General features: G+C 68.2%; 44 protein-coding genes. All 44 read left to right on the forward strand.

The genetic code is table 11. The features are described from left to right. Positions 1-350: 350 nt before the first annotated feature. On the forward strand, positions 351-1568 hold the full coding sequence (locus AC5P9I_RS20410; protein WP_130768113.1) for a flagellin: 1218 nt from the start codon (positions 351-353) through the stop codon (positions 1566-1568). Between the two features lie 72 nt (positions 1569-1640). Continuing rightward, positions 1641-2825, forward strand: coding sequence for a flagellin (locus tag AC5P9I_RS20415; RefSeq protein WP_057494235.1), 1185 nt, complete (start codon positions 1641-1643; stop codon positions 2823-2825). 86 nt (positions 2826-2911) lie between these two features. Beyond that, positions 2912-4090: a flagellin gene (locus AC5P9I_RS20420; protein WP_057494236.1), complete on the forward strand. Its 1179-nt coding sequence runs from the start codon at positions 2912-2914 to the stop codon at positions 4088-4090. A 441-nt stretch (positions 4091-4531) separates the two neighbouring features. Continuing rightward, complete coding sequence (gene fliD, locus AC5P9I_RS20425) at positions 4532-5947, forward strand: flagellar filament capping protein FliD (protein WP_495217370.1); 1416 nt, start codon at positions 4532-4534, stop codon at positions 5945-5947. Between the two features lie 128 nt (positions 5948-6075). Then, positions 6076-6492: a flagellar export chaperone FliS gene (gene fliS, locus AC5P9I_RS20430; RefSeq protein WP_005416447.1), complete on the forward strand. Its 417-nt coding sequence runs from the start codon at positions 6076-6078 to the stop codon at positions 6490-6492. Next, positions 6489-6782 (forward strand): hypothetical protein, encoded by a 294-nt coding sequence (locus tag AC5P9I_RS20435; protein ID WP_049466169.1) that lies wholly within the window; start codon positions 6489-6491, stop codon positions 6780-6782. Before fliS ends, AC5P9I_RS20435 begins: the two co-directional genes overlap by 4 nt. Further along, complete coding sequence (locus AC5P9I_RS20440) at positions 6779-7357, forward strand: PilZ domain-containing protein (protein WP_049466167.1); 579 nt, start codon at positions 6779-6781, stop codon at positions 7355-7357. The genes AC5P9I_RS20435 and AC5P9I_RS20440 overlap by 4 nt, the downstream gene beginning before the upstream one ends. Positions 7358-7449: 92 nt before the next feature. Continuing rightward, positions 7450-8082 carry a response regulator gene (locus AC5P9I_RS20445; protein WP_032959406.1) on the forward strand — a complete coding sequence of 211 codons (633 nt, stop codon included), beginning with the start codon at positions 7450-7452 and terminating at the stop codon, positions 8080-8082. A 321-nt stretch (positions 8083-8403) separates the two neighbouring features. Further along, on the forward strand, positions 8404-9813 hold the full coding sequence (gene rpoN, locus AC5P9I_RS20450; protein ID WP_049466166.1) for an RNA polymerase factor sigma-54: 1410 nt from the start codon (positions 8404-8406) through the stop codon (positions 9811-9813). A gap of 14 nt (positions 9814-9827) precedes the next feature. Continuing rightward, the gene (locus AC5P9I_RS20455) at positions 9828-10205 is read left to right on the forward strand and encodes a response regulator (RefSeq protein WP_005409556.1); all 378 of its coding nucleotides are present in this window, start codon (positions 9828-9830) and stop codon (positions 10203-10205) included. Further along, a complete protein-coding gene (locus AC5P9I_RS20460) occupies positions 10202-11707 on the forward strand; it encodes a sigma-54 dependent transcriptional regulator (RefSeq protein WP_049466164.1) in 1506 nt (501 codons plus the stop codon). Before AC5P9I_RS20455 ends, AC5P9I_RS20460 begins: the two co-directional genes overlap by 4 nt. Before the next feature lie 140 nt (positions 11708-11847). Beyond that, positions 11848-12357 carry a hypothetical protein gene (locus tag AC5P9I_RS20465; protein ID WP_049466162.1) on the forward strand — a complete coding sequence of 170 codons (510 nt, stop codon included), beginning with the start codon at positions 11848-11850 and terminating at the stop codon, positions 12355-12357. Positions 12358-12458: 101 nt separating this feature from the next. Next, the gene (locus AC5P9I_RS20470; RefSeq protein WP_049466161.1) at positions 12459-12875 is read left to right on the forward strand and encodes a hypothetical protein; all 417 of its coding nucleotides are present in this window, start codon (positions 12459-12461) and stop codon (positions 12873-12875) included. A gap of 453 nt (positions 12876-13328) precedes the next feature. Continuing rightward, positions 13329-13694, forward strand: a complete 366-nt coding sequence (gene fliE / locus AC5P9I_RS20475) for a flagellar hook-basal body complex protein FliE (protein WP_014037113.1) — start codon at positions 13329-13331, stop codon at positions 13692-13694. 13 nt (positions 13695-13707) lie between these two features. After that, positions 13708-15354 carry a flagellar basal-body MS-ring/collar protein FliF gene (gene fliF, locus AC5P9I_RS20480; protein ID WP_049466159.1) on the forward strand — a complete coding sequence of 549 codons (1647 nt, stop codon included), beginning with the start codon at positions 13708-13710 and terminating at the stop codon, positions 15352-15354. 7 nt (positions 15355-15361) lie between these two features. Further along, positions 15362-16348 carry a flagellar motor switch protein FliG gene (fliG, locus tag AC5P9I_RS20485; RefSeq protein WP_024958226.1) on the forward strand — a complete coding sequence of 329 codons (987 nt, stop codon included), beginning with the start codon at positions 15362-15364 and terminating at the stop codon, positions 16346-16348. Next, positions 16345-16986 (forward strand): FliH/SctL family protein, encoded by a 642-nt coding sequence (locus AC5P9I_RS20490; protein WP_130768116.1) that lies wholly within the window; start codon positions 16345-16347, stop codon positions 16984-16986. The genes fliG and AC5P9I_RS20490 overlap by 4 nt, the downstream gene beginning before the upstream one ends. Further along, complete coding sequence (locus AC5P9I_RS20495; RefSeq protein WP_049466155.1) at positions 16983-18368, forward strand: FliI/YscN family ATPase; 1386 nt, start codon at positions 16983-16985, stop codon at positions 18366-18368. The genes AC5P9I_RS20490 and AC5P9I_RS20495 overlap by 4 nt, the downstream gene beginning before the upstream one ends. 3 nt (positions 18369-18371) lie before the next feature. Next, positions 18372-18839 (forward strand): flagellar export protein FliJ, encoded by a 468-nt coding sequence (fliJ, locus tag AC5P9I_RS20500; RefSeq protein ID WP_021203862.1) that lies wholly within the window; start codon positions 18372-18374, stop codon positions 18837-18839. Beyond that, positions 18839-20011: a flagellar hook-length control protein FliK gene (locus AC5P9I_RS20505; protein WP_130768117.1), complete on the forward strand. Its 1173-nt coding sequence runs from the start codon at positions 18839-18841 to the stop codon at positions 20009-20011. Before fliJ ends, AC5P9I_RS20505 begins: the two co-directional genes overlap by 1 nt. A 193-nt stretch (positions 20012-20204) precedes the next feature. After that, positions 20205-20720: a flagellar basal body-associated FliL family protein gene (locus AC5P9I_RS20510; protein WP_049441913.1), complete on the forward strand. Its 516-nt coding sequence runs from the start codon at positions 20205-20207 to the stop codon at positions 20718-20720. A gap of 10 nt (positions 20721-20730) precedes the next feature. Further along, on the forward strand, positions 20731-21735 hold the full coding sequence (gene fliM, locus AC5P9I_RS20515; protein WP_014647040.1) for a flagellar motor switch protein FliM: 1005 nt from the start codon (positions 20731-20733) through the stop codon (positions 21733-21735). After that, positions 21732-22067: a flagellar motor switch protein FliN gene (gene fliN, locus AC5P9I_RS20520; protein WP_005409543.1), complete on the forward strand. Its 336-nt coding sequence runs from the start codon at positions 21732-21734 to the stop codon at positions 22065-22067. Before fliM ends, fliN begins: the two co-directional genes overlap by 4 nt. Further along, entirely contained in the window at positions 22064-22483 is a 420-nt protein-coding gene (gene fliO, locus AC5P9I_RS20525) for a flagellar biosynthetic protein FliO (protein WP_080473127.1), read from the forward strand. The genes fliN and fliO overlap by 4 nt, the downstream gene beginning before the upstream one ends. Before the next feature lies 1 nt (position 22484). Then, positions 22485-23264, forward strand: a complete 780-nt coding sequence (gene fliP / locus AC5P9I_RS20530; RefSeq protein WP_049466148.1) for a flagellar type III secretion system pore protein FliP — start codon at positions 22485-22487, stop codon at positions 23262-23264. A 58-nt stretch (positions 23265-23322) separates the two neighbouring features. Beyond that, positions 23323-23592, forward strand: coding sequence for a flagellar biosynthetic protein FliQ (locus AC5P9I_RS20535; protein WP_005413254.1), 270 nt, complete (start codon positions 23323-23325; stop codon positions 23590-23592). Between the two features lie 13 nt (positions 23593-23605). Next, on the forward strand, positions 23606-24397 hold the full coding sequence (gene fliR, locus AC5P9I_RS20540) for a flagellar biosynthetic protein FliR (protein ID WP_046430450.1): 792 nt from the start codon (positions 23606-23608) through the stop codon (positions 24395-24397). Between the two features lie 167 nt (positions 24398-24564). Continuing rightward, on the forward strand, positions 24565-26697 hold the full coding sequence (locus tag AC5P9I_RS20545) for a putative bifunctional diguanylate cyclase/phosphodiesterase (protein WP_057494245.1): 2133 nt from the start codon (positions 24565-24567) through the stop codon (positions 26695-26697). Positions 26698-26903: 206 nt separating this feature from the next. After that, positions 26904-28034: a flagellar biosynthesis protein FlhB gene (gene flhB, locus AC5P9I_RS20550; RefSeq protein ID WP_043033586.1), complete on the forward strand. Its 1131-nt coding sequence runs from the start codon at positions 26904-26906 to the stop codon at positions 28032-28034. A gap of 44 nt (positions 28035-28078) precedes the next feature. Next, positions 28079-30139, forward strand: a complete 2061-nt coding sequence (gene flhA, locus AC5P9I_RS20555) for a flagellar biosynthesis protein FlhA (protein ID WP_180995886.1) — start codon at positions 28079-28081, stop codon at positions 30137-30139. Between the two features lie 145 nt (positions 30140-30284). Beyond that, the gene (gene flhF / locus AC5P9I_RS20560; protein WP_130768120.1) at positions 30285-31901 is read left to right on the forward strand and encodes a flagellar biosynthesis GTPase FlhF; all 1617 of its coding nucleotides are present in this window, start codon (positions 30285-30287) and stop codon (positions 31899-31901) included. Continuing rightward, positions 31888-32775: a MinD/ParA family ATP-binding protein gene (locus tag AC5P9I_RS20565; RefSeq protein WP_032959426.1), complete on the forward strand. Its 888-nt coding sequence runs from the start codon at positions 31888-31890 to the stop codon at positions 32773-32775. The genes flhF and AC5P9I_RS20565 overlap by 14 nt, the downstream gene beginning before the upstream one ends. Further along, the gene (locus AC5P9I_RS20570) at positions 32772-33515 is read left to right on the forward strand and encodes an RNA polymerase sigma factor FliA (protein WP_049465789.1); all 744 of its coding nucleotides are present in this window, start codon (positions 32772-32774) and stop codon (positions 33513-33515) included. The genes AC5P9I_RS20565 and AC5P9I_RS20570 overlap by 4 nt, the downstream gene beginning before the upstream one ends. A gap of 57 nt (positions 33516-33572) precedes the next feature. Continuing rightward, entirely contained in the window at positions 33573-33965 is a 393-nt protein-coding gene (gene cheY / locus AC5P9I_RS20575; RefSeq protein WP_005413247.1) for a chemotaxis response regulator CheY, read from the forward strand. Continuing rightward, positions 33965-34570 (forward strand): protein phosphatase CheZ, encoded by a 606-nt coding sequence (locus tag AC5P9I_RS20580; RefSeq protein WP_049465790.1) that lies wholly within the window; start codon positions 33965-33967, stop codon positions 34568-34570. The genes cheY and AC5P9I_RS20580 overlap by 1 nt, the downstream gene beginning before the upstream one ends. A gap of 2 nt (positions 34571-34572) precedes the next feature. Then, positions 34573-36402, forward strand: coding sequence for a chemotaxis protein CheA (locus tag AC5P9I_RS20585; protein ID WP_074726303.1), 1830 nt, complete (start codon positions 34573-34575; stop codon positions 36400-36402). A 101-nt stretch (positions 36403-36503) separates the two neighbouring features. After that, on the forward strand, positions 36504-37244 hold the full coding sequence (locus AC5P9I_RS20590) for a flagellar motor protein (RefSeq protein WP_005409527.1): 741 nt from the start codon (positions 36504-36506) through the stop codon (positions 37242-37244). 1 nt (position 37245) lies between these two features. After that, positions 37246-38262, forward strand: coding sequence for a flagellar motor protein MotD (gene motD / locus AC5P9I_RS20595; protein WP_130768121.1), 1017 nt, complete (start codon positions 37246-37248; stop codon positions 38260-38262). A 4-nt stretch (positions 38263-38266) separates the two neighbouring features. Then, positions 38267-39049, forward strand: coding sequence for a ParA family protein (locus AC5P9I_RS20600; RefSeq protein ID WP_049466530.1), 783 nt, complete (start codon positions 38267-38269; stop codon positions 39047-39049). Further along, positions 39046-40347, forward strand: a complete 1302-nt coding sequence (locus tag AC5P9I_RS20605) for a chemotaxis protein CheW (protein ID WP_130768122.1) — start codon at positions 39046-39048, stop codon at positions 40345-40347. Before AC5P9I_RS20600 ends, AC5P9I_RS20605 begins: the two co-directional genes overlap by 4 nt. A 284-nt stretch (positions 40348-40631) precedes the next feature. Continuing rightward, on the forward strand, positions 40632-40940 hold the full coding sequence (locus AC5P9I_RS20610; protein ID WP_057494251.1) for an STAS domain-containing protein: 309 nt from the start codon (positions 40632-40634) through the stop codon (positions 40938-40940). After that, positions 40937-41302 (forward strand): response regulator, encoded by a 366-nt coding sequence (locus tag AC5P9I_RS20615; protein ID WP_005409521.1) that lies wholly within the window; start codon positions 40937-40939, stop codon positions 41300-41302. Before AC5P9I_RS20610 ends, AC5P9I_RS20615 begins: the two co-directional genes overlap by 4 nt. A gap of 45 nt (positions 41303-41347) precedes the next feature. Further along, positions 41348-43333, forward strand: coding sequence for a chemotaxis protein CheA (locus AC5P9I_RS20620; protein ID WP_130768123.1), 1986 nt, complete (start codon positions 41348-41350; stop codon positions 43331-43333). A 369-nt stretch (positions 43334-43702) separates the two neighbouring features. Beyond that, positions 43703-45235 (forward strand): HAMP domain-containing methyl-accepting chemotaxis protein (locus AC5P9I_RS20625; protein ID WP_495217369.1); only part of this gene is annotated, 1533 nt, incomplete at its 3' end.

A 45235-nucleotide genomic window follows, 5' to 3' on the forward strand; every position in this document is an offset into this window, starting at 1 on the left:
CCTTTTTCGTTTGCGCGCCTGCCCGCCGCTGCGCGGCCACCTGGCCGTCGCCGGCCGATTTCCGTGATTCTCCATCAAGCCCGGCCCGACCCCGCCGATACCTTCATCAGCGCTGGTCAGGCCCTGCCCGACCGCCCCGCCCGGGGCCGCTTCCACCCTGGCATCAGGGCTGAAAACCCCGGGAAAACAGCTTCAGGCCACGAATTCTGGCTTCAACGGAATTCACGGCTAAAGGTTGTTGACAAAGCGCCGTTATTCATTTGGCAACGGCGAAGCACACAGCCACACAAAAAAACAGGCGGCGCTTCGTTCCATTCACCAACGGGTTCCATATAAGAGGAGACGACCCCATGGCACAGGTAATCAACACCAATACGATGTCGCTCAACGCTCAGCGCAACCTGAGCACCAGCGGCAGCTCGCTCGCCACCACCATCCAGCGCCTCTCGTCCGGCCTGCGCATCAACAGCGCGAAGGACGACGCGGCCGGCCTGGCCATCAGCGAGCGCTTCACCACCCAGATCCGTGGCCTGGACGTGGCCATCCGCAACGCCAACGACGGCATCTCGCTGGCCCAGGTCGCCGAAGGTTCGCTGAACGAAGTGGGCAACAACCTGCAGCGCATCCGCGAACTGGGCGTGCAGGCCTCCAACGCCACCAACTCTGCCAGCGACCGCAAGGCACTGCAGGCCGAAGTGACCCAGCTGGTCTCGGAAATCGACCGCGTCGCCAAGCAGGCCGACTTCAACGGCACCAAGCTGCTCGATGGCAGCTTCACCAGCCAGCTGTTCCAGGTGGGCGCCAACGCCGGCCAGGCCATCGCGATCAACAGCGTGGTCAATGCCAAGGCCGATTCGCTGGGTGCGGCCACCTTCGCCAACGGCTACACCGGCACCGCACTGGCGGTGGACAAGGCGACGACCGACACCACCTACTCCGGCCTGCAGGTCTCGGTGACCCCGCCGGGCGGCACCGCCACCACGGTCACCATCAGCGACTTCACCGTGAAGGCCGGCGAGTCGATCACCTCGGCCACCGCCGCGGCGATCAACAACAAGCTGGGTGAAACCGGTGTGGTGGCCTCGGTCAATGCCGGCGTCATCAGCCTGGCCTCGGTCAAGGACGGCCAGACCTTCGCCCTGGGCGTCAGCGCGGCCACCCCGCCGGCCGGCGCCACCGCTGCGACCATCGCCGGCCTCGGCCTGACCGAAACCAGCACCAACGGCGGCACCCTGACCGGTGCAGCGGTCAGCTTCGTCAAGGACCTGAACGTCACCACCGCCGAAGGCGCACAGAAGGCGATGTCGATCGTCGACAAGGCCCTGGAATCGGTCAACAGCGTCCGCGCCGACCTCGGCGCAATCCAGAACCGCTTCACCTCGGTGGTGGCCAACCTGCAGACCTCCTCGGAGAACCTGTCCGCATCGCGCAGCCGCATCCGCGATACCGACTTCGCCAAGGAGACCGCCGAACTGACCCGCACCCAGATCCTGCAGCAGGCCGGTACGGCCATGCTGGCCCAGGCCAACCAGGTACCGCAGAACGTGCTCAGCCTGTTGCAGCGCTGACATGAGCCGCCCCCGGGGCACGTCGGGGGCGTCTAACCCAACTCACGTGCAACCGCTCAAGGACCTCTCCTCATGGCACAAGTCATCAACACCAATACGATGTCGTTGAATGCTCAGCGTAACCTGAGCACCAGCGGCAGCTCGCTGGCTACCACCATCCAGCGCCTGTCCTCCGGTTCGCGCATCAACAGCGCCAAGGACGACGCCGCCGGTCTGGCGATCTCCGAGCGCTTCGGCACGCAGATCCGCGGTACCGACGTTGCCATCCGCAACGCCAACGACGGCATCTCGCTGGCCCAGGTCGCCGAAGGTTCGCTGACCGAAATCGGCAACAACCTGCAGCGCGTCCGCGAGCTGTCGGTGCAGGCCTCCAACGCCACCAACTCGGCCAGCGACCGCAAGGCGCTGCAGGCCGAAGTGACCCAGCTGGTCAGCGAAATCGACCGCGTCGCCAAGCAGTCGGACTTCAACGGCACCAAGCTGCTGGACGGCTCGTTCTCCAGCCAGCTGTTCCAGGTCGGCGCCAACGCCGGCCAGGCCATCGCCATCGACAAGACCATCGATGCCAAGGCCAATGCCCTGGGCGGCGCCAAGTTCGACACCAACGCGCTGGCCCTGGCCGACCCGGGCACCAACGCGGACTTCAGCACCAGCGGCCTGCAGATCAACGGCGTTGCCATTGCCGACGTCTCGGTCAAGCAGGGCGCCGACGCCGCTGCCACCGGCAAGGCCTCGCGCGAAGCGCTGGTCACCGCGATCAACGCCAAGATCGGCGAAACCGGCGTCTACGCCGAAGTGAACGGCACCGCGGGCGTCACCCTGACCTCGGTCAAGGACAGCGTCAACGCCGATGGTTCGTTCAAGGCCATCACCGCAACCCCGGGTACCTGGACCGGCGCCACCGCGCCGACCTTCACCGCGTCCACCGCCGCCCCGGCCGCCAAGTACGCCAGCGACCTGGACGTCAGCACCGTGAAGGGTGCCCAGCAGGCGATGGAAATCGTCGACAAGGCCCTGGGTGCGATCAACAGCACCCGCGCCGACCTCGGTGCGATCCAGAACCGCTTCACCTCGGTGGTGGCCAACCTGCAGACCTCGTCGGAAAACCTGTCGGCATCGCGCAGCCGCATCAAGGACACCGACTTCGCCAAGGAAACCGCCGAACTGACCCGCACCCAGATCCTGCAGCAGGCCGGTACGGCCATGCTGGCCCAGGCCAACCAAGTGCCGCAGGGCGTGCTCAGCCTGCTGCGCTGATCCGCTCGATGATCGACCTCCGGGCGCTGCATGACGCGGCGCCCGGATCCTGAAACACGTTCCACCTTCGCCAAAGGAAAAGCACCATGGCACAAGTCATCAACACCAACACCATGTCTCTGAATGCTCAGCGCAACCTGAGCACCAGCGGCAGCTCGCTGGCTACCACCATCCAGCGCCTGTCCTCCGGTTCGCGCATCAACAGCGCCAAGGACGACGCCGCCGGTCTGGCGATCTCCGAGCGCTTCGGCACGCAGATCCGCGGTACCGACGTCGCCATCCGCAATGCCAACGACGGCATCTCGCTGGCCCAGGTCGCCGAAGGCTCGCTGACCGAAATCGGCAACAACCTGCAGCGCGTCCGCGAGCTGTCGGTGCAGGCTTCCAACGCCACCAACTCGGCCAGCGACCGCAAGGCGCTGCAGGCCGAAGTGACCCAGCTGGTCAGCGAAATCGACCGCGTTGCCAAGCAGTCGGACTTCAACGGCACCAAGCTGCTGGACGGTTCGTTCTCCAGCCAGCTGTTCCAGGTCGGCGCCAACGCCGGCCAGGCCATCGCCATCGACAAGACCATCGATGCCAAGGCCGGCTCGTTGGGCACCTCGACCTTCGCCACCGGCGCGACGGCTGCCCTGGCTGCCAGCACCGACGGTGCCCGCTTCTCCGGCACCGTGATGGGCGTGGACATCGGCACGGTTGAAGTGAAGGCCGGCGCCACCACGGCCGATGCCTCCAAGGCCGTCGCCACCGCCATCAACGCCAAGATCGGCGAGGCCGGCATCTACGCCGAAGCCAATGCCGACGGCACGCTGAAGCTGAGCTCGGTGAAGGAAGGCAAGGCCGTTGCCGCTGCCGACATCGCGCTGATGCGCAGCGACTACGACGCGACCGCCAAGACCTGGGGTACCGCGGCTGCGGCAGGCGCCTACACCGCTGGCGCCGATACGGCGGCCAACGTGCAGAAGCTGGACGTGAGCACCGTGCTCGGCGCCCAGCAGGCCCTGGAAGTGGTCGACAAGGCCCTGGGTGCGATCAACAGCACCCGTGCCGACCTCGGTGCGATCCAGAACCGCTTCACCTCGGTGGTGGCCAACCTGCAGACCTCGTCGGAAAACCTGTCGGCGTCGCGCAGCCGCATCAAGGACACCGACTTCGCCAAGGAAACCGCCGAACTGACCCGCACCCAGATCCTGCAGCAGGCCGGTACGGCCATGCTGGCCCAGGCCAACCAGGTGCCGCAGGGCGTGCTCAGCCTGCTGCGCTGATCCACGGCAAGAAGGCGCCGCTACCGTCGGATCGAACCGACGGTAGCGGCAACCGGGAAGCCACGATGCACGAAGGCGCGGGCCATGCCCGGCCCGGGATCACTCCCGAACCGGCTTGGCATCGCCCGCTCCTGCGGACCTCTCTTTCAGCGCTGTACCTTTGACTGTACGTACCGGGCGGCTTCGTCTCCCCCCGATTGTCAGTAGCCTGATCCCTCCCCTGCATTGGGGGAGGGTTTTTTGCAGACCCCCGGCAGCCCGCGGTGAACCCACCCGCACCCTGCCCCAGACCTCCTGCAACCCGCGTGCCAGAACCTGCGCCAGAGCATTGGCACGGCACGTGCATCAACGAAGTCCTCAAGACCCAGCGGCGCAGGCCGCTATTTTCGTTGACGACGGGCCACCGCACAGCGGCCAGGCCCGGATACCAGGAGAAACGACGTGGCAGACTTTGGATACGGTGGCATCGGCTCGGGACTGGACATTTCCAGCATCGTCAACCAGCTGGTCGCAGCTGACCGCAAGCCCGCCGACAATGCGCTGAACCTGCAGCAGTCCAAGGCCAAGATGCAGCTGTCGTCGATCGGCACCGTCACCGCGGCCTTCGACAAGCTGAAGACGGCGCTGACCGCGCTGAAGGCCAGCACCGCGTTCGACACGCGCACGGTGACCGCCAGCAAGGGCGGCGACAAGGGCACCGACGAGATCCTGACGGCCTCGGTCGCGCTGTATGACGTCGGCACCACCAAGGCGGCGGCCTCCAACGGCACGCACGTGGTCAACGTCACCTCGCTGGCCACCGCGCACAAGCTGATCGCCGATACTTCGGTACCCAAGACCGACACGTTTGCTGCCGGAACCTTGACGCTGACCGTCGGCGTGGGCGACAACGCCAAGACCATGAACGTGGAGGTGGAGGACGGCGACACGCTGACCACCATCCGCAACAAGATCGACGCGGCCGGCCGCAAGGAAGGCGTGCAGGCCACCCTGATCAGTTCCGGCGACAACCAGTACCTGTCGATCGCCCAGGAGAAGACCGGTGCCGCCAACGCGATCAAGCTCGAATACGGCGGCAGCGATGCCAAACTGGGCGGCCTGGTCAACAGCCTGAAGCAGAACACCGCCGCCGCCGATGCCGAGCTGACCATCGATGGCGTCAAGGTCGTCAGCGCCAGCAATACGGTGGCCGATGCGGTCCCGGGCCTGACCCTGAACCTGAAGATGCCGGGCACCAGCACGGTGACCATCAGCACCGACACTGCTGCGGCGACCAAGGTGATGCAGGAGTTCGTCACCGCGTACAACGCCGCACTGGCGGCCATCAACACCGAAACCAAGTACGACGCCAAGAGCAAGGAAGCCTCCACGCTGACCGGCGATGCGCAGATGCGCGGCGCCACCAGCCAGCTGCGCTCGGTGATGTCGAGCGTGCTCAAGGACCTGGCCGGTGACAAGCTCGATGCCAAGGCGATCGGCCTGGACACCCGCGGCTACCCCAACGCTGACGGCACGCTGATCCTGGACACCACCAAGTTCGCCGCCGCCCTGGCCAGCCAGCCAGAGAAGATGCGCCAGGCGATCACCGGTGATACCGGCGGTGCCGGCAAGCTGTACACGCTGGTTGACGGTTATGTGAGCACCACGGTCGGCAAGGAAGGTGCCTTCGTTGCCCGCACCAAGGGCCTGAACACCACGCTGGACAACATCGACAAGCGCCGCAAGGACCTCGACACGCGCATGAAGAGCGTGGAAGAGCGCTACAAGAAGCAGTTCCTGGCGCTGGACAGCCTGATGGGCAAGCTGCAGCAGAGCAACACCGCGCTGCAGCAGCAGCTGGCCCAGTTGAACCGCTGACGGAACGTGCGAGGCACTCAAGTTTGCCGCGCCATGCACCGATAACGGACGCAACAGCAATCATCGCCGCGCCGTCGGCACCGGTCCCCGCGATCACCCGACGGCACCCCGCGCAAGGAGAATCACGAATGTACGGTTCCAGCCGTCAATATGCCGAGCAGTACCGCCAGGTGGGGGTGACCAGTGCGGTCGCCGATGCCGATCCGCACAAGCTGGTGGCGATGCTGCTGGCCGGCGCGCTGGAGCGCGTGCGCCGCGCCCTGGCCAGCCTTGAACGCGGTGACCAGGCCGGCAAGGGCAAGGCGATCGGCGAAGTCTGCGCGATCGTCGGCCACCTCAACGGCTCGCTGGACCACGAGGCCGGCGGCGAGATCGCCGGCAACCTGTCGGCACTGTACGACTACGTGCTGCAGCGCCTGACCGAAGCCAACCTGCACAACGACCGCGCCGCGCTGGATGAATCGCTGCAGCTGCTGGGCGAGATCGACAGCGCCTGGAACGCGATCCCGCACGAACAGCGCCGCCCCGCCGCGGTGGCACCATGAGCCTGCACGCGCTGCATGCGCAGCTGGATGCCTTCGAGAAGGCGCTGGGCGATGATGCGCTCGACCGGGCCGACAGCCTGCTCGACGGCCACGACAGCACCCTGCACGCCCTGCTCAGCCAGCCGCTGACCGCGGCCGACCACGCGCCGCTGAGCGCCCTGTTCGAGCGCCAGCAGAGCCTGCTGGGCCTGCTGCGCCAGCGCCGCGACGCCGTAGCCGCGCAGATGAACGATGGCCAGCGCTCCCTTCGCGCCGCGCATGCCTACCTGCAGGCAGAATCGCTGGCATGACCCAGTTGCCGACCACGTCGCTGCACCATCCGGCCGAAAGCGAGCTGTTCGACGAAACGCTCAGCTGCGAACTGGCGCTGCCGGCCGAGTTCCAGGCAGGCAGCGCAGCCGGCCGCACCAGCAGTGCCGAAGGCCTGCTGCGCAGCCTGGCACTGGTCGAGGACAGCCGCGTCGACGAGCACGACGAACGCAACGAAGCCAGCCTGCAGTTGCAGCGGCTGGAAGCCAAGCTGGACCTGGCGATGGTGCTGCTTGGCCGGCTGGTACGCCAGCAGGGCCAGGAACTGACGCTGCGCCCGGTGCGCTGGTCGCGGCGCGGCATCCGCCTGCAGCTGGGTCCGCGCAGCGGCGCCAGCCCCGGCCAGGCCGGGGTGGTGCGCCTGCAGCCCAGCGACTGGCTGCCCGACCACATCGACCTGCCGGTGGAGGTCGTCGCGGAAGCCGCCGACGGTAGCGGCGGGCACTTCCTGTGGCTGCGCTTCCAGCGCTTGGGCGATGGCCTGGAGATGGCGATGGAGCGGCACCTGTTCCGCCTGCACCGCCGCCAGGTGGCCGAGGCACGCCGCGCACGCTGAAACCCGTCCCCTTGGCGCTGCACGGCCGACCCTTGGCGCGCCCGTTCAGCTAAGTTAAGGTGGATGCCCCTACACGGATCTGCTGCGTGCCTGTGCGAGTTCTCATCGTCGACGATCACACCCTTGTCCGCGCCGGCCTGGCGCGGCTGCTGCAGGGGTTTGCCGACGTGCAGCTCGTCGCCGAGGCCAGCAACGCCGAACAGGCACTGCAGCTGTCCCTGCAGCACGCACCGGACGTGGTGCTGATGGACCTCTCGCTGCCGGGCCGCACCGGCCTGGAAGCGCTCAGCGACATCCGCCTGCGTGCTCCCGGTACCCGGGTGGTGATGATGACCATGCACGACGATGCTGCCCACGTGCGCGATGCGCTGGATCGTGGAGCTGTCGGGTTCGTGGTGAAGGACGCCGCACCGCAGGAACTGGAACTGGCACTGCGCGCCGCGCACGCCGGCCAGGTGTTCCTGAGCCCGCAGATCTCGGCCAAGATGCTGGCGCCGATGCTGGGCCGCGAGAAACCCACCGGCATCGCCGCGCTCTCACCGCGCCAGCGCGAGATCCTGCGCCGCATCGGCAAGGGCGAGAGCAACAAGGAAATCGCCGCCGATCTCGGCATCAGCGTCAAGACGGTGGAAACCCATCGCGCGCGGATGATGGAATCGCTGGGCTGCCGCCGCGCCAATGACCTGCTGCTGCTGGCCGCGCGCCATCAGCACGAGCTCGAGTGAGCGCCGGTCCCGGGGTCAGCGCCCTTTCCCGTGGAAAAGGACCTGACCCTGCGACACCCTGCATCGGCGACGAAATCCCGTCACCCCGACATTCCCTGACAGGAATCCGTACCGCAGCCGCCGCGCGCCCACCGGCTTCGCCACGACGAATCAATGACTTGGCGTCGCATTTCGTCAATTTCCCGCGTCCGTGTAGGGAATCCCCCTACACCCTGTCGGGAGTTCCACGAAATGCATCAGGAACCCCCCGATTCCGTCCTCGCCGGATGAAAAGCAAGATGCGTTCCACAAGGCGCCGGGGAGCGGTGCCGGGGAACCACGATGAAGGCTGCACTCTCGACCCAGCTGGGCCAGCAACTCCACCTCACCCCGCAACTGCTGCAGTCGATCCGGCTGCTGCAGCTCGATGGCCTGCACCTGGAGCAGGAAATCCAGCGCCTGCTGGACTCCAATCCGCTGCTGGAGATCGAAGAGGCCGAGGCCCCTGCTGCCGACGCCACCGAAGCCAGCACTTCCACGATCGATACCGCCGCCTTTGACGAGCTGCCCGAGCCGTCGATGTGGGACGTGGCCGGTGCCAGCTGGCAGGACGGCGACGACGACCGCATGGCGCGCATCGCCGCCGGCGAGTCGACCGACCCGCAGCTGCGCGTGCTGCAGCGCCTGTCGCTGGACATGGACGATCGCCAGCTGGCGGTCGCCGCCTTCTGGCTGGACCAGTGCGATGAGGCAGGTTACCTGCAGGCGCCGCTGGCACAGCTGCAGCTGCTGGCCAGTGCCCAGTTCGACATCGCTGCCGACGGGGTGGAAGCCATCCGCCAGCAGCTGCTGCATGGCGAGCCCGCAGGCATGGCCGCCCAGGACCTGCGCGAAGGCCTGCAGGCGCAACTGCGCAGCCTGCACGGCGTCGTGCCGGCCCGCCACCTGGCCGCCCGCATTCTCGACGGCGCGCTCGAAGCGCTGGCCGCGCACGACTACCCCGCCCTCGCCCGCCTGCACGATGCCGAGATCGACGACGTCCGCGAGGCCGTGCGCCTGATCCTCTCGCTGCAGCCGCGCCCGGGCGACAGCCTGCTGCCCGAACGCAACGCGGTGGTGGTGCCGGACGTCGTCGCCTGGCACGCCGACGGGCAGTGGAAGGTCGCCCTGAACCCGGCCACCAGCCGTCGCGTGTCGATCAACAGCCAGTACGAACAGGTGCTGGCCGAAACCAGCGACGCCGCCCCGGCGCTGCGCGAGATGCTGCAGGAGGCGCGCTGGTTCAGCCGTGGCCTGTCGATGCGCTACGACACCCTGCTGCGTACGGCGCGGGTGATCGTCGAGCGCCAGGCCGCCTTCCTGGTGCGCGGCGAAGAGGCCATGGCGCCGTTGACCCTGAAGGAAGTGGCCGAGGAAATCGGCATGCATGAGTCCACCGTCTCGCGCATCACCACCGGCAAGTTCCTGCAGACCCCGCGCGGCACCTTCGAGCTGAAGCACTTCTTCGCCGTGCGCCTGGAGGGCGCCAGCGTCTCTGGCCAGGCGGTGAAGGCCATGGTCCGCCGCCTGATCGACGCCGAACCGGCCGGCCGCCCGCTGGCCGATGAGGCCATTGCCGGCCTGCTGTCGCGCCAGGGGGTGAACATTGCCCGCCGAACCGTCGCAAAATACCGAGAACAACTGGATATCGCCCCGGCCCGCGAACGGCGCCGGCTCAGCGCCAGGCAACCCCAGCTGGCCCGGGTGGGCTGAAAAGGATGTTGGACATGAACAAGCTCACGGTCCTGCTGGTCGATGACCACGAGGGCTTCATCAACGCGGCGATGCGCCATTTCCGCAAGATCGACTGGCTGCAGATCGTCGGCAGCGCCGGCAACGGCCTGGAAGCGATCGAGCGCTCGGAAACGCTGCGCCCGCAGGTGGTGTTGATGGATCTGGCCATGCCGGAAATGGGCGGCCTGCAGGCCACCCGCCTGATCAAGTCGCAGGACGATGCGCCGTACATCGTGATCGCCAGCCACTTCGACGACGCCGAGCACCGCGAACACGCGCTGCGCGCCGGCGCCGACAACTTTGTCAGCAAGCTGTCCTACATCCAGGAAGTCATGCCGATCCTGGAAGGCCTCAGGGAGGAACAGTCGTGAGCGAATCGCGCATCCTGGTGCTGGACAACGACGCCGTGCGCGCAGAGCGCACCGTTGCCCTGCTGGAATTCATGGACTTCAACCCGCGCTGGGTGTCCGACGCAGCCGACTTCGACCTGGGCCGCCAGCGCCAGAACGACTGGATGGCGGTGATCGTCGGCAGCCTGGACGACAGCGCTGCCAGTACCGCGCTGTACCACTGGCTGGGAGGCAGCAGCCTGCCGCCGCCGGTGCTGCTGGCCGACGGTGATGCCGCTGCGTTTGCCCTGCAGCACGGCCTGCACGAAGCCAACATCTGGCCGCTGGAAACGCCGCTGCGCCATGCGCAGATGGAGGCCCTGCTGCGCCGTGCCAGCCTCAAGCGCCTGGACGCCGAGCACCAGGCCGGTGCCGCGCAGGACCAGGGCCCGACCGGCAACGGCCCGGCGGTGACCGCGCTGCGCACAATGATCGAACAGGTGGCCGCGTTCGATACCACCGTGCTGGTGCTGGGTGAATCCGGTACCGGCAAGGAGGTGGTGTCACGCGCGATCCACCAGCGCTCGCCGCGCCGCGATGGCCCGTTCGTGGCAATCAACTGCGGCGCCATTCCGGCCGACCTGCTGGAAAGCGAACTGTTCGGCCACGAAAAGGGTGCCTTCACTGGCGCACTGACCGCGCGCAAGGGCCGTTTCGAAATGGCCGAGGGCGGCACCCTGCTGCTCGACGAAATCGGCGACATGAGCCTGCCGATGCAGGTGAAGCTGCTGCGCGTGCTGCAGGAACGCAGCTTCGAGCGCGTCGGTGGCAACCAGACCATCCGCTGCAACGTGCGCGTGGTGGCCGCGACCCACCGCGACCTGGAGACCCGCATCGCCGAGGGCAAGTTCCGCGAGGATCTGTTCTACCGCCTCAACGTGTTCCCGATCGAAGTGCCCGCGCTGCGCGAGCGCCGCGAGGACCTGCCGGCGCTGGTGGAAACCATCGCCGCGCAGCTGGCCCGCACCGGCCGTGGCGAAGTGCGCTTCACTCCCGAAGCGCTGCAGGCGCTGTCCAGCTACGAATGGCCGGGCAACGTGCGCGAGCTGACCAACCTGGTCGAGCGCCTGGCGGTGCTGCATCCGGGTGGCTCGGTGCGCGTACAGGACCTGCCGGCCCGCTATCGTGGCGACGCCGCACTGGCCGCGGTGGCCGCACCGGCACCGGCAGCACCGGTGGCCAGCGAAGACCGCCTGGACCTGCGCAGCTTCTCGTTCCACACCCCGGGCAGCGGCAACCAGCCGGCGCTGGAACACGGTATCGCCGTCAATCGCCCGGCGGCGCCGGCGGCACTGCCCGACGATGGCCTGGACCTGCGCAACCACATGGCCAACATCGAACTGGGCCTGATCAACGAAGCACTGGAACGCACCCAGGGCGTGGTCGCCCACGCCGCCCAGCTGCTTGGCCTGCGCCGCACCACCCTGGTGGAAAAGCTGCGCAAGTACGGCATCGAGCGCGAGCAGGCCGAGCTGGCCGGCTGAACCGCGCTACCAGCATGAAGGGGGCACGAACGCCTGGGCTTGCCCGGGCGTTGGTGTTTGTGGGATTTGCAACTATTCCCAATGCGCTTCGCTCCGGGACGCAATAGCCTCAAGGGTTGCGATTGCCACCGAGGAATGTCATGAGCGAGACCTTTGAAGGCTCCATGCAGGAAATACTGGAATCCATGCTCAGCGTTTGTCTGGAGTACGGAGAGAATCGCGTGGATGGTGTGTACCTGTACGGCGCAGCGGAAGCTGGTACTTCCTCTGCAGACGTCTTCTATGAAATAGGTAGTGGCATCTACAGGATTCACGAGTTGAACGACTCTCCCGTCACCCGGGATGGGCAGCAGTTTGATGTATCAGATGACCGTGGGTTCGCCTTGCTGAACCTTCTTCTGGACGACTTTGACCGCTTGATTGAGCTTCATGAAGGTCACAATCGGGAGCCTCCTACCCAGCTAAAGGCGCACTTCGACGCCGTTACTGGAAAGCTAAGCCTCAAGTTCAGCCATGACCTTCATTTCACCAATACCGAGGATCTCCTGCCGAGTGACTTTTTCGAAGCGTGGCTCCAGGAAGTGAAGGAGCGCACCTCAAACGCCAGTGTCGACGGTTGGCCGGGAGCGCAATTCCGGAAACGAAGATGAGGCCATCGTGGTCAGCTGACCCCGCTTCATTTCCACGTTTTCCTAGAGACAACCCGGCCGCAGTGCGGAGCATGGCAAGGACACCCCAACGAGGTCCCACCATGCATCGCCTTGCCCTGCTCGCCGCCCTGCTCTGCCCAGCCCTGGCCACCGCGGCCAACTGCACCCTGCCCGCCACGCTCGACCAACGACAGTTCACCAACCTCAGCGACCCGTTGCACGCGCCGGACAACCCCAACGCCGGACGCATGGTGCAGCTCAGCTTTGCTGGCAGCCAGTACGTGCTGGACATCCTCGGCACCGACCTCCGCATCGCCGGCAGCTACCGCTACCAGCGTCTGGCCCCGCATATCACGGAAATCCAGATGACCGAGGCCCATCCGGCCGGCCCCGCCCACTACACCCTGCTGCTGACCTGTCAGAGCGACCGCCAGGGCCGTTTCATCTACACCCAGCATGACGGCCCCATCGCACCGCGCCAGCGCCAGAATTCCGGCCGATGGACCCTGCAGCCATAGGCCAGAAAACCGACGCCGGTTAAATGACGCCGCCAATGGGGTCAGAGCCCGTTGCGTTGCAACGGGATCCGACCCCGTGCCAACCAACGGTCGGCACCAACCATCAGTAGCAGGTTCCAACAGATCGCGGCCACCTGTCGAAGGCGGGGTGGGCCCGGTTGCGGGGTGTCCGCGGCATGAATGCCGCGGCCAAGCCCCCAAGGACGGGTTTACGGCGTCCCCGTAACCGGACCCACCCCGCCATCCCTCCGCAGACCCGCTTCTGCTGTTGCTCCGGCTTCGGCCGTTGCCGTTGAGGTTGCCGGCCAGCGGCCGGCACCACCGCGGGGCGCGGGGTGCAACCCCGCACGCACATCCAATCTCCTCACGTCACTGAATCGAAAACCGGTTTCGGCACGGCACTTGCACTGGCTACAGCAGACAACCCCATCCCTGTTTCTGGAACCGTTGCAGATGTCCCACTCCGTCACTTCGATCCTTTCGCAGATCCGCTCCTATCAGACCCAGATGGGACAGCCGGCGCTCAACCCGCTGGGCGAAACGCCGCGCAGCAATGCCCTGCCGGGCACGGTGCTGGACGCGCCGCAGGTGCAGCCGGCCAGCTTCACCGAAACCCTGCGTGGTGCGATTGCCGGCGTCAACGATGCGCAGCAGAAGTCCGGCGCCCTCGCCAAGGCCTTCGAGATGGGCGACCCCAGCGCCGACCTGGCCAAGGTGATGGTCGCTTCGCAGCAGTCCCAGATCGCCTTCCGCGCCACCGTGGAAGTCCGCAACCGTCTCGTCCAGGCTTACCAGGACGTGATGAACATGCCGCTGTAAGGAATAGAGACGCATGGCACTGACGCTCTCCAAGGACAGCCTGAACGCCGAGAAGGCCGGGCAGTGGTTCGACCGCCTGCAGAGTCTGCAGATCACCCGTCGGCTGGGCCTGATGGCAATGATCGCGGTGGCGGTGGCGGCAGGCCTGTCCGTGTTCTTCTGGTCGCAGAAGCCGGGCATGGTCCCGCTGTACACCGGCCTGGACCAGAAGGCGACGGCGGAAGCGACCGACCTGCTGCGCGCCGCGCAGATTCCGTTCGCACTCGACCCGGCCACCGGTGGCATCACCGTGCCGGAAAAGAACCTGCACGACGCTCGCCTGAAGCTGGCCGGCTCCGGCCTGACCGACAGCGGCAAGCTCGGCTTCGAGCTGATGGAGCGCGATCCCGGCTTCGGCGTCAGCCAGTTCGTGGAAAGTGCGCGTTACCAGCACGCACTGGAAACCGAGCTGTCGCGCACCATCAACACGCTGCGCCCGGTGCGTGATTCACGCGTGCACCTGGCCATTCCCAAGCCCAGCGCGTTCACCCGCCAGCGTGACGTGGCCAGCGCCTCGGTCACCCTGGAACTGCGGGGCGGGCAGCAACTGGAACGCAGCCAGGTGGACGCCATCGTGCACATGGTCGCGGCCAGCATTCCGGACCTCGCGCCGGAACGGGTGACCGTGGTCGACCAGAGCGGGCGCATGCTCAGCATCACCGACCCGAACAGCGAAGCGGCGGTCAACGCCGCCCAGTTCGAGCAGGTGCGCCGCCAGGAAACCTCGTTCAACCAGCGCATCCGCGAGCTGCTGGAGCCGATGACCGGCCCCGGCCGGGTCAATCCGGAAGTGAGCGTGGACATGGATTTCTCGGTGACCGAGGAAGCCCGTGAGCTCTACAACGGTGAACCGCAGAAGCTGCGCAGCGAGCAGATGAGCGAGAACACCACCAGCACCCCGGGCCCGCAGGGCGTGCCGGGCGCGACCAGCAACAGCCCGCCGGGCCAGCAGGCCGCACCGGCCACCGCGCAGGCCCCGACCGAAAGCAGCAAGAACGCCACCCGCAACTACGAGCTGGACCGCACCCTGCAGCACACCCGCCAGCCGGCCGGCCGCATCAAGCGCGTCTCGGTGGCGGTGCTGGTGGACAATGTGCCGCGTGCCGGTGCCAACGGCAAGATGAGCCCGCAGCCGCTGTCGGCTGCCGAACTGACCCGCGTCGAAGCGCTGGTCAAGCAGGCCGTCGGCTTCAACGCCGAGCGTGGCGACACCGTGTCGGTGATGAATGCCCCGTTCGTGCGCGAGACCACGCCTGAGGAAGGCCCGGCGTGGTGGGAGCTGCCGTGGGTGCACGATGCCGGCCGCATGCTGCTGGGCGCGGTGGTGGTGCTGGCGCTGCTGTTCGGCGTACTGCGCCCGGCGCTGCGCGCGATCACCGGCCAGAACAGGAAGGACGACCCGCAGGCACTGGAGCCGCACACCGCAGACGTGCAGCTGGTCGATGACGATGGCACCCCGCTGCCGGCCTTGGGCGCCGACCGGGCCAGCCTGGCCGGGCCGGACGCACTGGCCCTGCCGGTGGATTCTTATGAGGAACGACTGCGGATGGCGCGTGAAGCCGTGAAGACCGACTCCAAGCGCGTGGCCCAGGTGGTCAAGGGTTGGGTGGCCAATGACTGAGGCAACCCTGACCGGCGTGCAGCGCGCCGCCGTACTGCTGCTTTCGCTGGGTGAGCTGGACGCGGCCGAAGTGCTGCGCCACATGGAACCCAAGGAAGTGCAGAAGATCGGCATCGCCATGGCCACGATGACCGACATCACCCGCGAGCAGGTGGAACGGGTGATGGACCAGTTCGGCCAGGAGCTGGGCTCGAAGACCTCGCTGGGCGTGGGCTCGGACGACTACATCCGCAACATGCTGGTGCAGGCGCTGGGCAGCGAGAAGGCCGGCAACCTGATCGACCGCATCCTGCTGGGCCGCAACACCACCGGCCTGGACGCGCTGAAGTGGATGGACCCGCGCGCGGTGGCCGACCTGGTGCGCAACGAGCATCCGCAGATCATCGCCATCGTGATGGCGCACCTGGAAACCGACCAGGCCGCCGACGCGCTGAAGCTGCTGCCCGATCGCACCCGCGTGGACGTGCTGCTGCGCATCGCCACCCTCGACGGCATCCCGCCGAACGCGCTCAATGAACTCAACGAGATCATGGAGCGCCAGTTCGCCGGCAACCAGAACCTGAAGTCGTCGAACATCGGTGGCGTGCAGTGCGCGGCCAACATCCTGAACTTCATGGACAGCGGCCAGGACCAGGCCATCCTGGGCGAGATCGCGCGCATCGATGCGCCGCTGAGCAACCGCATCCAGGACCTGATGTTCGTCTTCGACGATCTGGTCGACCTGGACGACCGCGAGATGCAGCTGGTGCTGCGCGAAGTCAGCGGCGAGCGCCTGGGCCTGGCCCTGCGCGGCGCCGACATCAAGGTGCGTGACAAGATCACCCGCAACATGTCGCAGCGCGCGGCCGAGATCCTGCTGGAAGACATGGAGGCCCGCGGACCGGTGCGCCTGTCCGACGTGGAAGGCGCGCAGCGCGAGATCCTGGCCATCGTCAAGCGCATGGCCGATGAAGGCACCGTCACCATCGGCGGCAGCGCGGAGGCCATGCTGTGAGCAACGTCGTGCGCTGGCTTGCCCCGGACCTGCTGGCCCAGCCCGAACCGCTGCTGGAGCAGGAGGACGCGTTCGAACTCACCGAGCCGGACCCGGAACACGAACCGGAGCCGCCGCTGCAGCTGCCGACCCTGGAGGAAATCCAGGCGATCCAGGACAGCGCCGAGAAGGAAGGATTCGATCAGGGCCATGCCGAAGGCTACGGCCAGGGCCAGGCCGAGGTGCGTCGCCTCGCCGCGCAGATCGAAGGCATCCTCGACAACTTCAGCCGGCCGCTGGTGCGGCTGGAGAACGAAGTGGTCGGCGCCCTTGGTGAACTGGCGGTGCGCATCGCCGGGGCGCTGGTCGGCCGCGCCTACGAGGCGGAGCCGGCACTGCTGGCGCAGCTGGTCGGCGAAGCGATCGACGCCGTGGGCGGCAGCACGCGCGAGGTGGAAGTGCGGCTGCATCCGGATGACATCGCCGCGCTCGCCCCGTTGCTGAACCTGTCGCCGGCGCAGCGCCTAGTACCGGATACCAGCCTCAGCCGTGGCGACCTGCGCGTGCACGCCGAAGCGGTGCGCATCGATGGCACCCTGGAAGCCCGCCTGCGCGGTGCGCTGGATGCGGTGATCCGCCAGACCGGAGCGACGGCATGAGCGCTGCACCGCAAACCACGACGCCGCCGGCCGACTGGGCCGTGGCCCGCAACCTGCGCCTGGCCCGGCGCCTGGATGGCCTGCGCGTGGATACCGCGCATGGCCGTGGGCTGATCCGCGAGGGCGTGCTGCGCCGCGCGGTCGGCCTGACCCTGGAAGCGGTCGGCTGCGAGGCGCCGCTGGGCGCCAGCTGCAAGGTGGAAGTGGTCGATGGCGGCTGGGTCGATGCCGAAGTGGTCGGCTTCGCCGGCGAACGCACCTACCTGATGCCCAGCGCCGAACTGCACGGCCTGCTGCCCAATGCCCGGGTGGTGCCGTCGGCGCGACGTGGCGGCGTGGAAGTGGGTGAAGGCCTGCTCGGCCGCGTCATCGACAGCGACGGCGTGCCGCTGGACGGCAAGGGGCCGATCCGCGCCGAAGGCCACGTTGGCATGGCCGGCGTGTCGATCAACCCGCTGGCGCGTGAACCGATCACCCAACCGCTGGACGTGGGCGTGCGCGCGATCAACGCGCTGCTGCCGATCGGCCGCGGCCAGCGTGTCGGCCTGTTCGCCGGCTCCGGCGTCGGCAAGTCGACGCTGCTGGGCATGATGACCCGCTACACCGCCGCCGATGTGATCGTGGTCGGCCTGATCGGTGAACGTGGCCGCGAAGTACGCGATTTCGTCGAGACCACGCTGGGCGAGGAAGGCCTGCGCCGCGCGGTGGTGGTGGCCAGCCCTGCCGACCGGCCACCGTTGGCGCGCCTGCACGGTGCCTACCGTGCCACCGCCATCGCCGAGTGGTTCCGCGACCAGGGCCTGAACGTGCTGCTGCTGATGGACTCGCTGACCCGCTTTGCGCAGGCGCAGCGCGAGATCGGGCTGTCGGTTGGCGAACCGCCGACCACCCGCGGCTACCCGCCGTCGGTGTTCGCCAAGCTGCCGGCGCTGGTCGAGCGCGCCGGCAACGGCGCAAAGGGCCGCGGCTCGATCACCGCGTTCTACACCGTACTGACCGAAGGCGATGATCCACAGGACCCGATCGCCGACGCCGCGCGCGCGATCCTCGATGGCCACATCCTGCTTTCGCGCCGCGTGGCCGACAGCGGCCTGTACCCGGCCATCGACGTCGAATCGTCGGTCAGCCGCGTGGTCACGGAAATCGCCGACGAGCCGTGGCGCCTGCGCATCCGCAAGCTGAAGCGACTGGTCTCGGCCTACTCGGCCAACCGGGACCTGATCGCGATCGGTGCCTACCAGCGCGGCAACGACGCGGCCACCGACGAAGCCCTGGAACGCTGGCCGGAAATCATGGAGTTCCTCGGCCAGGACGTTGCCAAGGCCGCAGATCTCCCGCACAGCCAGGCGGCGCTGCAGCGCCTGGTGGAACAAGAGAGTTAAGCCATGAACCAGTCCAAGCGCATCGATCCCCTGCTCAAGCGGGCCCAGGAACACGAGGACGCGGTCGCCCGCGACCTGGCCGAACGCCAGCGCGTGCTCGACACCCATCTGTCGCGCCTGGACGAACTGCGCCGCTATGCCGAGGAGTACGCCAACGCCCAGATGGCAGCGACCAGCCCGGCACAGCTGCTGAACCGCCGCGCCTTCCTTGATCGCCTGGACAGCGCGGTCGAGCAGCAGCAGGCCACGGTCAACGGCAACCGCGAAAAAGTGGAGGCCGAGCGCGCGCGCCTGATCCTGGCCAGCCGTGACAAGGCGGTGCTGGAGCAGCTGGCCGCCAGCTACCGCGCGCAGGAAAAGGTGGTGACCGACCGCCGCGACCAGCGCGAGATGGACGATATCGGTGCGCGGCGTGCGCGCCTGGTGCAGGCCGAAGATCAGGACGGCACCGAGCAGGGAGGCCGCCCGTGATGCCCGCTCCGCTCGCCAGCAGCGCCAACACCGCCACGCCAGCCGCCAGCAACAGCGCTGCGCGTGCCCCGCGCAGCGAAGGCGGCAAGGACTTCAGCCAACTGCTGCAGGGTGGCGCACCCTCTTCACCTGCGCCTGCCGGCGGCGCCGCGACGCCGACGCAGACGCCATCCACGCCCAGCCAGCCATCGACCGCCGACAGCCATGGCCAGGCACCGGGCGAACGCAGCGCAGACGGCGAAGCGGCAACCGCTGAAACGACGCCGCTGCCGCCCGTTGCCGTGACCCCGGCTGGAGCCGGCACCGACAAGGACAAGCCTGCCGCAACCGAGGACGCCCCGTGGCCACCGCTCGGCCTGGCCGGCCTGGTGCTGGCGATGCCGACGCCCGTGGATCCGGCCGCCGCCCTGCCGACCACCGCTGCGCCATCGCTGGCCAGCGACGGTAGCGCGCTGCCCGCTCCCCCTGCCGCGAACACGGCACTGCCTGCAGCCGCGCCGGCAGCGGCAAGCGCAGCGCCAGTGGCGGCCGACGGCAAACCGGCGCCCACCAACGCTGACGACGCCACCGCACTGCCCCTGCCGGAGATGATCCTGCCCGGCAAGCGCAGCGAGCGCGCCGAAGGCAGCGACGTGGCCGCCGTTGGCGACCGCGCCAGTGCGCCGCTGCTGCACGCACCGCCAGCGGCCGCCGTGCAGGACCTGAAGGCCGCACTCGCCACCGGCACCGCGATCTTCAATGGCGAACCGACGCCCAAGCCCGTGCTCGGTGACGAGGGCTTCGATCAGGCCATCGGCGCACGCCTGGGCTGGCTGGCCGACCAGAAGATCGGCCACGCCCACATCCGCCTGAGCCCGGACGACCTGGGACCGGTCGATGTGCGCCTGCAGTTGAACGGCGACAAGGTGCATGCCAGCTTCAGCAGCCCGCACGTGGACGTGCGGCAGGCACTGGAAAGCAGCCTTCCGCGGCTGCGCGAGCTGCTGGGCGAACAGGGCTTCCAGCTGGCCCACGCCGACGTCGGCCACCAGGCACCGGGCGGTGACGGCAATGCGTCGGGCCAGCCCGGTGGCAGCGGCCTCACCCGCGACGGAGAACCGACGCCGGGCGACACCAGCGTGTCGGCCGCACAGTTGATCCGCCAGCGCGGCTTGCTGGACGCCTACGCCTGACAGGCGTGCCGACCAAGGTTGGCACCCACCAGCGCTGGGCGCTTGGCACCCGCCCGGGCACCCTGCACCAGCGCCAGCGAGGATCGGCACCCTCCCGTCCGCGCCTCCGACGGAATTCCGTCGCACCCCACTGCCCCGCCTTCGGCACACCCCTTGCATATCCCGGTGAAGCAACCCTCAGGAGCTTCACCCCGTGGCCGCAGCCGCTGACAAAACCAAGAAGACCGCCGAGAAGGACAAGGCCGCCAAGCCGCGCAGTCCGATCCTGATCACCGCACTGGTGGCCGTACTGGCTGCCGCTGCCGCTGGTGGCGGCGTGTGGTTCTTCACCCAGTCCAAGCACGAAGAGAAGACCGCGCAGGCGCCGAAGAAGAGCGCGACCCCGGCCCCGGCGCAGTACTTCGCGCTGGACCCGGCGTTCGTGGTCAACCTCAATGGCCCGGTCGACGGCCCGCGCTACCTGCAGCTGGAGGTCCAGCTGATGACCCGCGACCCGGCCGCACTGGAAGCGATCAAGACCCATGCCCCGGCCATCCGCGCGCGCCTGCTGATGCTGTTCTCGCAGGTCAGCCCGGACCAGATCGCCGATGTCGCCGGCAAGCAGAAGCTGCAGGCCAGTTCGCTGGCCGAGGTGCAGAAGGTGCTCAAGGCCGAGACCGGCAGCAACGGCGCCGACGATCTGCTGTTCACCAGCTTCGTGACCCAGTAAGGGCCCACCGATGAATGATCTGCTGTCCCAGGACGAGATCGATGCCCTGCTCCACGGCGTGGACAGTGGCGCGGTCGAGACCGATGCGGAACCCCCGTCAGGCGAAGCGCGTTCGTACGACTTCGCCAGCCAGGACCGCATCATCCGTGGTCGCATGCCGACCCTGGAAATGGTCCACGAGCGCTTCGCGCGCCTGTGGCGGATCGGCCTGTTCAACCTGATCCGGCGCTCGGCCGAGCTGTCGGTGCGCGGCATCGAACTGATCAAGTTCAACGACTACATGCACTCGCTGTATGTGCCGACCAACCTGAACCTGATCCGCTTCAAGCCGTTGCGCGGCACCGGCCTGATCGTGTTCGAGCCGACCCTGGTGTTCGCCATCGTCGACAACTTCTTCGGCGGCGACGGGCGCTACCCCACCCGCATCGAGGGCCGCGAGTTCACCGCCACCGAAATGCGGGTGATCCACCTGCTGCTGAAGCAGACCTTCGCCGATCTGCGCGAAGCGTGGGCACCGGTGATGGACGTCGACTTCGAGTACATCAACTCGGAGATCAACCCGCATTTCGCCAACATCGTGACCCCGCGCGAATACGTGGTGGTGTGCCGCCTGCACGTCGAGCTCGACGGCGGCGGCGGTGACATCCACGTCACCCTGCCCTATTCGATGCTGGAACCGATCCGCGAACTGCTCGATGCCGGCATCCAGAGCGACCGCAACGACCGCGACGAGAGCTGGGGCAAGACCCTGCGCGAGCAGCTCAACATCGCCGAAGTCACCCTGTCCAGCGTACTGGCCAGCAAGCGCATGACCCTGCGCGACCTGACCCAGCTGAAGGTCGGCGACATCCTGCCGATCGAGCTGAGCCCGCAGGTGCCGCTGTGCGTGGAGAACATTCCGGTGTTCACCGGCGAGTTCGGCATCGCCAACGGCATGAACGCCGTGAAGATCACCGCTACCCATCCGCCGGGCACCCGCCCGCGCGTACCCGTCATCCAGGAAGACCCGCAATGAACGATATCGACGCCCTCGAACCGACCCCGGCCCAGTTCAGCAGCCTGCAGGCCGACGAGGCCAACGGTCCGGACCTGAACCTGGACGTGATCCTCGACGTGCCGGTGACCCTGTCGCTGGAGGTCGGTCGTGCCCGCCTGCCGATCCGCAACCTGCTGCAGCTCAACCAGGGCTCGGTGGTGGAACTGGAGCGCGGCGCCGGCGAATCGCTGGACGTGTTCGTCAACGGCACCCTGATCGCACACGGCGAAGTGGTGGTGATCAACGACCGCTTCGGCGTGCGCCTGACCGACGTGGTCAGCCCGAGCGAGCGGATCCGGAGACTGCGTTGAGCCCGCTGGCCTCCACCCTGCTGGCGGTCGGCAAGACCGCCGCCCCGATCGGTCCGCAGGTCGGTCAGCATGCGGCCGCCGCGCCCAGCCTGTTCGGCGCGGTGCTGGCGCTGCTGGCGGTGCTGGCGCTGGTGATCGGCCTGGGCTGGCTGCTCAAGCGCATGCCCGGCAGCGGCTTCCGCCCGGCCGAAGGCATGAAGCTGGTGGCCAGCCTCAGCGTCGGCGCCAAGGAGCGCGTGGTAGTGGTGGAGGTCAATGGCCAGCAACTGCTGCTGGGCGTCACCGCCGGCGGCATCAACACCCTGCATGCCCTGCCCGAACCGCTGCCGCCGCCGGCACCGGTGCGCGTGCCGGACTTCAAGAACCTGCCGAATTTCGCCCAGCTGCTGCAGCAGCGGCTGCGCAAGGATCCCTGACATGCGTGTCACCCGTACCCGTCTTGCCACCCTGATGCCGTGGCTGCTGTTGCTTGCCCTGTGCCTGTTGCCGGCGCTGGCGTTCGCCGCGCCCGGTGCCCCGGCCACCCCGCTGCCGGACGTCAATGTCGGCAAGATCGGCGGCCAGCCGGTCAGCCTGCCGCTGCAGACCCTGCTGCTGATGACGGCGATCACCCTGATCCCGTCGATGCTGCTGGTGCTGACCTCGTTCACCCGCATCATCATCGTGCTGGGCCTGCTGCGCCAGGCGCTGGGTACCGGCCAGACGCCGTCCAACCAGGTGCTGCTGGGCCTGGCCCTGTTCCTCACCGCGATGGTGATGATGCCGACCTGGGACAAGGCGTGGAGCGCGGGCATGGCGCCCTACCTCAACGGCGACATCGACTTCCAGACCGCCTGGACGCTGACCACGCAGCCGCTGCGCGGGTTCATGCTGGCGCAGATCCGCGAGACCGACCTGATGACCTTCGCCGGCATCGCCGGGCATGGCACCTACGCCAGCCCCGACGCGATCCCGTTCCCGGTGCTGGTCGCCTCGTTCGTCACCAGCGAACTGAAGACCGCCTTCGAGATCGGCTTCCTGATCTTCATCCCGTTCGTGATCATCGATCTGGTTGTGGCCAGCGTGCTGATGTCGATGGGCATGATGATGCTCTCGCCGATGCTGGTGTCGGCGCCGTTCAAGATCCTGCTGTTCGTGCTGGTCGATGGCTGGGTGCTGACCGTGGGCACGTTGGCGGCCAGCTTCAATCCGGCCTGATATCCCCACAAAGCGCCGTCGAGCATGGCTCGACGCTGCACAAGCAGATGGAACCCGAATGTCTCCCGAACTTGCCTTGACCGAACTGCGTGGCGGCCTGATCACCGTGCTGTGGGTCGCCGGCCCGCTGCTGCTCACCGTGCTGGTGGTGGGCGTGGTGGTGGGCGTGGTGCAGGCCGCGACCCAGCTCAATGAACCGACCATTGCCTTCGTCGCCAAAGCGGCAGCGCTGACCGCGGTGCTGTTCGCGCTGGGCAGCCTGCTGATCGGCCACCTGGTTGAATTCACCACGCTGCTGTTCCAGCGCATTCCACACCTGATCGGCTAGGGCACGCGCTTCGATGGACGCCGCGACACAGATGGCGGCCGACGGCCTGCAGGCCTTCGGCATGATCGGCACGGTGCTGTGGACCATGCTGCGTATCGGCGCAGTGGCGATGGCCATGCCCATGGTCGGCACGCGTGCGGTGCCATCGCGGGTGCGCGTGGTGCTGGCCGGCACCCTGGCCATCGCACTGGCCCCGCTGCTGCCGCCGGTACCGGACTGGACCGGCTTCGACGCGGCTACAGTGCTGACCATTGCCCGTGAACTGGCCATCGGCGTGTCCATCGGCTTCATGCTGCGGCTGGTGTTCGAAGCCGGCGCGATGGCCGGCGAACTGATCGCACAGGGCACCGGCCTGGCCTTCGCGCAGATGAGCGATCCACTGCGCGGGGGAACCTCCGGCGTGATCGGACAGTGGTTCTACCTGCTGTTCGGCCTGCTGTTCTTCACCGCCAACGGCCACCTGGCGTTGATCTCGCTGCTGGTGGACAGCTATCGCGCGCTGCCGATTGGCGCCCCGCTGCCGGACCCGCATGCCTTCTTCAGCATCGCCCCCACCTTCCTGCTGACCGTGCTGCGCGGCGCGCTGAGCCTGGCCATTCCGCTGACCGTGGCGATGCTGGCGGTGAACCTGGCCTTCGGCGTGCTGGCGCGTGCCGCCCCGGCGCTGAACCCGATCCAGCTGGGCCTGCCGGTCTCGCTGCTGCTGGGCCTGTTCCTGCTGGCCCTGCTGGCCGGGGAAATGGGACCGCCGGTACAGCGACTGTTCGACGCCGCCTTCCAGGCTGCGGACGCGGTCACACACTGACCCGGTCATCACGAATTGCCGCTTGAAGTCCCCCCCGGTCTGCGCGTTAGAGTGAATGCGCGGCAACCGGGGGGATGCCGCACCTGGCCGGCGCCCGTCCGCGTCGGCCTGCCTCATGCATGCCCCACCGTAGTTTCCGTCGACAGGCAGGTCCGGGAGACTGACGAATGCTGGTAGGCACGTACAACCCGTGGCTGGTGGCGATCTCACTGCTGGTTGCCGTGATGGCGTCGTACACGGCGCTGGCGATGGCCGGACGCACGGTCACCGCCCCCGGCAAGGGCGCGGCCTGGTGGTGGCGCCTGGGCGGCGGCTTTGCCATGGGCCTGGGCATCTGGTCGATGCACTTCATCGGCATGCTGGCCTTCGACCTGCCCATTCCACTGGGCTACGACCTGCCCATCACCCTGCTCTCGCTGGCGCTGGCGATCGCCTCGTCGGTGTTCGCACTGTGGCTGGTTTCGCTGCGCACCCTGCCCCATCCGCGATTGGCCGGTGGTGCTCTGCTGATGGGCACCGGCATTGCCGGCATGCACTACGTCGGCATGGCGGCGATGCGCATGCAGCCGGGAATCGACTACGACCCGGGCTGGCTGCTGCTCTCCCTGGTGGTGGCGGTGGCCGCGTCGTGGACCGCGCTGTACGTGGCGTTCCGCCTGCGCGCGCAGCGCACCCGCGTCGGTGACCGGTTGGCAGCCGCGGGCCTGCTCGGCCTGGCCATCGTCGGCATGCACTACACCGGCATGGCCGCCGCGCGTTTCCCGGAAGGCAGCATCTGCGGCGCGGCGGTCGGCGATGGCCTGCAGAGCGAGTGGCTGGCGATGCTGGTGGTGGTGCTGACGGTCGCGATCCTGGCGGTAGTGCTGGTGGTTTCATGGCTGGACCAGCGGGTGGAGGCGCAGCTGCTGCGGCTGCGCAACTCGATGCTGAGCACCTCGTTGACCGATGCCCAGCAGGAACTGACCCAGGCCGCGCTGCACGATCCACTGACCCGCCTGCCCAACCGCCTGCTGCTGCAGCGGCGCATCGTGCAGGCGCTGGCCGAAGCCGAACAGGGCGGCAACCGCTTTGCGGTGATGTTCATGGACCTGGATGGCTTCAAGCAGGTCAATGATGCCTACGGTCATCAGGCCGGCGACGCGCTGCTGGTGGCGGTGGCCGAGCGTACCCGGCAGCTGCTGCGGCCCAACGACATGCTGGCCCGCCTGGGCGGCGACGAGTTCGTGCTGGTGGTGCGCATCGAGCACGACGAAGACCTGCCGACCCTGGCCCGGCGCATCCTGCAGGCGGTGGGCAGCGGTCCGCTGCTGCAGGACAACGAACTGCAGGTGACCGCCAGCATCGGCGTGGCGATCTGCCCGGACCACGCCGCCAGCGAGCGCCAGTTGATGGCCTTCGCCGACGCGGCGATGTACCAGGCCAAGGAGTCCGGTCGCAACGCCTTCGTGCTCTTCGCTGACTGGATGAACGACAGTGCCGAACAGCAGTTCCGGCTGCTGGCCGACCTGCGCCGGGCCATTGGCAGCGAGCAGTTGTTCCTGCACTACCAGCCCAAGATCCGCGTGGCCACGCAGAAGGTGGCGGGTGCCGAGGCGCTGATCCGCTGGAAGCACCCGGAGCATGGGCTGATTCCGCCGGACCGTTTCATCCGCCTGGCCGAGCGCAGCGGCGCGATCAACGAGATCGGCCGCTGGGCGCTGGACCAGGCCTGCCGCCAGCTGCGCCACTGGCACGATGCCGGCCACGAAGGCTGGTCGATATCGGTGAACCTGTCGCCAGTGCAGTTCGGCTCGCCCCACCTGCTGCGCGACGTGCGCGAAGTGATCGAGCGCCATCGCATTCCCGCGCGCCACCTGGTGCTGGAGATCACCGAAAGCACGGTGATGCGCGACACCGACACCAGCCTGCGCCTGCTGCAGGCGCTGTCGGCGCTGGGCGTGGGCATCTCCATCGATGATTTCGGGACGGGCTATTCCAGCCTGCTGTACCTGAAGCGGCTGCCGGCCACCGAGATCAAGATCGACCACGCCTTCGTGCGCGACCTGGAACACAGTGCCGAGGACGTGGTGATCGTCTCGGCGATCGTGGCGCTGGGCCACGCGCTGGACATGGACATCGTCGCCGAGGGCGTGGAGACCGCTGCGCAGCGCGCCTACCTGGAGCGCCTGGGCTGCGACTTCCTGCAGGGCTACCTGCTCGGCCGCCCGGTCGACGCGGCGCGCTTCATGCAGCTGCACGACCTGCCGCGGCCGCGGGTGGAACTGGCGCAGAGCCCACCGCCGCAATACCCGCCCGGCTGACACCGGGCCACGCACGCCCGCCATCACGGAACGATTCCTGCGGCACTCTCCTGTAGAGCCGAGCTCATGCCCGGCTGTGCTTCGCGCCTGGCCCCAACCGTAGCCGAGCGTGGGCTCGGCTCTACAGAACGGGCTGTCGGTAGATCCACGCCATGCGTGGAACGGTTCTTGCACGCACTCCGGCAACCCCTGCCGCAGTGCCCGTGATGTCCGAGAACGAATCCGCCGGCGAAAAGACCGAACAACCCACCGAAAAACGCCTGCGCGATGCCCGTGAACAGGGCAACCTGCCGCGCTCGCGCGAACTCGGCACCGCCGCCGTGTTCGGCGCCGGCGTGCTGGCGGTGATGGCCATGAGCGGCTCGATCGGCCGCGGCGCCAGTGCCTGGATGAAGCACGCGCTCAGCCCGGAACAGAGCCTGCGGCAGAACCCGAAGGAACTGTTCGGCCACTTCGGCGACCTGCTGCTGCAGTTCATGCTGGTGATCGCACCGCTGGTGCTGGTCTGCCTGCTGGCCAGCTTCGTCGCCCCGCTGGTGATGGGCGGCCTGCGCTGGTCGCAGAAGGCCTTGCTGCCCGACATCAACCGCATGAACCCGATGAGCGGGCTCAAGCGCCTGTATGGCCCGGAGGCCATTGCCGAGTTCACCAAATCGCTGCTGCGCGTGGCCTTCGTCGGCGTCGCCGCCGGGCTGGTGGTCTGGACCGGCTTCGACACCCTGCGCGGGCTGATCCACCACCCGCTGGAGACGGCCATCACCGACGGCCTCGGCTTCACCCTGCGCCTGCTGCTGGCCACCGCCGGCGCGATGCTGGTGCTGGCCGCCATCGATGCGCCGTACCAGCGCTGGAACTGGATGCGCAAGCTGAAGATGACCCGTGAAGAGCTGCGCCGGGAAATGAAGGAGAGCGAGGGCAGCCCCGAGGTGAAGGGCCGCATCCGCCAGCTGCAGCAGCAGATGGCCAACCGCCGGATGATGGAAGCGGTACCCACCGCCGACGTGGTGGTGGTCAACCCCACCCACTACGCGGTGGCCCTGAAGTACGAGGGCGGCGCCATGAACGCCCCCACCGTGGTCGCCCTGGGCGTGGACGAGACCGCCCTGCGCATCCGTGAAGTGGCCGACGGCAACAAGGTCGCGATCGTCTCTGCCCCGCCTTTGGCACGCGCCTTGTATCGGGAAGGCCAACTCGGAAAGGAAATCCCCGTGAGACTGTATTCGGCCGTCGCCCAGGTCCTGTCCTACGTCTACCAGCTGCGCGCCTGGCGCACTGGCCCGATGCCGGACGCCCCGCACATCCAGGTGGATGAATTCGGTAAGGGAGGCCGCCCGTGAGCGCCCAGCCCTCCGCCGGCTTCAACACCCGCCGCGCCCTGGAAATGATCCGCCAGGGCCTTGGCGCGCCGCTGATCGTGCTGGCCCTGCTGGCCATGGTCGTGGTGCCGCTGGCCGCGCCGGTGCTCGATGCGCTGTTCACCTTCAACATCGCCATCTCGCTGATGGTGCTGCTGGCGGTGGTCTACGTGAAGCGCCCGCTGGACTTCACCATCTTCCCGATCGTGCTGCTGATCACCACCATGCTGCGGCTGGCACTGAACGTGGCCTCCACCCGCGTGATCCTGCTGAACGGCCAGAACGGCCACGATGCCGCGGGCAAGGTCATCGCCGCCTTCGGTGAATTCGTGATCGGCGGCAACTACGCGGTCGGCATCGTGGTGTTCGCGATCCTGACCATCATCAACTTCGTGGTGATCACCAAGGGCGCCGGCCGTGTCTCGGAAGTGACCGCGCGCTTCATCCTGGACGCGATGCCCGGCAAGCAGATGGCGATCGACGCCGACCTCAACGCCGGTTTGCTGACGCGTGAAGAAGCCAAGCTGCGCCGCGAGGAAGTGCGCGAGGAAGCCGACTTCTACGGTGCGATGGACGGCGCCAGCAAATTCATCCGCGGCGACGCCATCGCCGGCATCCTGATCCTGTTCATCAACATGCTCGGTGGCCTGGCGGTGGGCGTGCTGCAGCATGGCATGCCGTTCGGCGAGGCCGCTGCGACCTACACCCTGCTGTCGATCGGTGACGGCCTGGTGGCGCAGCTGCCGGCCCTGCTGGTCTCCAGCGCGGTGGCGATGCTGGTCACCCGCGCCTCGCGCTCGCAGGACATGGCCCAGGCCATGACCGGACAGGTGTTCGGCCAGTACCGCGCGCTGGCGATCACCGCCGGCATCATCGGCCTGGTCGGCCTGGTACCGGGCATGCCCAACGTCGCTTTCCTGACGCTGGCCTCGATCCTCGGCTTCATCGCCTGGAAGCTGTATCGCAAGACCAAGGCACCGGCCGCCGACGCGACAGGCAGTGGCACCGATGCCGCCGCGCTCACTGCGCTCGGGCGCCCGGCCGCTGCGGCCCCCACTGCCGAGCTGAGCTGGGACGAACTGCGACCGGTCGATCCGCTGGGCCTGGAGGTCGGCTACCGGCTGATTCCGCTGGTGGACAGCAACCAGGGCGGCGAACTGATGGCGCGCATCAAGGGGGTGCGCCGCAAGCTCACCCAGGATGTCGGCTTCCTGATTCCATCGGTGCACATCCGCGACAACCTGGAACTGCCCGCCAACGGCTACCGGGTGCTGGTGCACGGCGTGCCGGTGGCCACCGCCGAAATCCACCCGGACCGCGAGCTGGCACTGGACCCGGGCAGCGCGCTGGGCACCCTGGAGGGCATCGCCGGCAAGGACCCCGCGTTCGGCCTGGATGCCACCTGGATCCAGCCGCACCAGCGCGCCCAGGCCGAAACGCTGGGCTACACCGTGGTCGATCCGGCCACGGTGGTCGCCACGCACCTCTCGCACCTGATCCGCGAGCACGCGCCGGAACTGCTCGGCCACGAGGAAGTGCAGCACCTGCTGGCCAACCTGGCCAAGAGCGCACCCAAGCTCGTCGAAGATCTGACGCCCAAGGCGCTGCCGCTGTCGGCGGTGGTGCGCGTGCTGCAGAACCTGCTGGTCGAGCGCATTCCGATCCGCCAGCTGCGCAAGATCGCCGAAGCGCTGGTCGAACACGCGCCCAGCAGCCAGGACCCGGCCGTGCTGACCGCTGCCGTGCGCACCGCACTGGGCCGCTTCATCGTGCAGGAGATCGCCGGAATGTCGGCGGAGCTGCCGGTGTTCACCCTCAACCCGCAATTGGAACGTGTCTTGCAGGAGTCCACGCAGGGCAACGGCGCCGCGCTGGAACCCGGACTCGCTGAGCGACTGCACCAGAGCCTGGCCGAATGTGTCAGCAAGCAGGAAGCCCGCAACGAGCCCGCGGTCGTGCTGGTACCCGGCCCGGTGCGCGCCGCGCTGGCCCGCCTGGTCCGCCACAGCGTTCCGTCGCTGTCGGTCCTGGCCTACAGCGAGGTGCCGGAAGACAAGCGCCTGAAGCTGGTCGGAACGATCAGCTGACGCCGGGCTCCGACGCGCCAGAAAACAGACACCACTTTCGAACCAACGCAACAGACCGATACCAAGGGGAACCCGCACCGTGCAGACCACCGATCACCCGAGTTCCCCGACCGCCACCCCGCCGTCTTCGCCTCGTGACCACAGCATGAAAATCAAACGATTCGTCGCCGCCGACATGCGTTCGGCCATGAACCTGGTGCGCAAGGAACACGGTCCTGACGCCGTGATCCTGTCCAACCGCCGGATCGAGGAAGGCATCGAGATCGTCGCCGCCGCCAACTATGACGAGAGCGCCGTGCAGCGTGCACTGGAAGCCTCGCGCCGTGACGTCGCACCGCCGCCGGCAGCCAAGCCGCGCACCGCCGCCGACGCGGTGATCGCCGCCGTCACCCGCCGCCGCAGCGCCACCCCGGCGCCGGAACCGGTCGCCGCCACCACCTCGGCGGTGGCCGCCCTTGCCCGCGCCGCCGTCGGCGCCACCGGCCGCACGCTGGACAGCGCCGACGAGATCGTGCCGACCCGTGGCAGCACCGGCTTTGCCGCCACCCTGGCGCGTGCCACCGTCAACGAACCGGCACTGCCGGAGCAGATCTTCGCGCCGTTCGCCGAAGCCATCGTCGCACCGGCCGCGGCTGTGCCGGCCAACCGCGCCCGCTTCCCGATCGATCCGCCGCACGAGGCGCATCACGAAAGCGTGGCGCCGGCGCTGCAGCCGCCGCCGCTGCCGACCGCTGCCGTCGCCGACGGGCAGCCGGCCAACGCCGCCACCGAACCGGCATTGGCCGATGCCATCGTCGAAGCCGCGCCGGCGCCCACCCTGGCCCCGGGCCCGGTGCTGACGGTGGTCGCCCAGGACGACGCCGAGATCCGCCAGCTGCGCCAGGAAGTGGCCGGCATGCGCCAGGTGATCGAGCGCGAGATGAACCGCTTCACCGACGAGCGCCTGCGCGGCTGCCCGGTGCGCGCCACCGCGCTGGACCTGATGGACGAGTACGGCTTCGACGCCGGCCTGGCCCGCGACGTGGCCATGCAGATTCCGCTGGAAACCGAAGCCCACCGCGGCCGCGGCCTGATGCTGGGGCTGATCTCGCGCAAGCTGCCGATCGCCCCGGTCGACCCGCTGGAAGAAGGCGGCGTGATCGCCCTTGTGGGCCCGACCGGCGCCGGCAAGACCACCACCATCGCCAAGCTGGCCTCGCGCTTCGCCGAGAAGCATGCGCCGCGTGACGTGGCCCTGGTCACCACCGACACCACCCGCATCGGCGCCCGCGAGCAGCTGTATGGCTACGGCCGCCAGCTCGGTATCGCGGTGCACGAGGCCAACAGCGGCACCGACCTGGACCAGCTGCTGGAACGCCTGAAGGACTACAAGCTGGTGCTGATCGACACCGCCGGCCTGGGCCCGCGCGACCGCGCGCTGGCCGCCCAGCTGCAGTGGCTGCGCGCCGCGCGCCAGGTCCGCACCCTGCTGGTGCTGCCGGCCAACACCAGCTTCGGCGACATGGACGAGGTGGTCCGCCGCTTCGGCGCCGCCAACCTGCAGGGCCTGGTGCTGAGCAAGCTGGACGAGACCGGCCGCTTCGGCAACGCCCTGTCGGTGGCCGTGGACCACGCCCTGCCGATCACCTGGGTGACCGATGGGCAGGACGTTCCGGAGGACCTGCACCGGGCCAGTGCAGCCAATCTTGTACTTCGCCTTGAAGATTTGCGCCGAGCGGCCGATATGCCCTGCAACCCGGAGTTGAACCATGCCGTCGCGTGAGTACGCCAAGCTGACCAAGACCTTCCCGCTGTCGGCCACCCGCAGCGAGCCGCTCGGCCCTGTGCGCACCATTGCCGTGACCGGCGGCAAGGGTGGCGTGGGCAAGACCAACGTGTCGGCCAACCTGGCCGTGGCGCTGGCCGGCATGGGCAAGCGCACGCTGCTGCTGGACGCCGACCTCGGCCTGGCCAACATCGACGTGATCCTGGGCTTGAACCCCACCTTTACGCTGGCCGACCTGGTCGCCGGCCGCTGCTCGCTGGACGACGTCATCGTCGAAGGCCCGAACGGGGTGCTGGTGGTGCCGGCCGCGTCCGGCCGCCGGCACATGGCCGAGCTGGCCCCCGCCGAGCACGTCGGCCTGGTCAATGTGTTCTCCGAACTGGAACGCGAGCTGGACATCATGGTGGTGGACACCGCCGCCGGCATCACCGACGGCGTGCTGACCTTCTGCCAGGCCGCGCAGGACACCGTGGTGGTGGTCTGTGACGAGCCGGCGTCCATCACCGACGCCTACGCGCTGATCAAGGTGCTGTCGCGCGAACGGGGCGTGGACCGCGTCCAGGTGGTGGCCAACATGGTCCGCGACCCCAACGAGGGCCGCGTGCTGTACGAAAAGCTGACCCGCGTCTGCGAGAAGTTCCTGGCCGACGTCTCGCTGAACTACCTGGGCTGCGTGCCGCAGGATGACTGGCTGCGCCTGTCGGTGCAGCGCCAGCAGCCGGTGGTGAAGGCCTATCCGTCCAGCCCGTCGGCGCTGGCGATCACCGAGATCGCACGCCGTACCGCGCGCTGGCAGGCGCCGACCGAACCGCGCGGTGGCGTCGAGTTCTTCCTCGAACGCATCCTCAAGCAGCGTGGGGTGGCAGCATGAAAGGCGCAGCCCAGTACAGGGAAGTCCAGCGCTCGGCGGCCAACGATGTCATCGCCCAGCATTCGGACCTGGTGCGGCGCATCGCCCACCATCTGGCCGCGCGCCTGCCCGCCAGCGTCGAGGTGGACGACCTGATCCAGGCCGGCATGATGGGCCTGATCGAAGCCTCGCGCAGTTACGACGCCGACCAGGGCGCTTCGTTCGAAACCTACGCCTCGATCCGCATCCGCGGCTCGATGATCGACGAGATCCGCCGTGGCGACTGGGTGCCGCGCTCGGTGCACCGGCGCGCACGCGATGCGGCCGCCACCATCCGCCGCCTGGAACAGAGCAGCGGTCGCGCCGCCAGCGCCACCGAAGTCGCCGCCGCGATGGAGATGCCGCTGCCCGAGTACCTGCGCCTGATGGAAGACGCCGCGCGCGGCCAGGTGCTGAGCCTGGAATCGCGCATCGAAGACCAGGGCGAGCTGGACACCGTCGCCCAGGGCGGCCCGACCCCGCAACAGGTGCTGGAGCGTGGCGAGTTCGGTCGCGAGCTGGGCAAGGCCATCGGCCACCTGCCCGAGCGCGAACAGCTGGTGCTCTCGCTCTACTACGAGCAGGAACTGAACCTGAAGGAGATCGGCGCGGTGCTCGGCGTGAGCGAATCGCGGGTCTGCCAGATCCACGGCCAGGCCGTGCTGCGCCTGCGTGGACGGCTGAAGATTTTCGAGGCGGCGGACGCCGGCCTGGAAGAGTGAACATGCCCGAGGCGGCTGCCCCCGGCCGCCCGGAATGAACAACAAAGGAACTCTGCTTTGAACAAGAACATGCGCATCCTGATCGTCGACGACTTCTCGACCATGCGTCGGATCGTCAAGAACCTGCTGGGCGATCTTGGCTTCACCAACACCGCCGAAGCCGAGGACGGGCATGCCGCGCTGTCGCTGCTGCAGAGCCAGCCGTTCGATTTCGTGGTCACCGACTGGAACATGCCGGTGATGACCGGCATCGAACTGCTCAAGGCGATCCGCGCCGACGCCAAGCTGAAGACCCTGCCGGTGCTGATGGTCACCGCCGAAGCCAAGCGCGAGCAGATCATCGAAGCAGCCCAGAACGGCGTGAACGGCTACATCATCAAGCCGTTCACCGCGCAGACGCTGGAAGAAAAGCTCGGCAAGATCTTCGAACGCCTGGCGGCCAGCGCCTGATGGATACCACGGTCGACAGAAACGCCCTCGCCCTGCGCCTGCAGGAAGCCCTGGACGCGCTGGAGTCCGGCGATGAAGCCGCCTGGCGTCAACGCATCGACGGGCTGGTCGCGCTGCGCACGCAGCCGATGATGAGCGGCCTCTCGCGGCTGGCCCGCGAGCTCGGGCAGGCCCTGGGCGAATTGCCGACCGTGCCCAGCGAGGCCGGTGAACTGGACGATGCCTGCGCACGCCTGGACCATGTGGTGGCGATGACCGAACAGGCTACCCACCGCACCTTGGACCTGGCCGAGGAATGCCGCAGCCTGACCGAGCAGCTGCGCGCCGAAGGCCTGCAGCCGGGCCAGGACGCACAGCTCGAGCGCATCCGCCACAACCTGACCGAGATCGCCCTGACCCAGAGCTACCAGGACCTGACCGGGCAGATCATCCGTCGCGTGGTCGGCATCGTCCGCCGCGTGCACGAAGGCTTCGGCGCGCTCGGCCTGCCGCCGGAACAGCATCGCACCGACCCGGAACTGGCCGGGCCGGCACTGAAGGGACTGGACCGCCACGCGGTCTCGCAGAACGACGCCGACGACCTGTTGTCGGATCTGGGGCTGTAAGCATGAGCGCGGTATCCGACGACATCACTGCCGATTTCATCATCGAGGCACAGGAAATCCTGGATCGCCTCGGCGAACAGCTGGTGTCGCTGGAGCAGGCACCGCAGGACGGCGAACAGCTGAACGCGGTGTTCCGCGGCTATCACACGCTCAAGGGCGGCGCCGGCTTCCTTGGCGTCACCGCGATGGTCGAGCTGTGCCACGCTGCTGAGGAAGCGCTGGGCGCCGCGCGCGCCGGCCAGGCCGTATTGCAGGCGCACCACTTCGACGCCGCGCAGCAATCGCTGGACTACCTGCAGTCGATGCTGGACGCCGTGTCGTCCGGCACCGAACCGGGCTATGCACCGCCGGACCTGATCGCCCAGTTCGATGTGCACGGTGGCACCGCGGCGGCGCCTGTCGCCGCCGCTCCGGCAGCCGGTAGCAGTGACCTGATCACCGACGACGAATTCGAAGCCCTGCTTGACCAGCTGCACGGCGGCAACGCCCCGACCGCGGTCGCACCGGCCAAGAAGGCCGACGACGGGCTGATCAGCGAAGACGAATTCGAAGCCCTGCTCGACCAGCTGCACGGTGGCGCCGCACCCGGCGCCAAGCCTGCCGCTGCGCCGGCGCCGGCGCCGCTCGCTGCCCCACGCCCGGCGGCCGCACCGGCGCCGGCGCCCAAGCCGGCCGCCAAGCCGCTGGCCGAGGCGGAACATACCGTGCGCGTGGACACCAAGCGCCTGGATGCGATCGTCAATCTGATCGGCGAACTGGTGCTGTCGCGCAACCGGCTCAAGACCCTGCGTGCCCGCCTGCGCGACGAGGAGCTGGACCGCGCCGTGTCCACCCTGGACATCGCCACCGCGCGCCTGCAGTCGGCGGTGATGCGCACCCGCATGCAGCCAGTGGGCAAGGTGTTCTCGCGCTTCCCCAAGGTCGCCCGCGATGTCGCCCGCTCGCTGAAGAAGGAAGTGGACCTGGAGTTGATCGGCGCCGAGACCGAACTCGACCGCAACCTGGTCGAGGCCCTGGCCGACCCGCTGGTGCACTTGGTCCGCAATGCCATCGACCATGGCGTGGAAATGCCCGACCTGCGCGAAGCACAGGGCAAGCCGCGGATGGGCCACGTGCGGCTGTCCGCGCAGCAGGAAGGTGACTACGTCAGCATCGAGGTGCAGGACGATGGCGCCGGCATTGATCCGGAAAAGCTGCGTGCGAAGGCGCGCGAGAAGGGCCTGATCGATCCCGAGGCCGCCGCCCGCCTGAGCAGCGAGGAGTGCCTGCACCTGGTGTTCCTGCCGGGCTTTTCGACCAAGCAGCAGGTCACGGACATCTCCGGCCGTGGCGTCGGCATGGACGTGGTGCAGTCGCGCATCCGCGAACTCAGCGGGCAGATCCAGATCCAGTCGGAACTGGGCCGTGGCAGCCGCTTCCTGATCCGCGTGCCGCTCACCCTGGCGATCCTGCCGACGCTGCTGGTGCAGGCCGGCGAAGACGTCTATGCGTTGCCGCTGGCCCGCGTGATGGAAGTGCTGCACGCGCCTGGCACGTCGCTGGGATGGTTCGATGGCCGCGCCGTGCTCGACCGCCGTTCGCACACCCTGCCGCTGGTCGATCTCCGCCAGTGGCTGGATGTGACGCCCGCCACGTCGACCCTGCTGACCATCGTCGTGCTGCAGGCCGGTGAAGCGCGCTTCGGCCTGGTCGTGGACCAGGTCCGCGGGCGCGAGGAAGTGGTCATCAAGCCATTGCCGAAGGCCCTGCGCGGCCTGCGCGGCTACGCCGGTGCAACCTTGATCGGCGATGGTCGCATGGCGCTGATCCTGGATGTGGACGGCCTGCGCTGACGCTCGCCGGGCCAGTCCCGGTGCCCCGAAAACTGTGACTACCGTCGTTACGCGATCTACCGGTGTCTCAAGTCCCATTCATACAAGCCGATACCGGATCCATGGATAGACTCAGCCTCATTGGACTCTTTCTCGCCCTGGCCTCGCTGGTCGGCGGCAGCATCCTCAAGGGCGCCGGCCTGGCGTCCCTGTGGTCGCCTGCGGCGTTCGTGATCGTCATCGTCGGCACCGTTGCCGCGATCCTGCTGCACACCTCGCCGGCGGTGTTCAAGCATGCGTTCAAGATCGTGCGCTGGGTCGTGCGCCCCCCGCACAGCGACCGCCGCGAGCTGATCCAGCAGATCGTCGAGTGGAGCAACATCGCCCGCCGCCAGGGCCTGCTGGGCCTGGAATCGCAGGTGGAAGCGCAGCAGGACCCGTTCCTGCGCAAGGGCCTGCAGCTGCTGGTGGACGGCGTCGAGCCCGAATCGATGCGGCACATGCTGGAGATCGAACTGGGCAGCCAGGAACACCAGGACCAGGCCGGCGCCAAGGTGTTCGAGGCGATGGGCATCTACGCCCCCACCCTCGGCATCATCGGCGCCGTGCTCGGCCTGATCGCGGTGATGAAGAACCTGGCTGACCCGAGCAAGCTCGGCCACGGCATCGCCGCCGCGTTCACCGCCACGATCTACGGCATCGCCTCGGCCAACCTGCTGTTCCTGCCGATCGCTGCCAAGCTCAAGAGCGTGATCTCGCACAACACGCGCGACCGCGAGATGGTCATCGAAGGCCTGATCTCGATCGCCCAGGGCGAAAACCCGCGCAACATCGAAACCAACCTCTCCGGCTTCCTGCACTGACATGGCCCGCCGCAAGCACCACGAAGAGCACGCCAACCACGAAGCATGGGCGATCCCCTATGCCGACCTGATGACGCTGCTGCTCGCCTTCTTCGTGGTCATGTACGCGATCTCCTCGGTGAACGAGGGCAAGTACCGGATCATGGCCGACGCGCTGACCGATGCCTTCGGCGGCGCGCCGCGCACGATCAATCCGGTGCAGGTGGGCAACAAGCAGGTGCAGGGCGGCGGCTGGGACAGCCCGTCGGTGATCAAGTCCGGCACCAAGATCGGCCCATCGGCGCCGGCGCCCTCGCACGACCCGACGCTGCTGCCGTCGATGGCCTCGCAGATGCGCATGCCGGTGTCGGTGCACAACCAGGAGCAGATCGCCCGTGCCGAGCGCCAGCTCAACACGATTGCCGATCGCCTCACCGCCGCGCTGGCGCCGCTGATCGACCGCGGCATGATCAGCGTGCGCCGTACCGAACTGTGGATCGAAGTCGAGATCAACAGCGACATCCTGTTCCCCACCGGTTCGGCCGCGCTGGACGTACACGCGCGGCAGACCCTGTCCAGCCTCGCCGACGTGCTGCGCGACGTCCCCAACAGCGTGCGCGTGGAAGGCCACACCGACAACGTGCCGATCGCCACCGCCACCTTCCCGTCCAACTGGGAGCTGTCGGCCGGACGCGCCGCCAGCGTGGTGCACCTGTTCGCCGACCAGGGCGTGCAGCCCTCGCGGCTGGCCATGGTCGGCTACGGCCAGTTCCGGCCCCGCGAAGAGAACGACAGCGCGCAGGGCCGCAACCGCAACCGCCGGGTGATGGTCATCATCCTGGCCGACACCTCGCATTCGGTGGACCCGCTCGGCCAGCGCCTGAACGCCGCCACTGGCACCACCGGCAGCACCGTCACCGAACAGGCCGCCGCAACTCCGGCCAGCACCCCCACCTCCCCCATCGCACCGGTGAAGTTGCCGCCGGTGCCGGCTGGCAGCCGCGTCGGCGCCGCCGTTCCCCCGGCAATGAAGGAGTAATCCGATGCGCATCTGGGCTGTCGCCAACCAGAAGGGCGGAGTCGGCAAGACCACCACCACCCTCGCCCTCGGCCGCGGACTGGCCGCCCTCGGCCATCGCGTGCTGCTGATCGACCTCGATCCGCATGCCTCGCTCAGCCGCGCCTTCGGCGTGCCGGTGGATCCGCCGCCGGCCGGCGTGCTGGAACTGTTCGGCACGCCGCCGGCGGACCTGTCCGGCCTGTGCCATGCCAGCAACATCCAGGGCCTGGACTACGTCTGCGCGCAATCGGCGCTGGCCACGCTGGAGCGCCGCAGCGCCAACCAGCCCGGCCTCGGCCTGGCGCTGCAGAACGCGCTGGCACGTCACCAGGGCCAGCACGACTACATTCTGCTGGACTGCGCACCTACCCTCGGCCTGCTGATGATCAATGCCCTGGCCGCTGCCGACCGCCTGGTCATCCCGACCCAGGCCGAGCCGTTGGCCCTGCACGGCCTGGATGGCATGGTCCGCACCGGCGAGATGGTCGAGCGTTCGCGCCGCCGCCCGTTGCCGATCTCGATCCTGCCGACCCTGTTCGACCGCCGCACCCGCGCCGGCAACGAGTCGCTGCGCACCATGCAGGACCGCCATGGCAACCGCGTGTGGGAAGACGCGATTCCGATCGACACCCGCATCAGCAATGCCGCCGGCCTGACCCTGCCGAGCGTCGGCGAGGACTATCCGGGCCGCGGCCTGGCCGCCTATCGCCGCGCATTGAACTGGATCCTCGGCGAGGATGCCCGCGCCCTGGAGCAGGCCGCATGAACAGCACCGGCGTCCTCGACGACTACCTGGACGAGCTGCTGGGCGAGGCGATCGCCCCGGCTGCGCCGGCCGAACCGCCACCCGGTGGCGCCGAGGCAGGCGCGGCGCACGCAGCGCCCCCCGAACGCGAGCCGACCTGGGACGATCTGCCCGCCGACGTGATCTACGAAACCGGAACCGCCGCCGCCCCGACGAGCGAAGACCACGCCGCGCTGGACGCCGCCTTCGAGACGGCGGCCGCTTCCGTCGGCGTCGACGCCGCCGCGGCGAGCGCCGCGGCCAGCGAACGCGAGCCGACCTGGGACGACCTGCCCGCCGACGTGATCTACGAAACCGGAACCGTCGCCGCTCCGCCGTGCGAGGACCACGCCGCGCTGGACGCCGCCTTCGAGGCGGCCGCCGCCTCCGTTGGCACAGACGCAGCCGCGGCGAGCGCTGCGGCCAGCGAACGCGAGCCGACCTGGGATGACCTGCCAGCCGACGTCCTCCACGAAACCGCGCCTGCCCCCGCCGCCGCTGTGCAGGCCGGCCCGGAGCCGACCTGGGACGATCTGCCTGACGAAGTGATCTACGAGACCGATCCCGCAGACAGCCATCGCCTCGCCCACACCGACAGCCCCGGGCTGCAGGCCGCGTTCGAGGCCGCTGCCGAAGGCGAGGACGTCCCTGTGCCCGCGCCGGCCGTGATCGCAGCACCGGTGTCGGCACCTGCCGCACGTCCCGCGCCGCCCCCGGTGGCACGGGCGGCCGCCGCACCACCACCGCGCGTGGCCATGGACGCGCCCACGGGCAACCGCCCCAGCACCTGGCAGGAACTGCAGGCGCAGGCGCACCAGCCAGCCCACAGCCCGCATCCACAGAACCGCCGGGCCGGCGAACGCACCTCGCGCTGGCTGCGCCTGCGCTGCGGCACCCAGGCCTACGCGCTGGAACTGCTGAAGGTCCAAGAGGTCGTGCTGCCGGTGCCACTGCTGCCGTTGCGTGGCACTGCGCCGGCCATGCTCGGCATCATGAACCTGCGCGGCCAGGTGGTGCCGGTGATGGACCTCGGCCTGCACCTGGGCGCCGCGGCGGCAGAAGACGACGCCCAGACCCGCATCGTCGTGCTGGAGGAGGACGGCGAGACCATCGGCCTGCGCGTGTCTGCGGTGGAGGATGTCGCCAACCTCACCGATTCGCAGATCGAGCCGCCCGACACCGCGCGCATCTGCCAGATCTCCAACGACCTGTTCCGCGGCGTCGCCCGCGTCAGCCAACGGCCGATGATCCTGCTTGACGCCACCCGCCTGTTGAGCTGAGCAGAAAAAGGGGACGGAGGGGATTAAGTCGCAAGTGGCTCGGCGCTTTGCGCCGAAGCGGTGCCTGTCGGGGACGCAAGGAGTTGATCCGTTGGATCAACACCTTACGTCCCCACTGCGCAGTCGCCGTTGCCGAGGGGGCTGCGGTAGAGCCAGGTCGCTTGCGACTTAATCCCCTCCGTCCCCTTTTCAACAGCGACCGCATCGACGCCCCGCGTCGATTCCGCTAAAGAACCCTGCCGGGGTGCCGTTATGGATCACGGAACCGTTTGTCCGGAGCAACGATGAGCACTGTCGAACTGGGTGGGGATCTCGGCATCGAGAGCACCGCCGAGCTCAAGAACCGCCTCGCCCCACTGCTGGAGCAGGCAGGCGAGCTGACCCTGGATGCCAGCCAGGTCGCACGCATCCACACCGCCGCCGTGCAGGTGCTGTGTGCATTCGTGCAGGCCCGCCGCGAGGCAGGCCTGGGCACCGGCTTCCACGGTTGCACCGCAACCTTCCGTGACGCCGCGCGCCTGCTGGGCGTCACCCAGGCCCTGGGCCTGGACGTAACCCATGACAACCTGAAATCTGTGGAGAACGCTGCATGAGCGCACGTATCTTGGTGGTGGACGATTCGGCGTCGATGCGCCAGATGGTGTCCTTCGCCCTCACCTCGGCCGGTTTTGCCGTCGAAGAAGCCGAAGACGGCGCGGTCGCGCTCGGTCGCGCCAAGGGCCAGCGCTTCAATGCGGTGGTCACCGACGTCAACATGCCGAACATGGACGGCATCGCGCTGATCCGCGAACTGCGCCAGCTGCCGGACTACAAGTTCACCCCGCTGCTGATGCTGACCACCGAATCGGCTGCCGACAAGAAGTCCGAAGGCAAGGCCGCCGGCGCCACGGGCTGGCTGGTCAAGCCGTTCAATCCCGAACAGCTGGTCGCCACCGTGCAGAAAGTGCTGGGCTGATCGCCTCGCACCGTTCCCCCTCTTCGCTTCCGGACCACCACTGCCATGAGCATGGACCTGCAACGCTTCCACGCCACCTTCTTCGAGGAGAGCCGCGAAGGCCTCGACGCGATGGAGGCTGGCCTGCTGGCCCTGGAATCGGGGCAGCAGGACGCGGAGATCATCAATTCGGTGTTCCGCGCCGCCCACTCGATCAAGGGCGGCGCCGGCACCTTCGGCTTCGATGCCATCGCCGGACTGACCCACGTGCTGGAGACGCTGCTCGATGAGCTGCGCGCCGGCAAGCGGGCGCTGGAAGGCCATGCCGTCGACGCGATGCTGTCCTCGGTGGACGTGCTGCGTGCCCTGCTGCGCGAGGCCGAACATGGCCAGGCCGCCGATCCGGCCGCCGTTTCCGCAGTGAAGGCGCGGCTGGAGGCAGTGCTGTCCGGGCAGGCCGCAGCGAGCACCCCGGCGCCGGCCGCCAAGGTGGACGATACGCCGGAAGCCTGGCAGATCGGCTTCACTCCGGCGCCGTCGCTGTTCATGAGCGGTAACGACCCGCTGCGCATCATCCGCGAGCTGGAACACCTCGGCTCGCTGCAGGTCGCCGCGCGCATGGAGCGCCTGCCTGGCTTCGCCCAGCTCGACCCGCTCGAAGCCCACCTGGCGTGGGACCTTGGCCTGGTCGGCAAGGTGCCGCGCAGCAAGATCGAAGACACCTTCGCGTGGGTGCTGGACGACTGCGAACTGGATATCCGTCCGGCCGCGCCGCCGAGCCTGGCCACGCAGGCTCCTGCCGCCGCCCCTGCGCCGGCAGCGGCCGCGGCGCCCCCCACTGCGGCCGCGCCTGCTGCCAGCGGTGGCAACAGCCAGGAAGCGGAGACCTCGATCCGCGTCAGCGTCGACAAGGTCGATGCGCTGATCAACCTGGTCGGCGAGCTGGTCATCACCCAGGCCATGCTCAAGCAGGTCTCGCATGCGCTGGACCCGATCCACGCCGAAAGCCTGTTCGCCGGCCTGGACCAGCTTGAACGCAACACCCGCGACCTGCAGGAAGCGGTGATCGGCGTGCGCATGCTGCCGGTCGATGCGGTGTTCCGCCGCTTCCCGCGCCTGGTCCGCGACCTGTCCAGCCGCCTCGGCAAGCAGGTGCGCCTGCGCACCGTCGGCGAAGGCACGGAACTGGACAAGGGACTGATCGAGAAGATCGCCGATCCACTGGTGCACCTGGTGCGCAACTCGATCGACCACGGCCTGGAAATGCCCGACGTGCGTCGCGGTGCGGGCAAGGACGAGACCGGCACGATCACGCTGGCAGCCTCGCACCAGGGCGGCCACATCGTCATCGAGGTCAGCGACGACGGCCGCGGCCTGGATCGCGCCAAGATCCTGGCCAAGGCCACCGAGCGCGGCCTGGCCGTGCCGGACAACCCGACCGATTCGCAGGTCTGGGACCTGATCTTCCAGCCCGGCTTCTCCACCGCCGATGCGGTCACCGACCTCTCCGGGCGTGGCGTCGGCATGGACGTGGTCCGTCGCAACATCCAGGCACTGGGCGGCGAAGTCCAGATCGAAAGCAGCCTCGGCGCCGGCACCCGCACGCTGATCCGCCTGCCACTGACCCTGGCCATCCTCGACGGCATGACCGTGGCAGTGGCCGGCGAAACCCTGATCCTGCCGCTGGCCTACGTGCTGGAAGCCCTGCAGCCGCAGGCCGAGGACATCCGCAGCATGGCCGGCGAAGGCCGCGTGCTGCGGGTCCGTGGCGAGTACCTGCCGATCCTGTCGCTGAGCGAGTATTACGGCTACGGCAATCGCGCACCCGGCAGCGAATCGCTGGTGGTGGTGGTCGAAGGCGATGGCCAGAAGATCGCGCTGGAAGTGGACGAGCTGGTCGGCCAGCAGCAGGTGGTGGTGAAGAACATCGAGAACAATTACCGCCGCATCGGCGGGGTGTCCGGTGCCACCATCCTGGGCGACGGCCGCGTCGCACTGATCGTCGACATCGGTGGGTTGGTGCGCTCGCTGCGGGTACCGCAGGCCGCCTGATCTACACAGCAAGCGTGCACTGAACCGCCGCCCCTCGGGGCGGCGGTTTTTGTTTGCGCGCCATTCCAGCCGGAGTCAGTTCCCTTTCCAGGGAAGAGGGATCTGACCCCATCCCTTCTGTGAACTCCGTCGACACGATGGTTGCGGCTGCAACCACCGCATCCAAGCGAAACCCCGGCGCCGCAACGCTTTCGCGCTGTCATCCCTACGCAACCGAATGTGATCTGCGTCCATAAAGTCCGCGCGGACGGCGCCGTTATTTCGCAATGACGGTCGTCACCGAACCCCACCGGGCACCCCCGTTCGCTCTGCAACCACCCCCGATCCGGCGCACCGTCGCCGGTACTCTGCCCACCTGGAGCACCCTGCATGAAGTGGTTCCACGATCTGCCCATCGCCCGCAAGCTGGCCCTCGGGTTCACCCTCACCACCCTGATGACCCTGGTCCTCGGTGCGTTCGCCCTGCTGCGCCTCAGCGAGGCCAACGCGCAGCTGCGCGAGATGGCCGGCAACGACATTCCTTCGGTCCAGCACCTGGGTGAGGCGCGCTCGCAGCTGGGCGAATTCCGCACCTACGAACTGGCGCTGCTGAGCATGCTGGACCAGCCGGACAAGGTGGCCGACTACACCAAGCGCATGGACGACACCGCCAAGGGCGTGCATGACGAGCTGGCCGCCTACGCCGCGCTGCCGGCGCTGGCCAAGGAGCGTGAACTGTATCGCGCCGCCAGCGCGCAGCTGGATCGCTATTTCGCCGCCAACAAAGCCATGCGCGAAGCCGTGGCCGCGGGCGATGGCGTGCTGGCACAGCAGATCTCCGACGAGCAGTCGCGCCCGGCCCGGCGTGACCTGTTCGCCGCCATGAAGGCCCTCGGCACGCACATCGCCGGGCAGATGGACGGCAAGATTGCCGACGCCAACGCCACCCATCGCACCAGCATGATCGCCATCATTGCCTGCGTGGTGCTGCTGTCGCTGGTGGCGGCCGCACTGGCCACGGTCATCTCGCGCGCGGTGACCGGCCCGCTCGGCAAAGCCGTGCATGCCATCCAGGCCGTCGCCCGGGGTGACCTCAGCGTCAGCACCCAGGCCACCAGCAAGGACGAAGCCGGCAAGATGCTCGCGGCGACCGCCGAGATGACCACGATGCTGCGCCGCTTCAGCGAGCAGACCCAGCTGATGGCGCAGATGCACGCCGGCCCGGACATCAGCCACCGCATTCCGGAGGATTTCCCGGGCGTGTATGGCCAGCTGGCCAACGGCATCAATACGGTGATCTTCGAACACCTCGATGCAATCGTCGATGCCATTGAAGTACTCAACCAGTACGCAATCGGCAACCTCGCCCCGGATGCACGCCGCCTGCCCGGCAGCCGCGCGATCCTGCACGAATCGATGGACGCAGCCAAGGCCAGCCTGCTGGCGATCAATTCGCAGATCCAGCAGCTGGCCGCGGCGGCCGCCGCAGGCGACTTCAGCCAGCGTGGCGACGCCCAGCGTTTCCAGCATGACTTCAAGCTGATGATCGAGCACCTCAACACCATGATGCAGGTCGCCGACGGCAACCTGGGCCAGCTCTCGCAGCTGTTGCAGTCGATCGCCGCCGGCGACCTGACCACGCGCATGGAGGGCCAGTTCAACGGCGTGTTCGCCCGCATGCGTGACGATGCCAACACCACCGTCACCCAGCTGACCCAGATCGTCAGCCAGATCCAGGCCAGCGCCTCCAGCATCACCCTGGCCGCCGGCGAGATCGCCTCGGGCAACAGCGACCTGTCGCGCCGTACCGAACAGCAGGCCGCCAACCTGGAAGAAACCGCCGCCTCGATGGAGGAACTGACCTCCACCGTGCGCCAGAACGCCGAGCACGCCCGCCAGGCCAACCAGCTGGCCATCGGCGCG

This window comes from Stenotrophomonas sp. YJH_SMC_29, assembly GCF_059371235.1.

Excerpts from the sequence above, each read along its gene's own strand:
- fliM (WP_014647040.1), top strand. The coding sequence starts at position 20,731 with ATGAATGATCTGCTGTCCCAGGACGAGATCGATGCCCTGCTCCACGGC.
- flhB (WP_043033586.1), top strand. The coding sequence starts at position 26,904 with ATGTCCGAGAACGAATCCGCCGGCGAAAAGACCGAACAACCCACCGAA.
- AC5P9I_RS20605 (WP_130768122.1), top strand. The coding sequence starts at position 39,046 with ATGAACAGCACCGGCGTCCTCGACGACTACCTGGACGAGCTGCTGGGC.
- fliS (WP_005416447.1), top strand. The coding sequence starts at position 6,076 with ATGTACGGTTCCAGCCGTCAATATGCCGAGCAGTACCGCCAGGTGGGG.
- AC5P9I_RS20615 (WP_005409521.1), top strand. The coding sequence starts at position 40,937 with ATGAGCGCACGTATCTTGGTGGTGGACGATTCGGCGTCGATGCGCCAG.
- AC5P9I_RS20600 (WP_049466530.1), top strand. The coding sequence starts at position 38,267 with ATGCGCATCTGGGCTGTCGCCAACCAGAAGGGCGGAGTCGGCAAGACC.
- flhF (WP_130768120.1), top strand. The coding sequence starts at position 30,285 with ATGAAAATCAAACGATTCGTCGCCGCCGACATGCGTTCGGCCATGAAC.
- AC5P9I_RS20580 (WP_049465790.1), top strand. The coding sequence starts at position 33,965 with ATGGATACCACGGTCGACAGAAACGCCCTCGCCCTGCGCCTGCAGGAA.
- AC5P9I_RS20610 (WP_057494251.1), top strand. The coding sequence starts at position 40,632 with ATGAGCACTGTCGAACTGGGTGGGGATCTCGGCATCGAGAGCACCGCC.
- fliP (WP_049466148.1), top strand. The coding sequence starts at position 22,485 with ATGCGTGTCACCCGTACCCGTCTTGCCACCCTGATGCCGTGGCTGCTG.
- AC5P9I_RS20545 (WP_057494245.1), top strand. The coding sequence starts at position 24,565 with ATGCTGGTAGGCACGTACAACCCGTGGCTGGTGGCGATCTCACTGCTG.
- AC5P9I_RS20440 (WP_049466167.1), top strand. The coding sequence starts at position 6,779 with ATGACCCAGTTGCCGACCACGTCGCTGCACCATCCGGCCGAAAGCGAG.
- AC5P9I_RS20410 (WP_130768113.1), top strand. The coding sequence starts at position 351 with ATGGCACAGGTAATCAACACCAATACGATGTCGCTCAACGCTCAGCGC.
- AC5P9I_RS20465 (WP_049466162.1), top strand. The coding sequence starts at position 11,848 with ATGAGCGAGACCTTTGAAGGCTCCATGCAGGAAATACTGGAATCCATG.
- AC5P9I_RS20455 (WP_005409556.1), top strand. The coding sequence starts at position 9,828 with ATGAACAAGCTCACGGTCCTGCTGGTCGATGACCACGAGGGCTTCATC.
- AC5P9I_RS20470 (WP_049466161.1), top strand. The coding sequence starts at position 12,459 with ATGCATCGCCTTGCCCTGCTCGCCGCCCTGCTCTGCCCAGCCCTGGCC.
- AC5P9I_RS20535 (WP_005413254.1), top strand. The coding sequence starts at position 23,323 with ATGTCTCCCGAACTTGCCTTGACCGAACTGCGTGGCGGCCTGATCACC.
- AC5P9I_RS20585 (WP_074726303.1), top strand. The coding sequence starts at position 34,573 with ATGAGCGCGGTATCCGACGACATCACTGCCGATTTCATCATCGAGGCA.
- fliN (WP_005409543.1), top strand. The coding sequence starts at position 21,732 with ATGAACGATATCGACGCCCTCGAACCGACCCCGGCCCAGTTCAGCAGC.
- AC5P9I_RS20415 (WP_057494235.1), top strand. The coding sequence starts at position 1,641 with ATGGCACAAGTCATCAACACCAATACGATGTCGTTGAATGCTCAGCGT.
- flhA (WP_180995886.1), top strand. The coding sequence starts at position 28,079 with ATGATCCGCCAGGGCCTTGGCGCGCCGCTGATCGTGCTGGCCCTGCTG.
- fliR (WP_046430450.1), top strand. The coding sequence starts at position 23,606 with ATGGACGCCGCGACACAGATGGCGGCCGACGGCCTGCAGGCCTTCGGC.
- AC5P9I_RS20620 (WP_130768123.1), top strand. The coding sequence starts at position 41,348 with ATGAGCATGGACCTGCAACGCTTCCACGCCACCTTCTTCGAGGAGAGC.
- AC5P9I_RS20570 (WP_049465789.1), top strand. The coding sequence starts at position 32,772 with ATGAAAGGCGCAGCCCAGTACAGGGAAGTCCAGCGCTCGGCGGCCAAC.
- fliJ (WP_021203862.1), top strand. The coding sequence starts at position 18,372 with ATGAACCAGTCCAAGCGCATCGATCCCCTGCTCAAGCGGGCCCAGGAA.
- rpoN (WP_049466166.1), top strand. The coding sequence starts at position 8,404 with ATGAAGGCTGCACTCTCGACCCAGCTGGGCCAGCAACTCCACCTCACC.
- AC5P9I_RS20505 (WP_130768117.1), top strand. The coding sequence starts at position 18,839 with ATGCCCGCTCCGCTCGCCAGCAGCGCCAACACCGCCACGCCAGCCGCC.
- motD (WP_130768121.1), top strand. The coding sequence starts at position 37,246 with ATGGCCCGCCGCAAGCACCACGAAGAGCACGCCAACCACGAAGCATGG.
- AC5P9I_RS20565 (WP_032959426.1), top strand. The coding sequence starts at position 31,888 with ATGCCGTCGCGTGAGTACGCCAAGCTGACCAAGACCTTCCCGCTGTCG.
- fliE (WP_014037113.1), top strand. The coding sequence starts at position 13,329 with ATGTCCCACTCCGTCACTTCGATCCTTTCGCAGATCCGCTCCTATCAG.
- AC5P9I_RS20590 (WP_005409527.1), top strand. The coding sequence starts at position 36,504 with ATGGATAGACTCAGCCTCATTGGACTCTTTCTCGCCCTGGCCTCGCTG.
- fliF (WP_049466159.1), top strand. The coding sequence starts at position 13,708 with ATGGCACTGACGCTCTCCAAGGACAGCCTGAACGCCGAGAAGGCCGGG.
- AC5P9I_RS20495 (WP_049466155.1), top strand. The coding sequence starts at position 16,983 with ATGAGCGCTGCACCGCAAACCACGACGCCGCCGGCCGACTGGGCCGTG.
- AC5P9I_RS20420 (WP_057494236.1), top strand. The coding sequence starts at position 2,912 with ATGGCACAAGTCATCAACACCAACACCATGTCTCTGAATGCTCAGCGC.
- AC5P9I_RS20435 (WP_049466169.1), top strand. The coding sequence starts at position 6,489 with ATGAGCCTGCACGCGCTGCATGCGCAGCTGGATGCCTTCGAGAAGGCG.